Source organism: Lactobacillus sp. ESL0261 (assembly GCF_003693025.1).
GTDB lineage: Bacteria > Bacillota > Bacilli > Lactobacillales > Lactobacillaceae > Lactobacillus > Lactobacillus kullabergensis.
The window spans coordinates 56,094-113,764 of the sequence record NZ_REHN01000011.1 but is presented as its reverse complement, the minus strand read 5'-3'; the positions used below and the strand labels follow the sequence as shown (position 1 = coordinate 113,764).

Annotated in this window: 52 protein-coding genes and 1 riboswitch (1 of these 53 only partly in view); of the genes, 46 read left to right on the top strand and 6 right to left on the bottom strand. The window is 35.3% G+C overall.

Annotated features, from left to right (window positions below; translation table 11 throughout):
* Window positions 1–111 precede the first annotated feature (111 nt).
* Window positions 112–1,284 carry an iron-containing alcohol dehydrogenase gene (locus F5ESL0261_RS07895; protein WP_122052806.1) on the bottom strand — a complete coding sequence of 391 codons (1,173 nt, stop codon included), beginning with the start codon at window positions 1,282–1,284 and terminating at the stop codon, window positions 112–114.
* Between the two features lie 247 nt (window positions 1,285–1,531).
* Between F5ESL0261_RS07895 and F5ESL0261_RS07890 the strand changes: the two genes are divergently transcribed.
* The 9 genes from F5ESL0261_RS07890 to F5ESL0261_RS07850 all read left to right on the top strand — a co-directional run bounded on the left by F5ESL0261_RS07890 (window position 1,532) and on the right by F5ESL0261_RS07850 (window position 10,896).
* Window positions 1,532–2,917 (top strand): Na+/H+ antiporter NhaC family protein, encoded by a 1,386-nt coding sequence (locus F5ESL0261_RS07890; RefSeq protein WP_109586656.1) that lies wholly within the window; start codon window positions 1,532–1,534, stop codon window positions 2,915–2,917.
* 32 nt (window positions 2,918–2,949) lie between these two features.
* Window positions 2,950–4,185 (top strand): S-methyl-5-thioribose kinase, encoded by a 1,236-nt coding sequence (gene mtnK / locus F5ESL0261_RS07885; RefSeq protein ID WP_122052805.1) that lies wholly within the window; start codon window positions 2,950–2,952, stop codon window positions 4,183–4,185.
* A gap of 3 nt (window positions 4,186–4,188) precedes the next feature.
* Window positions 4,189–5,241: a s-methyl-5-thioribose-1-phosphate isomerase gene (locus F5ESL0261_RS07880; RefSeq protein WP_122052804.1), complete on the top strand. Its 1,053-nt coding sequence runs from the start codon at window positions 4,189–4,191 to the stop codon at window positions 5,239–5,241.
* A gap of 76 nt (window positions 5,242–5,317) precedes the next feature.
* Window positions 5,318–5,758, top strand: a complete 441-nt coding sequence (locus tag F5ESL0261_RS07875; RefSeq protein WP_109586653.1) for a PTS sugar transporter subunit IIA — start codon at window positions 5,318–5,320, stop codon at window positions 5,756–5,758.
* Window positions 5,759–5,764: 6 nt separating this feature from the next.
* Window positions 5,765–6,061, top strand: coding sequence for a PTS fructose transporter subunit IIB (locus F5ESL0261_RS07870; RefSeq protein WP_122052803.1), 297 nt, complete (start codon window positions 5,765–5,767; stop codon window positions 6,059–6,061).
* Between the two features lie 35 nt (window positions 6,062–6,096).
* Entirely contained in the window at window positions 6,097–7,500 is a 1,404-nt protein-coding gene (locus tag F5ESL0261_RS07865) for a PTS galactitol transporter subunit IIC (protein WP_122052802.1), read from the top strand.
* Window positions 7,501–7,785: 285 nt separating this feature from the next.
* Window positions 7,786–8,778 carry a 2-hydroxyacid dehydrogenase gene (locus tag F5ESL0261_RS07860; RefSeq protein ID WP_122052810.1) on the top strand — a complete coding sequence of 331 codons (993 nt, stop codon included), beginning with the start codon at window positions 7,786–7,788 and terminating at the stop codon, window positions 8,776–8,778.
* A 4-nt stretch (window positions 8,779–8,782) separates the two neighbouring features.
* The gene (locus tag F5ESL0261_RS07855; RefSeq protein ID WP_158595209.1) at window positions 8,783–10,237 is read left to right on the top strand and encodes an FGGY family carbohydrate kinase; all 1,455 of its coding nucleotides are present in this window, start codon (window positions 8,783–8,785) and stop codon (window positions 10,235–10,237) included.
* A 5-nt stretch (window positions 10,238–10,242) separates the two neighbouring features.
* A complete protein-coding gene (locus F5ESL0261_RS07850; RefSeq protein ID WP_109586648.1) occupies window positions 10,243–10,896 on the top strand; it encodes an L-fuculose-phosphate aldolase in 654 nt (217 codons plus the stop codon).
* Between the two features lie 329 nt (window positions 10,897–11,225).
* Here F5ESL0261_RS07850 and F5ESL0261_RS07845 read toward each other — a convergent pair whose 3' ends face one another.
* On the bottom strand, window positions 11,226–12,641 hold the full coding sequence (locus F5ESL0261_RS07845; protein WP_122052800.1) for a C69 family dipeptidase: 1,416 nt from the start codon (window positions 12,639–12,641) through the stop codon (window positions 11,226–11,228).
* A gap of 203 nt (window positions 12,642–12,844) precedes the next feature.
* On the opposite strand from F5ESL0261_RS07845, the gene F5ESL0261_RS07840 reads away from it, so the two are divergent.
* Complete coding sequence (locus F5ESL0261_RS07840; RefSeq protein ID WP_122052799.1) at window positions 12,845–13,051, top strand: helix-turn-helix transcriptional regulator; 207 nt, start codon at window positions 12,845–12,847, stop codon at window positions 13,049–13,051.
* Window positions 13,052–13,180: 129 nt separating this feature from the next.
* Window positions 13,181–14,065 carry a phosphotransferase gene (locus F5ESL0261_RS07835; protein ID WP_122052798.1) on the top strand — a complete coding sequence of 295 codons (885 nt, stop codon included), beginning with the start codon at window positions 13,181–13,183 and terminating at the stop codon, window positions 14,063–14,065.
* Window positions 14,066–14,138: 73 nt separating this feature from the next.
* Here F5ESL0261_RS07835 and F5ESL0261_RS07830 read toward each other — a convergent pair whose 3' ends face one another.
* On the bottom strand, window positions 14,139–15,452 hold the full coding sequence (locus F5ESL0261_RS07830; RefSeq protein ID WP_122052797.1) for a nucleobase:cation symporter-2 family protein: 1,314 nt from the start codon (window positions 15,450–15,452) through the stop codon (window positions 14,139–14,141).
* Window positions 15,452–16,030 (bottom strand): xanthine phosphoribosyltransferase, encoded by a 579-nt coding sequence (locus tag F5ESL0261_RS07825; protein ID WP_122052796.1) that lies wholly within the window; start codon window positions 16,028–16,030, stop codon window positions 15,452–15,454. The genes F5ESL0261_RS07830 and F5ESL0261_RS07825 overlap by 1 nt, the downstream gene beginning before the upstream one ends.
* An 80-nt stretch (window positions 16,031–16,110) precedes the next feature.
* Window positions 16,111–16,208, bottom strand: a riboswitch (purine riboswitch).
* A 190-nt stretch (window positions 16,209–16,398) separates the two neighbouring features.
* Between F5ESL0261_RS07825 and guaA the strand changes: the two genes are divergently transcribed.
* The 11 genes from guaA (at window position 16,399) to F5ESL0261_RS07775 (ending at window position 29,824) form a co-directional block, all read left to right on the top strand.
* Complete coding sequence (gene guaA, locus F5ESL0261_RS07820) at window positions 16,399–17,949, top strand: glutamine-hydrolyzing GMP synthase (RefSeq protein ID WP_122052809.1); 1,551 nt, start codon at window positions 16,399–16,401, stop codon at window positions 17,947–17,949.
* Window positions 17,950–18,287: 338 nt separating this feature from the next.
* Window positions 18,288–18,686, top strand: coding sequence for a site-specific DNA-methyltransferase (locus F5ESL0261_RS10310; protein WP_370448913.1), 399 nt, complete (start codon window positions 18,288–18,290; stop codon window positions 18,684–18,686).
* Window positions 18,646–20,217, top strand: a complete 1,572-nt coding sequence (locus tag F5ESL0261_RS07815) for a site-specific DNA-methyltransferase (protein ID WP_199699946.1) — start codon at window positions 18,646–18,648, stop codon at window positions 20,215–20,217. Before F5ESL0261_RS10310 ends, F5ESL0261_RS07815 begins: the two co-directional genes overlap by 41 nt.
* 11 nt (window positions 20,218–20,228) lie before the next feature.
* Window positions 20,229–22,841 (top strand): DEAD/DEAH box helicase family protein, encoded by a 2,613-nt coding sequence (locus F5ESL0261_RS07810; protein WP_122052808.1) that lies wholly within the window; start codon window positions 20,229–20,231, stop codon window positions 22,839–22,841.
* Window positions 22,842–22,891: 50 nt separating this feature from the next.
* The gene (gene budA / locus F5ESL0261_RS07805; protein WP_122052795.1) at window positions 22,892–23,602 is read left to right on the top strand and encodes an acetolactate decarboxylase; all 711 of its coding nucleotides are present in this window, start codon (window positions 22,892–22,894) and stop codon (window positions 23,600–23,602) included.
* Between the two features lie 344 nt (window positions 23,603–23,946).
* Window positions 23,947–25,548: an ABC transporter ATP-binding protein gene (locus tag F5ESL0261_RS07800; RefSeq protein WP_122052794.1), complete on the top strand. Its 1,602-nt coding sequence runs from the start codon at window positions 23,947–23,949 to the stop codon at window positions 25,546–25,548.
* On the top strand, window positions 25,538–27,115 hold the full coding sequence (locus F5ESL0261_RS07795; RefSeq protein ID WP_122052793.1) for an ABC transporter ATP-binding protein: 1,578 nt from the start codon (window positions 25,538–25,540) through the stop codon (window positions 27,113–27,115). The genes F5ESL0261_RS07800 and F5ESL0261_RS07795 overlap by 11 nt, the downstream gene beginning before the upstream one ends.
* A gap of 162 nt (window positions 27,116–27,277) precedes the next feature.
* The gene (locus tag F5ESL0261_RS07790) at window positions 27,278–28,132 is read left to right on the top strand and encodes an ABC transporter ATP-binding protein (RefSeq protein ID WP_046325397.1); all 855 of its coding nucleotides are present in this window, start codon (window positions 27,278–27,280) and stop codon (window positions 28,130–28,132) included.
* Window positions 28,133–28,978: a hypothetical protein gene (locus tag F5ESL0261_RS07785; RefSeq protein ID WP_046325396.1), complete on the top strand. Its 846-nt coding sequence runs from the start codon at window positions 28,133–28,135 to the stop codon at window positions 28,976–28,978.
* Window position 28,979: 1 nt separating this feature from the next.
* A complete protein-coding gene (locus F5ESL0261_RS07780; protein ID WP_122052792.1) occupies window positions 28,980–29,432 on the top strand; it encodes a LytTR family DNA-binding domain-containing protein in 453 nt (150 codons plus the stop codon).
* A gap of 2 nt (window positions 29,433–29,434) precedes the next feature.
* On the top strand, window positions 29,435–29,824 hold the full coding sequence (locus tag F5ESL0261_RS07775; protein ID WP_046325394.1) for a DUF3021 family protein: 390 nt from the start codon (window positions 29,435–29,437) through the stop codon (window positions 29,822–29,824).
* 97 nt (window positions 29,825–29,921) lie between these two features.
* On the opposite strand, the gene F5ESL0261_RS07770 is transcribed toward F5ESL0261_RS07775, so the two are convergent.
* Complete coding sequence (locus tag F5ESL0261_RS07770; protein WP_122052791.1) at window positions 29,922–31,229, bottom strand: APC family permease; 1,308 nt, start codon at window positions 31,227–31,229, stop codon at window positions 29,922–29,924.
* 289 nt (window positions 31,230–31,518) lie between these two features.
* On the opposite strand from F5ESL0261_RS07770, the gene F5ESL0261_RS07765 reads away from it, so the two are divergent.
* From F5ESL0261_RS07765 to alr, 15 genes are all read left to right on the top strand, one after another.
* Entirely contained in the window at window positions 31,519–32,382 is an 864-nt protein-coding gene (locus F5ESL0261_RS07765) for a PRD domain-containing protein (RefSeq protein ID WP_122052790.1), read from the top strand.
* Window position 32,383: 1 nt separating this feature from the next.
* The gene (locus F5ESL0261_RS07760; RefSeq protein ID WP_122052789.1) at window positions 32,384–33,829 is read left to right on the top strand and encodes a PTS transporter subunit EIIC; all 1,446 of its coding nucleotides are present in this window, start codon (window positions 32,384–32,386) and stop codon (window positions 33,827–33,829) included.
* 17 nt (window positions 33,830–33,846) lie between these two features.
* On the top strand, window positions 33,847–35,559 hold the full coding sequence (locus F5ESL0261_RS07755) for a glycoside hydrolase family 3 protein (RefSeq protein ID WP_122052788.1): 1,713 nt from the start codon (window positions 33,847–33,849) through the stop codon (window positions 35,557–35,559).
* 11 nt (window positions 35,560–35,570) lie between these two features.
* Window positions 35,571–36,041: a PTS glucose transporter subunit IIA gene (locus F5ESL0261_RS07750; RefSeq protein ID WP_122052787.1), complete on the top strand. Its 471-nt coding sequence runs from the start codon at window positions 35,571–35,573 to the stop codon at window positions 36,039–36,041.
* A 125-nt stretch (window positions 36,042–36,166) separates the two neighbouring features.
* Entirely contained in the window at window positions 36,167–37,081 is a 915-nt protein-coding gene (rbsK, locus tag F5ESL0261_RS07745; RefSeq protein ID WP_122052786.1) for a ribokinase, read from the top strand.
* 152 nt (window positions 37,082–37,233) lie between these two features.
* Complete coding sequence (locus F5ESL0261_RS07740; RefSeq protein ID WP_122052785.1) at window positions 37,234–38,142, top strand: L-lactate dehydrogenase; 909 nt, start codon at window positions 37,234–37,236, stop codon at window positions 38,140–38,142.
* Between the two features lie 369 nt (window positions 38,143–38,511).
* Complete coding sequence (locus F5ESL0261_RS07735) at window positions 38,512–39,171, top strand: amino acid ABC transporter permease (RefSeq protein ID WP_045928479.1); 660 nt, start codon at window positions 38,512–38,514, stop codon at window positions 39,169–39,171.
* Window positions 39,152–39,829 carry an amino acid ABC transporter permease gene (locus F5ESL0261_RS07730; RefSeq protein ID WP_045928478.1) on the top strand — a complete coding sequence of 226 codons (678 nt, stop codon included), beginning with the start codon at window positions 39,152–39,154 and terminating at the stop codon, window positions 39,827–39,829. Before F5ESL0261_RS07735 ends, F5ESL0261_RS07730 begins: the two co-directional genes overlap by 20 nt.
* A 5-nt stretch (window positions 39,830–39,834) precedes the next feature.
* The gene (locus F5ESL0261_RS07725; RefSeq protein ID WP_046332481.1) at window positions 39,835–40,575 is read left to right on the top strand and encodes an amino acid ABC transporter ATP-binding protein; all 741 of its coding nucleotides are present in this window, start codon (window positions 39,835–39,837) and stop codon (window positions 40,573–40,575) included.
* A 10-nt stretch (window positions 40,576–40,585) separates the two neighbouring features.
* Window positions 40,586–41,431, top strand: coding sequence for a transporter substrate-binding domain-containing protein (locus tag F5ESL0261_RS07720; protein WP_122052784.1), 846 nt, complete (start codon window positions 40,586–40,588; stop codon window positions 41,429–41,431).
* A gap of 115 nt (window positions 41,432–41,546) precedes the next feature.
* A complete protein-coding gene (locus tag F5ESL0261_RS07715; RefSeq protein ID WP_034981446.1) occupies window positions 41,547–41,795 on the top strand; it encodes a type B 50S ribosomal protein L31 in 249 nt (82 codons plus the stop codon).
* Between the two features lie 132 nt (window positions 41,796–41,927).
* Entirely contained in the window at window positions 41,928–43,295 is a 1,368-nt protein-coding gene (murF, locus tag F5ESL0261_RS07710) for a UDP-N-acetylmuramoyl-tripeptide--D-alanyl-D-alanine ligase (RefSeq protein ID WP_122052783.1), read from the top strand.
* A 10-nt stretch (window positions 43,296–43,305) separates the two neighbouring features.
* On the top strand, window positions 43,306–44,787 hold the full coding sequence (locus tag F5ESL0261_RS07705; RefSeq protein WP_122052782.1) for a DEAD/DEAH box helicase: 1,482 nt from the start codon (window positions 43,306–43,308) through the stop codon (window positions 44,785–44,787).
* A gap of 78 nt (window positions 44,788–44,865) precedes the next feature.
* Entirely contained in the window at window positions 44,866–45,219 is a 354-nt protein-coding gene (gene acpS / locus F5ESL0261_RS07700) for a holo-ACP synthase (protein WP_122052781.1), read from the top strand.
* A gap of 1 nt (window position 45,220) precedes the next feature.
* Complete coding sequence (alr, locus tag F5ESL0261_RS07695) at window positions 45,221–46,348, top strand: alanine racemase (RefSeq protein WP_122052780.1); 1,128 nt, start codon at window positions 45,221–45,223, stop codon at window positions 46,346–46,348.
* A gap of 54 nt (window positions 46,349–46,402) precedes the next feature.
* Here alr and cbpA read toward each other — a convergent pair whose 3' ends face one another.
* Window positions 46,403–47,110 (bottom strand): cyclic di-AMP binding protein CbpA, encoded by a 708-nt coding sequence (cbpA, locus tag F5ESL0261_RS07690; protein WP_034981438.1) that lies wholly within the window; start codon window positions 47,108–47,110, stop codon window positions 46,403–46,405.
* 222 nt (window positions 47,111–47,332) lie between these two features.
* Between cbpA and pth the strand changes: the two genes are divergently transcribed.
* From pth to F5ESL0261_RS07645, 9 genes are all read left to right on the top strand, one after another.
* Window positions 47,333–47,899 (top strand): aminoacyl-tRNA hydrolase, encoded by a 567-nt coding sequence (gene pth / locus F5ESL0261_RS07685; protein WP_122052779.1) that lies wholly within the window; start codon window positions 47,333–47,335, stop codon window positions 47,897–47,899.
* Window positions 47,900–47,901: 2 nt separating this feature from the next.
* Complete coding sequence (gene mfd / locus F5ESL0261_RS07680; RefSeq protein ID WP_122052778.1) at window positions 47,902–51,396, top strand: transcription-repair coupling factor; 3,495 nt, start codon at window positions 47,902–47,904, stop codon at window positions 51,394–51,396.
* A gap of 10 nt (window positions 51,397–51,406) precedes the next feature.
* Window positions 51,407–51,649 (top strand): RNA-binding S4 domain-containing protein, encoded by a 243-nt coding sequence (locus tag F5ESL0261_RS07675; protein ID WP_034981430.1) that lies wholly within the window; start codon window positions 51,407–51,409, stop codon window positions 51,647–51,649.
* A 75-nt stretch (window positions 51,650–51,724) separates the two neighbouring features.
* Window positions 51,725–52,102, top strand: coding sequence for a septum formation initiator family protein (locus F5ESL0261_RS07670; RefSeq protein ID WP_187160604.1), 378 nt, complete (start codon window positions 51,725–51,727; stop codon window positions 52,100–52,102).
* Window positions 52,102–52,467, top strand: a complete 366-nt coding sequence (locus F5ESL0261_RS07665; protein ID WP_122052776.1) for a S1 RNA-binding domain-containing protein — start codon at window positions 52,102–52,104, stop codon at window positions 52,465–52,467. The genes F5ESL0261_RS07670 and F5ESL0261_RS07665 overlap by 1 nt, the downstream gene beginning before the upstream one ends.
* The gene (gene tilS, locus F5ESL0261_RS07660) at window positions 52,457–53,713 is read left to right on the top strand and encodes a tRNA lysidine(34) synthetase TilS (RefSeq protein WP_122052775.1); all 1,257 of its coding nucleotides are present in this window, start codon (window positions 52,457–52,459) and stop codon (window positions 53,711–53,713) included. The genes F5ESL0261_RS07665 and tilS overlap by 11 nt, the downstream gene beginning before the upstream one ends.
* Before the next feature lie 86 nt (window positions 53,714–53,799).
* Complete coding sequence (gene ftsH / locus F5ESL0261_RS07655; protein WP_122052774.1) at window positions 53,800–56,058, top strand: ATP-dependent zinc metalloprotease FtsH; 2,259 nt, start codon at window positions 53,800–53,802, stop codon at window positions 56,056–56,058.
* 47 nt (window positions 56,059–56,105) lie between these two features.
* Window positions 56,106–56,984 (top strand): Hsp33 family molecular chaperone HslO, encoded by an 879-nt coding sequence (gene hslO / locus F5ESL0261_RS07650; RefSeq protein ID WP_122052773.1) that lies wholly within the window; start codon window positions 56,106–56,108, stop codon window positions 56,982–56,984.
* 173 nt (window positions 56,985–57,157) lie between these two features.
* A protein-coding gene (locus tag F5ESL0261_RS07645; RefSeq protein ID WP_122052772.1) for a histidine phosphatase family protein crosses the window boundary here: on the top strand, window positions 57,158–57,671 show its 5' portion. It continues 113 nt past the right edge of the window; 514 of the gene's 627 nt are visible here — the first part of the coding sequence; its start codon is at window positions 57,158–57,160; its stop codon lies beyond the right edge, outside the window.

Below are 57,671 nucleotides of genomic sequence, written 5' to 3'. Positions count from 1 at the left end.
ACCAAATTGAAATTATAGGGGGAAAATAATACTCATTAATTGGACTTGCTTTCTAAGTTTTATCTAAAAGTAAGGAAGGATATATAACGGAAAAATAATTAGTTTTCTTTTTTATAAAGCATATTTATAAATCTGTACAATGTCATCTGAAGTTAATTTCTTATAATGTCCTATAGGATTACTGTCATTTTGTGTCGCGTTAAGTGCCATCTTTTTGAAATTACTGTCATCTTTTATTCCCACTTCACGCAAATTCTTATGCATACCAACATTTGAAAAATATTCTTTGAATTTCATAATAACAATATCGATAATTTCTTGATCGCTGTATTCGAAACTGTCAAGATTGAACAGTCTCTCACCGAGTTGAATAAATTTTTGAGGTAAGAATTGACTGGTGTATTTCATCCATGCTGGAAATACAATTGCCATACCCTCACCATGGGTAATGCCGTATTCAGCACTTAGCTCGTTTTCGATTCTATGAGATGCCCAGTCTGGCTCACGCCCACATTCTAAAAAACTGTTATGAGCAACAATTGAAGACCACATGATTTCAGCACGCACTTGGTAGTCTTCTGGGTTCTGTTTAAGTTTTGTAGCAGTAACCATCAAAGCCTTAATTGCTCCTTCAAGAAGTCTGTCAGTCAAATTTACATCTTTTACAGTAGTAAAATAACGTTCAAGCATATGGGTCATCATGTCAGAGAGCCCAGCTCCAGTTTGATATAAAGGAAATTTTAAAGTATATGCTGGATTCATAATTGCAAACTTGGGCAGAATAATATTGTTTTCTAAAGTAAGTTTATGGTCTTTATTGTTAACAATACTGTCATTTGACATTTCTGATCCTGAAGAAGCAGCAGTTGAAATAATCCCAACAGGTAATGCAGCTTTAGGTTCAGCTTTGCCTGTATAAAAATCCCAAGTTTCACCATCATAAAGAGCTCCTGCCGATACAGCTTTGGCAGTATCAATAACAGAACCTCCACCCACTGCGAGAATAAAATCAATGTTTTCCTTTTTGACAGTATCAACCAGCTTGTCAATTAACTCTATTCTAGGATTAGGTACTATTTCGCCGTTCTCCTGGTATGTAATTCCATATTCGTTAAAACTAGTTTTTATTACTTTTGAAATTCCTAATGTTTCATAGTAGTCACCACTATAAAGCACTAGGGCTTTTTTGGTTTTACTGTATTTATTGGCTAGTTTGCCGATAAGTTTTTCTTTTCCTTCGCCAAAATAAATTGCGACAGGATTATGATAATTAAAATTTTGCATATTTACCTCCAAATAAATAATTTTTTAACTAACAACTTGTTCACATGAACTACTAAAAGTATTTCACAATATGAAATCGATTTCAATAGTTTTGACAACAAAAAGTTATTTTTCAAAGATAATCGATAAAATAAAATTTCTTTTTTATCTTTTTTGTTTGTTTTGTATTGATTTGCAAATTATAGCTGTTATAATTATTTACTGTAAGCGCTTGCTAAAAAAGAGTAGTTAAGTTAAGAGGTTAATTATGGATGAACAAAAAGTAAAAGGGTCATTTACTGGTCTTATGCCACTTATTGGATTTTTGATTTTATATGTTTTATCAGGATTAATTAGTGGCAAATTTGATAGTATGCCTTTGTTGGTGGGAATGATCATAGCTGCGATTATTTCCTTTGCTATACCACCGCAAAATGGACAAAAAAATATGAAATTATCTGAGAAAGTAAAACTTTTTTGTCAAGGTGGAGGAGAAACAAATTTAATGACAATGGTCGTTATATTCATTTTAGCAGGCGCTTTTCAGGGTGTTGCTACTAAAATGCATGCAGTTTCTTCGGTTACCAACTTAGGATTGAGTATATTACCGCAAAATTTAATTCTACCTGGAGTATTTCTCATTGGTATGATTTTAAGTTTTGCAATGGGAACATCAATGGGTACGATTGCTGCATTGATGCCAGTTGCTATAGATGTTGCTAATAAAACAGGTGTGAATCCTGCATTAATGGCTGGTATTGTAGTTGGAGGGGCAATGTTTGGTGACAATAATTCATTTATCTCCGCTTCAGCAATAGCCGCAGTTCAAAGTCAAAAAGTTTTGATGCGTGATAAGTTCAAATTAAATTTTCTTGCTTATATACCGGCTATAATTATTAACTGTATTGCTCTGGCATTTGTGCCAATCAAGAGTGTTTCTTTAACTAGTGGTTATCAGTTTAGTTTCGTCGATATTATTCCTTATGCTTTGGTTATAATATTGTCTTTAATTGGTATGAATGTAATGTCCGTACTAACATTAGGTATAGTTTCTGGTATATTCATTGGAGTGTTACATGGTGATTTTGGTTGGATAAGCTCAATGGCATACATTCAAAAAGGCATGGCCGGCATGGAAGATATGGCTATTATTGCCGTATTTGTTGGTGGCGTAGTCGAAATGATGAAGTATCTTGGCGGAATTCAATGGCTAATTGATAAGCTCGGACAATATACTAAAACAAAACATGGAGCTGAACTTTCAATTGGAATGCTAATTATTTTACTTTGCATTGCTACAACTAATAATACAATTGCAATCGTTGCTGTTGGTCCGATGGCAGTTACCATTGGTAAAAAATTTAATTTATCGAGAAAACGCGTGGCAGCAATACTTTCTATGTTTGCTACAAACGTTCAGGGACTAATTCCATATGCAGGTCAGCTGCTAGTTTCTGGTGGTATGGCAAAAGTTTCTCCTGTTTCTGTGATGCCTTTTGTTTGGTATTGCTATTTAACTTTAATTTCAGCAGTGGTTTTTGCATTCATTAGTTTTCCTAAGAGCAAAAAAGAAGATACTTATAATAATTTTGAGGCTTTGGATGACGAAGGGCATTTGTCAAAAGATTTTTCCAATCAATCTGTAACTGCTTAAAAATCAGATAATGTTAGTTTTTAGGAGGAAATATGGACTATAAAAGATATTTTAATCTAAACGAAGAAAATGCTAAGCAATATGTAATCGATCATACCAATTTTTTTGAACATGAAAATGCTCAAAAATTGAAAGTAAAAGAAGTAAGTGATGGCAATATTAACCATGTTTACAAAGTAAGTGATGGTAAAAAATCATTAATTTTAAAGCAAACGGGAGAAACCATTAGAACTTCTGGTAATCCTCTTGATCAGTATAGGGGTCATATTGAAGAAAGATGTTTAGAGATTCAGCGTAAATTAAGTGGCGGACAGGTTCCCGAAGTTTATGATTACAATGAGACCATGCATGTAATATTGATGGAGGATGTTTCCAATTTTAAAAATTTGCGCTATGAGTTACAAAAAAAGCATATTTATCCTAAATTTGACGAACAAATAAGTAATTTTATGGTTAATGTTTTACTTCCCACAACTGACTTAGTGTTAGAAAGTACAACCAAAAAAAACTTGGTAAAAGAATTTGTTAATCCTGGAACTTGCCAAATTAGTGAGGATCTTGTTTTAACAGAACCTTATTATGATTATAATAATAGGAATACTTTTGATAAACGGCTAACTGATTTTGTGACAATTAATTTATACAATAATGATGTGCTGAAAGCCAACATTGGTCAATTGCGCAATAATTTCATGAATAATGCTCAAGCTTTAATTCATGGCGACTTACATAGCGGATCAATTTTTATCAACACTGACGATATTCGTGTCTTCGATAGTGAATTTGCTTTTTACGGTCCCATTGGTTATGACATTGGGAATGTGATTGGTAATTTGATATTCCCTTATGTAGTACAGAAAACTTTTAAAGCTAAATTTAAAGAAGATAATACCGAAATTATTAGTTGGCTTCACGACGCTATTAAGAATGTTTTTGACAAAACTTTTACCAAATTGGCCAATAAATATGATCAAATTGTTGAATTCCCATTTTACCGTGAGCGTGAATTTAAAAATCAGTATTTGCGTTCTATCAAAAATGATACTTTAGGTTATGCGGGTACCGAAATAATTCGCAGAACAGTTGGAGATTCTAAAGTAATTGAAATTACGTCAATTGAGAATCAAGAAATAAAAAATTTAGTAATGAAAATACTAATAAAGATCGGAATTGATTTGATCCTAAATCGCAAAGAATATAACAATGGCACTGAGATTATTTTAGATATAGATGTGATTATCGCACAAATAATTAAGCAGGAGGGATAAATTATGCAAAGACAAGATAGCGGTATGCCATTTCTTTTACAATACGAAAATGTCGCTTGGTATGAGGATGGACAAGTAAGAATATTAGACCGTAGAGTATTTCCAGGTCAAAAAAAGTTTGCTTATTGTAAAACTTATCAAGAAGTTATTAAGGCAATTCAAGATATGGTTACTCAAAGTGCCGGTCCGTATACTGCCGTGGGCATGGGAATGGCTCTTGCTGCTTATCAATGCAAGGATAGGTCAGAAGACGAACAGATTTCCTTCCTAACTAAAGCAGCTTGTGAATTAGGTAATGCAAGACCTACCACAGCAAATAGATATTCAGCAATAACCAATAGAGCATTGAAACAACAAAAGGAAGCTATCAAAAATGGTAAGTCAGCTATTGAAGCAGCCTTTAATGACACAATAGATTCTTTAAACCGCCGCTATATGACTATGCAAAAAGTTGGCAATTATTTAGTTGATATTATGCCAAATAATTCAAGTTTTTTGACTCAATGTTATGGCGAAACCATTATTGGAGCCATAATTAGAAGAGCAAAAGAGACGAATAAAACTTTAAAAGCCTATGATGCCGTTACTGAACCCTTTTTACAAGGTAGCAGACTAACTGCCAGCTGTTTTCAAGAAGCTGGTTTTGACACTACAGTAATTGACGATAATATGGTTAATTTTGTTCTTGAAAGAGGAGACATTGACTTCTATACATCGGCTGCTGATACGATTGCTATGGATGGTCATATAGCTAATAAAATTGGTACAAAGCAAATAGCTATCTTGGCTAAAAGAATTGGGATACCGTATTTTGTTACTGGTATTCCTGATCAAGACAAATTAACTGGTGAAACAATAAAAATAGAATACCGTGACTCAAAACAGGCTTTACAATTTGGAAGTCAAAAGATTGCAGTTGATGGTGTTAATTCCATTTACCCCGCTTTTGATATAACCCCACCATATTTAATTGACGGTATTGTAACAGATAAAGGTATATTTTCACCCTATAATCTAAGTGCTTACTCAAATTTTGGTAAAGAGAACTTTTATTAAATACTTCAATATTAAGAAATGTTTTTAAAAGTCAAGCACTACTCAATTAAGGCATTCTTCTAATAGAGGTGATTAGATGAAATTCAATAAAAACTTGCTTTTAGACAATCTTGAGGTAGAACAAGAAGAATTATTTAAATTGGCGGCGGATAAGCTGTTCCAAGAAGGTTACACAAGGAAAAGTTATTTAAAAGCTTTAGTTAAAAGAGAATCAGTTTTTCCAACAGGATTAAGAACAAAATCAGTCGGAGTAGCAATACCCCACTGTGATCCTGTCAATATTAAAAAAGACGGCATATTGGTTGCTCGGCTAAATAAACCAGTATTGTTTCGACAAATGGGTGACTTTGAGACTAAAGTTGAGGTCTATTTGGTTTTCTTTATTTGTTCAACTGGAGGCCAGGAACAACTTAAAGATTTGCGTGAACTTATGGCTTTATTTCAAGACAAAAACTATTTAGATAAGGTTTATCATTCAAAAAATATTTATAACACACTCATATCATGGAAGGAATAGATAATTATGGCAAAAGTAATAAATCTTTTAGCAGTTTGTGGTTCAGGAACAGTCAGTTCGACAATGGTGGCTGAAAAAGCGTCTGCTTATATTGAGTCATTAGGTTATACGGTTAATTCACAAGAGTTAAACCCACAACAGGCTTCGGAAAGAATTCCAGAAGGTCAATTCGATATTGTTGTCTATACTTCTCCAATACCGGGAAATTTTGATGTACCAATCATAAATGGTACAGGACTGTTAACAGGAATTGACGAAGAAGAAGTATATTCTCAAATCAAAAAAGCCTTAAAAATTGAATAACCTAATTATTTATAAAAGAAAGGTGGGAAGAAAATATGCAAACTTTTAAAACAATTATGGATACCTTTGGTCCAAATATTTTTGTCCCGGTTGTTATCTTTATTATTTGCTTATTTATGAGGATTAATGTAAAAAAGGCATTTAATTCAGCAATTTTAGCCGCAGTTGGATTAGTTGGTTTTAGTATGATAACTGACTACTTTACTCCAGTAATTTCTCCGGTGGTAGATAAAATGTTAAAAATTGCTCATCTCAATCTACCAGTTTTGGATATTGGATGGCAGGCAACAGCTGTAATAGCATACTCAACCCATATTGGCATGATTTTCATCGGTATCTTACTAGTTTTCCAAATATTTTTATTTGCGGTAAAATGGACAAATGTTTTTATGCCAAGTGATTTGTGGAATAATTACTCATTGATACTTTGGGGGTCAGAATTATACTTAATGACTAAAAATGTCTGGCTGGCCAGTTTCTTAATGCTTTTCGGCAACTTAGTTTGTTTATTGTATTCAGAAATGATTGCTACCAGGTGGTCTACTTATTACGGCTACCCTCAATGTACGCTGACTGCGCCACACCAAGTATGTAATGTACCAATTGCATTAATTTTAAATTATGTTTTATCTAAACTAGGAGCCGACAAAATACAACTTAATCCTAAAAAAATTCAAGAAAAGTTAGGCTTTTTGGGTGATCCAATGATTATTGGATTCATTGTCGGAATGCTATTAGGCTTGATAGGAAACTTTACTATGCTGACCTCAATTAAATCTTGGGGGCAAATTTTAACTACTGCTGTTACTACAGCTGCTGTTATGACTATCTTTCCAAAAGTGGGCAGCATTTTTGCAGCTTCATTTTCGAGTATCACTTCTGCTTCACAAAAATCAATGAAGAAAGGTGGTCGTGAATGGTATGTTGCTGTCAATGATGCACTAGGTTACGGTGAAACTGCTACTTTGACTACTGGAATTTTGATGATTCCATTTGCTCTTATTCTCGCTTTTGTTCTACCTGGTAATTTAGTTGTGCCAGTAATGTGCCTTACAGGCTTTGCTTATGACTCTGAAATTAATGTAGCCTTATCAAACGGAAACATTTTTAAAGCTTTGATTATGGATATAATAATATTCACAGGTCAGCTCTATATCGGTTCTTATTTTGCACCAATGTTTACTAAGATTGCTAGAGAAACAGGAGTAACTATGCCAAAGGGGAGTCTTATGGTAATAGGTTTTGTTGCTGCTAACATTCTGATGGGGCTAATCACGATCGGATTTTTAACGAAAAATCCTCTTATAATTGGAATAATAGTATTGCTGTATGTCGTTCAATTCATATACTACAAGAAGAATAAACAGAAGGTGACTGATATTATAGAGAAACATTCGGATTACTCGGATAGCCTAAATAAAAATTTAGAAGTGTCATAATTTATTAAAAATAGCCAAATGATGAATTACTGTTTGTCCAAACAGCTATTCATCATTTTTTATGCTTTAAAACGGTAAAAAAGACAATAAAAGTAATAAAAAAGTTGCTTTTTTTACTGTTTTTTATTGTATTTAGAGTTTGCGATGCTATAATGAAACTGTAAGCGCTTATAAAAACTTGTAAGGTTGAATATTAGGAAAGTAAATTTCTTTTCTGAGCCTTACATGCTTAATAAACAAATTATTCCTGGAATTCAAAGTTTTAAAATGTTTGAGGAGTTTTATATGAAAATTTATATCAGAGCTGAGATAACTGAAAAATATCGAGAACAATTAAAGCAGTATTTTAGTGAAATTGTCTATGATCCATGGACAAAGAATGGTGAGCGCTTTTATCCAGATGAAATGGCTAAAAAGATGTCAGAGATTAATCCAGATGTGCTCATTACTGAATTAGATCAAATCAATGACAAGGTTTTAGCCAAATCATCAAATTTGAAGGCTATTGTAGATTGCAGATCTACACCAGAAAATATTGATGTAGATGCGGTTAATAAATACAAAATACCCTTAATACATACCCCAGCAAGAAATGCTGAAGCTGTTGCTGAAATGTTGGTCGGTCTGATAATTACCAAGCAAAGACAGATTATTCAAGCAAACAAATGGGTGCTGAATGGAAATTGGAAGCCGGGCACAACTCCTTATTATATTTGGAAAGGTCACGAATTATATTCGCAAACAATAGGCTTTGTAGGTTTTGGAGCTGTTGCTAAAACGGCAGCAAAATTGCTTGAAAATTTTGGCTGTAAAATGCTATTTTATGATCCTTATGTTGAATCAACGAATACTAGCGCAAAAAAGACAGATTTAGAAACTTTGTTTACAAATTCTGATATTGTTTCTCTTCATCTACCAGTAACTTCAGAAACTAAAGGTATGATTGATCGCAAATACCTTAGTTTAATGAAAAAGAGTTCCTTATTTGTAAATACATCTAGATCAGCGGTGGTAAATACTGAAGACTTATATGACTGTTTAGCCAAAAAGCAGATTAGTGGAGGCATTATAGATGTTTTAGATGTTGAACCACCTGAAAATAAAGATGATCTAAAATTAGCTTTATTAGATAATGTAATTTCAACACCACATATTTGTGGCTCAACATATGAAGTGGTTTTACATCAATCTGAAATTGCAGTAAATTCACTGATAAATTATCTTAAGAAAAATTATCAAAAAGCCAATATTATTAATAGTAATGTTTTAGATGGTTAATATAATGAATAATAAAGACTTTTATTTATTAATTGATGTTGGTACAGGTAGCAGCAGAGTAGCTCTTGTTGATGAAGATAGAAAAATTTATGATATTCAGCATGTTAAAAATGTTTATCAGAAAGATAATTTTGGAGGCATGTTTATAGATTTTAAATTATTTTTGAATAATTTAGAAATCGTGACAAAAAGAGTACTGGAAACTTTTGATATAAATATCTCTGCTATAACAGTTTCAGGAGCAAGGCAAACTTTTTTCTGCCTAAATAAAAACAAAAAAGTTATCTTTGGTATTCCAAATATAGATGACAGAGGGAATCGTTTTGTTAGCAAATATTCAAAGTTTCAACAGTTAGTTTTTGATAAAACTGCTAGAAATATTTCAGGTGATTTTCTTGCTATGAAATTAGCTGGGCTAAGAGAAGAACGACCAGAACTTTTTCATAAAGTTTATTCATTTACCAGTTTAAGTGAATTGTTTGCTTTGTTATTCTGTGATAAATGTATTATTGAACCTTCTCAAGCAGCTGAAACCCAAATATTTAATCTGTTTGAAAAATGTTGGGATCCAGAATTAATTAGTATTTTTCAGTTAGATTCAATTTCCTTACCTGAACTTGTGGCTTCTCAAACTATATATCAAATTACGAATAAAGATTTATTAAGAAAATTTGGTATTAGAAATGATGACTGCAAGTTTATAGTTGGTGGTGCAGATACCCAGTTGGCTATGAAAGCCGTACTACCAGATAATGAAAAAAACACTTTATGTTTAGTTTCAGGTACAACCAGTCCGATCAATTTAAGAACAAAGACTCCTGATATAAATAAAGATCATTGGTTAGATTTGGACTTAAAGGGAAATAATTATGTTTTAGAGTATAATCCGGGAGTAACCGGACTTAACTATGAGAAAGCCAAGAAATTCTTTCTTCCAAATAGTTCTTATCAAAGTATTGAAGAAACAGTAGATTTGAATAATATTCAAAATATATTTGCCAGCTTTACCACTCAAAGTTTTTTAAAAAAGAATAATGCTCGCAAATATGGGGGATTTTTCATTTCGCCTCCTTTTCCAGATTCGATAACTAAGGAGCAATTAATTGGGGCTATAGCATTAGACATTGGATTTTCAATCGCACGTAAAGTTAAACAATTAAAAAGGGATCAGAATTTTAACTATAAATCAATTGTCGCTTGCGGTGGAGGATTAAATTCTAGAATAATACCACAAGTTGTCGCAAATATAACTGATTTGCCGGTAAAGGTTTATGAAAACTTCCAGGAACCATCAATTATGGGATGCTTTGAAGTGATTAATTCTGCTTTAAATAAGAATAATCAAAGCAGTATTTCAAAAGTTAGATTTGAATATTATCCCCAAGAGAGCAAAGCTTTGCAGGATAGTTTTGAAGTATGGGAAAATTTGAATTTAAGCATAATACAAAATAAGGAGTAGCAATTATGGATTATTTGAATGAACGCAAAAAAATTGTTGAATATGGTAAAAAATTAGTTGACGAGGGTCTGACTACTGGCACAGGCGGGAACCTTAGCATATATGTTCCTGAAGATCAGGTTATGTTAATCAGTCCTTCAGGTATTAACTATTATGATACAAAGCTTGAAGATGTAGTGGTTATGGATCTAGACGGCAATATTAAGGAAGGAAATCGCAAACCTTCCAGTGAATTTGCAATGCATTCAATTTTTTATAAAAATAAACCGGGTGTGTTGTCAGTTATTCATGCTCACGCAGATTTTGCCACAGCTATGTCTTGTTTAAGAAAGAATGTTCCGCCAATTCACTATGTAATTGCTGATATGTGCAAAGAACTTAAATGTACAGATTACAAGATTTACGGCTCACCTGAAATTGCTGAGGAAGCATATAGAGTAATGGGAGATGATCATGGTATTTTATTAGCCAACCATGGACTTTTAGCCACTGGAAATTCGATTGAATCTGCTTTAGGTAATGCTGTTAATATAGAGTTTTTATGTAAGCTATATATTTACGCTAAGTCTGTGGGTGAACCAGTTGCACTGACAGATAAAGAAATGGATGCAGTTGCTAAAAAATTTACTAATTATGGTCAACCGAAATCCAAAAAATAGTATTGCAGCTACTAAAGCTCAATTAGACTAATAACAACCACCAAACTAAATAAGTACCAAAACTTATAGTCACTTTCAGGTAATTTTTCCACCAAAACTTAGGAATTAAAAATTATTTTCAAAATATAAAAGAGGATAGCTCACTTAATTTAGGAATTATCCTCTTTTCGTTTAATCTAATTATAAAATCATATACCCTTGAATATATAACTAATAAGCAGTCAGCTATACTGAAAAAAATTGTTAGATCTAATATTAAATTACACTCTATTTAAGAAAAGTAAAAACGGCAGAGCTTATACTCTACCGCTTTTTTGTATTTCAGTGTTCTAATCTAACAAGTCAAACTTAAGTGTTGCTAGATTATGGCCTTCATTGACCATGTTACCCAGCAGTTCAATGGTGTTGTCGTAAACTTGATCAGCCATCTTTTGGTTGGCCTCAGTTAATAAGTCTTCAGTTTCTTTGCCTGACAGACCTGCAACTTTTTTATCAGTTTCATGTTGAATGAAGTGACATTGTGCCAATGATTTTTGCTCAAAGTCATTTTCTAGTTCACCGTAGACCTTAAAGTTAGTGTCACCCAATTGTGCTGTTAATTTGTTTAACCAGAAAATTTTATTCAAATCGAACTTTGGACCAGTCTGGAAACTGGCTGGTGTGTCGTTGACATTCGTGTAGAATGGGACAAAGCTGTTAAAAGTATTTGGACCAAAGCAAAGCCATTGCACGCCAGCAATTTCTTCAGGAACGTCATTTCTAACTTGCAAGATATGAGTTTCGAAGTTGCGATTAAGGGCAATTGGACGGAAGGTCTTCTTTTGTTCAGGAGTACCTTGGTCGCCATAAGGATCAAATGGCGTATCTTGATAGTGGGAACTTTCAACAAAACAAATGTCCTCGATGCTAATCTTGCGGTTAGCATGGCAAATAAATGGTTGATCTTGATCACTTGGCTTGCCACCGAATTCTGGATCAAAGTAATTGTGAACAAACCAGGCACGTGGATTGTTGTAGTGGGCGTCTTTTATGGTTGAGCTACCAAAGATGTGTCGCATGTTGTATCCTTCACGGTCAGGATTTAAGTGGTATTCCTTGATCAAATCTTCTAAGGCATCGTCTGCCAAGAAACCATCTTTACCAAAATGGAATTCATCAATGTTTAAACGGTTAGGAGCAACAACGTAGGCGTCATCAGGGATGCGGCGTGCAATCCAGTGGTGACCACCAATAGTTTCCAGGTACCAAACTTCATCGTGGTCGGCAAAAGCCATACCGTTCATTTCATAAGTGCCATATTTTTCCAGCAAATAACCAATGCGCTTAACGCCATCAAGGGCGCTGTGAATATAAGGCAATGTCAAAGTAACAAAGTCTTCTTCACCAAGACCGCCTTTTGCAAGAAGGGGATCAATGCCTTGTATACGTGCATTTGTGGTAATAGTTTCAGTAGCAGTCATTGCTACGTTTTCTGAGTTAATTCCGGCTGCACCCCAGATGCCGCTTTCACCAGAGACATCAGGTGCACTAGTATAACGTAAAGGCTTTTCTGCTAAGTCCTCATCATCAATCTTTTGGTGACTAATGACACTTTCATAGTGTTTAGGTTGCTTTTCAGGTGTAATAAGTTCAAACCCTTCAGGAATTATTTCACGGCCACCGTCTTCACTTCTGGCAATCATAGCTGAGCCGTCAATGGTGGCATTTTTACCGACAAGAATAGTCGTACATTCTGCTTTTTTCATTTAATCTTTCCTTTCAAAATCACTTAACCTATATTGTATTAAAAAAAACGGGTTGTTTGCAAAAAAATGAGTAAACTTAAGCCTAAATTATTATTACTTTTTCGATTTAAAGATTTTAACTAAAATATATTTTTGGTGTTGGCTCAAAATAAAAAAGATGTTTTACTAAAAATGTCCAGTATGTTTGACAGGAGAATGAACTAGTGAAAAATAGAATTGCTCAATTGCGTAAAAAGCAGAGATACTCACAGGCTCAATTAGCCGAAGCTGCCCATGTTACTCGGCAAACGATCAACGCCATTGAAAATGATAAGTATGACCCATCTTTAGGACTCTCTTTTCGCTTGGCTCAAATATTAGGGGTAACGGTTGACAAGTTATTCTTATATGAGGGTGAAAAAAATGATTAATACAAAGAAAAACATTGTTTATGGTACGTTTTTATACTGCTACCTTGATTGGCAAGAAAACCGGTAAACTACTTTTGTGCTAAGTTGCTTGGGCATTGCCCAAATTGGTGAAATGAAAGAATTAGGCTAATGATTATAGAAAAATTTTTACAAGAAAAACTGCAAGCTGACTTAACAAAGATCACACACGAGTCACAAAACAGCACCTTTGTTGGTGATAGTGCAAAGTTTAAGCAAAAAATATTTGTCAAAGTCTTTGCACAAGAAGGTAAATTCTTAACCGAAAAAGCTGTTAATGAGCAACTAAATACTCGTGTATTAGATTCCTTTGCTGTCAAACAAACGCAACAATTTGTTTTGGTCATGAAAGATTTGGCGCCAACTGATGTTAAAGGACAAATTACCTCTGATATAGCATTTAAGATGGGAATACAGTTAGCTCGTTTTCACCAAAACGTCAAACCATTTTCTGGAATATACCTTAATAATCGGTTGTTTGAGAAAGCAAAATTTGACAGTAATAGTTTGCAGAATGAAGAAATTAAAAGCAGACTGCTGCAAGTGTTAGCTTTATTTACAACGCGAAAAGCGGATATTGCAGAAGACCTAAAGGCTCATGCAACTACTGTTTTACATGGGGATGTAGGTTTACGTAATTATAAAATTGTTAGAGGGCAACTGAGTTTAATTGATTTTGAGCGCGCTCGCATGGGGGTAAATTATCAGGACTTCATTAAACTTTTTTACCAAGATTTTAGATTAAATCAAAAACTAATTGCTTCCTTTATAAATGGGTATAGAAAATGTGGTGAAGAAGTAGCAGTTACTCCTTTGACGCAGTCCTTTCTAATTTTTATAACTGCGATTGGAATTATGAAATATACTGAAAAAATTGCTGACAAGCCATTTAAGCAAATTGGTGAACAAATGCTGGCAACCTGTTTTTCATTTTTAGGTATCGGCAGTCAAGATAACAACAAAGTTAACATGCACGCTTTAATATTTACAAATTAAAAAAGTATCTTCTTATTTTGAAGATACTTTTTTGGTGCAAACAAAATTGTCTCAAGGGTAAAAACAATTTTATTTACATGATATTTGCAGTTTGAGTTTTTTGTTTTGCCTTTCTATCACCTCCTTTAAGTAAGAAATTCAGAATAGTAGCTGACAAGCTGGTAATTACGATCCCATTACTTAGAAATAATTGGACAGTAGCCGGCAGATTTTTGAAAAATTGGGGATAAATAGTAACGCCGAGTCCAAGTCCAACTGAGATGGCAATAATTAGCACATTATTGTTATCACTGAGGTCAACTTTAGCTAAAGTCTTAATGCCTTGAACAGCAATCATAGTAAACATGACCAGCATGGCACCACCTAAAACTGGGGTAGGAATGATTGTTACCATTGCGCCAATTTTGGGCAACAAACCCATAGCCATGAGTAATCCGCCAGCCCAATAAATCGGACGCTTGGTTTTTATGCCTGATAATTGCAAAAGACCGACATTTTGCGAAAAAGTGGTATAAGGAAAAGCGTTGAATAAACCACCAAAAATCTGCGCGATGCCTTCTGCGCGGTAACCTTTTTTCAAGTCTTCTTCGGTGACGTCATGGTGCAAGAGGTCACCGATAGCGAAGAATACGCCGGTTGATTCGACCATTGAGACTAAAGCAATGATGATCATTGTCAGACTGGAAGACCATTCAAATTTTGGTACGCCAAAGTAAAAGAGTTGCGGTAGGTGGAACCAAGAAGCTTCCATGACTGGAGTGAAGGAAACGAGTCCTATGCAAGCTGCAATGACAGTTCCGGCAACAAGACCGATTAAAACTGAGATTGACCTGATGAATCCTTTAGTCCAAATTTCTAATGCCAAGATAATGAACATGGTGAAAAAAGCCAGAAGGAGATTTTGACTACTGCCAAAACTTTTAGCAGCAGAATTGCCACCACCCATATTTTGAATTGCCACTGGAACAAGTGTTAAACCAATAGTGGTGATTAAAGTCCCTGTTACGACAGGTGGAAAGAATTTTTTAATTTTAGCAAAAACGCCTGAGATTAAAACGACAAAAATGCCGGCAACTATAATGGCACCATACATGTCGTTAATTGAGAATTTCTGCCCAATCATTTGCAAGGGGGCAACTGCTTGAATGGCGCAACCTAAAATGACTGGGAAGCCAATACCAAAGTACTTATTGCGCATTAATTGCAAAAGTGTCGCAAGGCCGCACATGAAAATGTCAATTGAAACTAGATAGGTCATTTGTGCAGGAGAAAATTTTAGTGCATTACCAATTAGAAGGGGTACAGCGACTGCCCCGGAATACATTGCTAATAAGTGCTGTAAACCTAAAACCGCTGCTTTTTGCTGACTAACTTCTTTTTCTGCCATTAGTTTTCTCCCACAAAATGTACTTGATTGTTAGCTAAACTAGCGATTTCTGCCAATGCTTCAAGGCGATAGCCGTGTTCTTTAAGCCAGTCGCTACCGCCTTGGAAAGTTTTTGCGACTACGATACCGACGCCAGCTACTTCAGTACCAGCTTGGTTAGCAATATTAATCATGCCTTTAACAGCTTCTCCGTTTGCTAGAAAATCATCGATAATTAACAGGTGGTCATCTTTGTGCAGGAATTTTTGTTCAACGCAAATCTGATTGGTAACTTTTTTAGTGTAAGAATAAACATCGGCCCAATAGACAGCATCATTAAGTGTTGCAGGTTTTTTCTTGCGGGCAAAGACCAGAGGCACGTGTAATTCGTAGGCTGTCATTACTCCCGGTGCAATTCCAGAAGCTTCGCAAGTCAAAACTTTTGTGATGCCACTGTCCTTAAATAGTTGACTAAATTCTTCTCCTACTTTCTTCATTAGTTCGGGATCTACCTGATGATTTAAAAATGAGTTGATTTTTAAAACGTTACCGGGTAAAACTTCTCCGTCACTGCGAATCCGGTCTTCTAATAATTTCACTTTTTCCTCCTTCATCACAAAAAGGGCTTTTTCTACCAAAACTATGGTAAAAAAAGCCCTTTAAAGCAGCAAATAGCCACATAAAATGCCAAATTATCCATAGTTCAGAATTTACGGTTCTGAGTAGAAACTGCCGACCTTATTACGGCAATATATAGATATTTATTTTCCTGTTGCAAGCATTGTAACAGAGTCGCATAATATGTGCAAGACCAATTTTAGAATGAAATCGCGAATTATTTAGATAATTATTTTTAAAAATATTCGTGAATTATTACTATGACGCTAAAAAATTGTTGACCAGTGACCTATTTCTTAGTAAAGTTGATATGGTATTGAAGATAGTTAGTAAAGGAGCTTGGATGTCGGTGAAAAAGAATATTAGTGACTTTGATGAAATTATTGTGCTGGATTTTGGTAGTCAATATAATCAACTAATCACACGCAGGCTGCGGGATTTTGGGGTTTATTCCGAGTTGTTGCCGCATGATATTAGTATGGACCAAATAAGAAAGATTAACCCCAAGGGCATTATTTTTTCAGGTGGGCCCAACAGTATTTATGACCAAAACGCTTTGAAAGTTGACCCTGAAATTTTTAAATTGGGCATTCCTATCTTAGGCATTTGTTACGGTATGCAACTAATGGCTTCTTATTTAAACGGCAAGGTCGAAAAAGCAGCTAATTCTGAATACGGTCGTGCCGACATCGAAGTTGAAGATACTAACTCTGTTTTATTTGCTGGATTGCCCAAAGATGAATACGTGTGGATGAGTCATGGTGATTTGGTCACAGGGGCACCCGCTGGCTTTGAAACAGTCGCTTCAAGTAAAAATTGCCCAATTGCCGCTATTGCTAACGATCAAGCCAAAATGTATGGTATTCAATTCCACGCGGAAGTGCGCAATACGCAGTATGGACTTGATATCCTGCGTAATTTTGCCTTTAAAGTTTGCGGTGCTAAAGCTGACTGGTCAATGACCGATTTTATTGACCTGCAAATTGCTGAAATTAGAAAAACTGTGGGGGATAAGAAAGTAATCCTGGGTTTATCCGGTGGAGTGGATTCCAGCGTCACCGCCACCCTTCTGCACAAAGCGATTGGCAACCAGCTGACAGCCATTTTTGTGGATCATGGCATGTTGCGCAAAAACGAAGGCGATGAAGTAATGGCTGCCTTGAACCGTGATTTAGGCGTTAACATCATTCGAGTAAATGCCCAAGAGCGCTTTTTAAATAAGCTGAAAGGTGTCACCGATCCCGAGCAAAAGCGGAAAATCATAGGCAAAGAGTTTATTGAGGTGTTTGCGGACGAAGCCAAGAAAATTAAGGATGTAGACTTTTTAGCCCAAGGCACTCTGTACACCGATGTGATTGAGAGTGGCACAAATACTGCCCAGACAATCAAGTCGCACCATAACGTTGGTGGGTTACCTAAGGATTTACACTTTAAACTAATTGAACCTTTGCGCAAGTTATTTAAGGATGAAGTGCGTGAACTGGGTGAAAAATTAGGCATCCCGCACGATTTGGTTTGGCGGCAGCCATTCCCAGGACCTGGTCTTGGCATTCGCGTTATTGGCGAAGTAACCGAGGATAAACTCAAATTGGTGCGTGACAGTGATGCAATTTTGCGGGATGAAATTAAAAAGGCCGGTTTACAGGAAAAAGTATGGCAATACTTTACTGTTTTGCCCGGTATCAAATCCGTGGGCGTGATGGGTGACGGTCGCACTTACGACTATACTATTGGTATTCGTGCAGTTACATCAATTGATGGGATGACCGCTGATTTTGCTCGCTTGCCATGGGATGTTTTGCAAAAGATTTCAACGCGTATTGTCGACGAAGTGCCCAACATCAACCGTGTAGTCTTTGATGTTACCAGTAAGCCACCGTCAACGATTGAGTGGGAGTAAGCTGACAATGTTAGTTGATGAGGAAATCCTGATTTAACAGCATTAATGAGAACAACATTTCATACAAAATAGCTTAAATTAATAAGATTATATGCCGAAAGTCTACAAAAAAGAAATCTTTAGTTAAATAAAACCTTCGGGCTCTTTGCTTTGAATTGATATAATGTAATTATTAATGTTTATAAGGAGGATGAGGAATAAAATATGGCTGTAGAATCAAAAGCAATGGATCATATTCGGAAAGTATTAGAGGAGTTTGGAGACAAGTACCTTACTAAAGATGTGCTCTAAAGAGAAACACTGTAATTGAAGATCTTGATAACTATGATAAAGATCTAATGACTGCAATTTTAAAAGATGACTTATTACATGAGACATACACTTCAAAGATTGCAGATGTAGAAATTTTTGAACTTAATAAATTTATAGACATGCTTCGCTACAAAGAGTATTGGGAGGATAGTTTTACCAAATATAACAATAAGATTGGCTTAACAGCAGTTGGAAGGTATATTGATGACTCTTCTGATGTAGTTCTTGATTTTCCTTATAAGGATTGTGTTTTAAAAGCTGGTATGACTAAAGAAGATGTTGAACATTCGGGAGATGCAGATGAACCATTTTTAAATGAAACACTAGCTAAGCCTGAGATTGATGAGTTACTTGAGCCGAAAATTTTTGTTAATGCTACAAAATATGATCAAATGGGGGGGTGTACCAGCCTCCTGTATATCTGATGAAGATAATTTGATTATTAAGGGAAATAATCTTATTGCTCTACATACAATTAGTAAAATTTATGCAGGGAAAGTAAAACTCATCTATATTGACCCACCTTATAATACAGGATCAGATTCTTTTGTATATAATGATAAATTTAATCATTCAGCTTGGCTTACATTTATGAAAAATAGACTAGAAATAGCAAAAGATCTATTATCATTGGATGGTATGATTTTTGTTCAAACAGATGATAAAGAACATGCTTATTTAAAAGTTTTGATGGATTCAATATTTAAGAATAAGTATCTGAATACTATAGTTATTAAGGCAAAATCTTCTTCTGGTGCCAGTGGCGGTGGTGAAGATAAAAAATTTAAAAAGAATGTTGAATTTATTTTAGTCTATGCTAATTCAGAAGCAAAAATTAATATTCAGAAAAAGCCATTCCTACTAAGTGATTATATTAAAGAAAGAAAAACTGAAGGAAAAACATTTGCATATACTAATGTCTTAGTAAATAAGGGAATATTAAAAAAAATAGGGGAAACTGAAGATGGCAGAGGGAAAAAAATAGAGCTGTTTGATGTGAAAAATTACGAAATAAAATCAGTTTCTAAACTAGCCAAAGATGAAAACATTTCTCAAACTGATGTATATAAAAAATATATAAACGAAATCTTTACGACGGAAAATGCACAAACGTCTATTAGAGATAGAGTTAGAAATGCAGTTCAGGATGATGGTTATACGATTGCGAGATATAAACCAGTTTCAGGAAAAAATAAAGGAAAAGTTATTGAAGTAGGGTTTATTGGTAAAACTAAGAGATTAGTTAGTTTTCTTTCATCTACAACCTATATGGAAGAGGGAGATATATATAAAACTGAAAAAGCTGGAACTCTTTGGGATGACATTTCATGGAGCAGTATAAAAAATGAAGGAGGCGTAGAGTTTCCAAGTGGTAAGAAACCTGAAAAACTTCTTCAACGTATTATATCTAGTTCGACTTCAAAAAATGACTTAGTACTTGATTTTTTCATGGGCTCTGGGTCAACACAGGCGACCGCACTAAAAATGGGAAGAAGATTTATAGGAATGGAGCAAATTGACTCTCAGATAAAAATATCGCTAAAAAGGCTAAAAAATGTCATATCTGGTGAACAATCAGGAATATCAAAAAAATGTAATTGGCACGGAGGTGGATCTTTTGTTTATGCTGAACTTATGGAGAAAAATCAAGGATATCTAAAAGACCTTCAAAATGCAAAAGATATAGATGATCTAATGTCTGTTTATGCTCGTATGAAACAAAATGGTGATATTGATTTTAGAGTAGATCTAGATAAATTTGAATCATCCCTCAAAGCTGGTGAACTACCGTCTTTTTCAGACCGTAAAAAGGAACTTGTTAAAATTATTGATAAGAACCAGCTCTACTACAATTACAGTAATATTGATGATGCAGATGTTAAAGATTTAATATCTGATTCAGATTATAAATTTAATAAGAGTTTTTATTCTTCAAATGAAGAAGGTAAAGAATAGTGAAAAAAGTGATGAATATAAAGCCTTTTAGCACTCTTGAAAAAGCTAAAAAAGCTATTAGTAGTTATTTTACTAATCTTCCTGATTTTTATTACATAGATGAAAATTTAAAACATACTCTGAGACCATATCAACAGACTGCATTATTTTCTTTAGATTGGTCACAAAGACAAAAAGATGCAGATGAAAAATATAATCAATTAATGTTTAATATGGCCACAGGGTCTGGAAAGACAGATATAATGGCTGCTATTATTCTTTATTATTATAAAGAATTTAACTACACTAATTTTATTTTTGTTTCTAATACAACTGCTGTAGTTGACAAGACAAAAGATAATTTCTTGAGTACTAATTCATCTAAGTATCTATTTTCAGCTCCAATAAATATTGATGGTGAAAGAATTGATCTAAAGGCGGTAGAATCTTTTCCAATCAATCAAGAAGTTAATACCATTTATATCAAGCTTGCTACGGTTCAATCATTATCTAATGAATTAAATGATCCTCAAGAAAATGCTTTAACCTTTGACGCTTTAAAGAAGCATAAGATCATCATCTTAGCCGATGAAGCACACCACTTTAATGCTGATACTAAAAAAAAGCAACGTGAAGAAAATTCTTGGGAAAATTTGCTAGATAGAATTAGGGATTCTAATAAGCATAACCGCCAATTAGAATTCACAGCTACAATTGATGTTGACAAAAAGGAAGTTTACGAAAAGTACAAAGACAAGATTATTTACAAATATGACCTTAGTCAGTTTATGGATGAAGGTTATTCTAAAAATGTTTTTAGATTGCAGGCTAATAATGACAATATGCAAAAATTACTTAATGCAGTATTGTTAAGTCAATATCGTAAAAGAATAGCAGAGAAGCTAAATATTCCAAACTTTAAACCGATCCTGTTAGTTAAATCTAATCGTATCAAGACTTCTAAGGCTGTTAAAGATGAATTCTTAGCAAAGATGAAAAATCTATCTACTAAATCACTTCATGATTTTCTAGTGACTAATCAAAAGCTAAATGCACAAAGTAACGCTTTATCGATGACCTATGAGTATTGGCTATCTAAAGATATTGATAAAGCCTTATCAGAGCTTAAGAGAGATTTTAATCCTAATACTACTATTGACGTTAACGAAGCTGGTACTAAAGGAATCCTAACTAATAACACTGATTTTAAAAACTTGAATACTCTGGAAGACATCAACAATCCATTTAGAATTATTTTTGCAGTTGCGAAACTGACAGAGGGATGGGATGTTCTTAATCTTTTTGATATTGTACGAGTATCAGAGGAAAAAGAATCCAATTCACTTAAACAGACCAATTCTGAAGCACAATTAATAGGACGAGGTGCAAGGTACTATCCATTTAGCTATGAAGGCAAAAGGTCATATACAAGAAGATTCGATCAGACATCATCTCAAGAAAAGAAATTACTTGAAACGCTATATTACCATACGATTAATAATTCAAAATATATTGATAATTTGAACAAATCATTTGATAATATGGATTTAATTGTTAATCAAGACAGTAATTATCAGACATTTAGTGCTAAGGTGAAACCATCATTCAAAAAGACGACATTTTATAAATACGGGAATCTGTTTTATAACAAAACAGAAGCAGTGCCTGATTCTGAATATAAAGATATTGGTGATTATGGGATTGATAACTTCAACATGGTTATTGATTACAATATGAGTACTATAGAGAATGAACTGCGTGGTGAGTATTCTTACGTCCGAGAATCAAATACTAGGTATGATAAAGTGGTTGATTTTTCTGATAAGAATGACTATCGACTGATTAGGAAAGCCATAGCGAGAAATAAATTCTATCGTTTTGATAAAATGAGAAAGTATTTGCCAATGCTAAAATCAGTAGATGAGTTTAGCAAATCACCTAATTGGTTAGGGCAATTAAAAGTAAGTGCTCAAGTTCCTGATCAGTATAAGTCTCAATTATCTATGTTAGAAAAGTTAAATGTTTTAGATATTGCTTTACATAAAATCCAAGAAAAAATTATCAAAAATCATCGTAAAGAACGAGGAACAAAGGAGTTTATGCCTGTTGCTGTAAAGGATGTGGTTAAAGATTATAGCAAGCTAGTACCACAAGCCTCTAATAAGAAGTTTATTAACGAACTTATCCGTCCGAAAAAAATGAAGGATAATGAATGGTTCCCTTATGATTATGCAATTACAGATCAGCTAGAATCTTCTTTGATTAATATGATTGGTAGTTTGATTAAAGATTTTAAGAAAAAATATGACAATGTCTATTTAATTCGAAATGAGGAAACTATTGCTAATTGGAGTTTGCACGAGTTTAAAAATGAAGATATTAAACATTATGAGGGTTATATGCCTGACTTTATTCTAGTTTTAGATAATGGTAATATTATTTATCAAATTTATATCGAACCTAAAGGGGAACATTTACTAGAAAAAGATGAATGGAAGGAAAGATTGTTAGAAAGTATCCGTCCAAAAAATATTAATATTATTGGTGAAAACAGCGACATTAGATTGTATGGTGTTAAATTTTACACGCATGGAGATACCCGTGGTATGGAAAAGGAATTATACAATTTAAAAATTCTGGATTAGTTGGAATTTTAAAAATTCCAACTAATTATATAAATTAATGGGACAGAAATATGACAAAAAATACATTATTTCAACACGGAACTATGCAAATGTTGGTTGAAGGTCTATTGGAAGGTACTTTACCGCTGTCAGAATTGTTAAAGCACGGCAATATTGGCATTGGAACGGGTGATGGCGTTGATGGTGAATTAGTGATTTTAGACGGTGTCGGTTACAAAATAGATGTTAGTGGTCCAGCTGTGAAACTGACGAATGACTTCAAAGTGACATATGCTGACGTTAGTTTTGCGGATTATCACGAATTCAAAGAATACCAAAATGTCGAATTAATAGAAATGCTAAAAGATGTTTTAACCAAAAATAACGTCCAAAATCAATTTTTCGCAATATTGACTAAAGGTGTTTTCCAAAAAATTCGTACAAGGTCTTCTAAAAAATCTCATAAGCCTTATCCGTCTCTGGGGAAAATAGCTGAAAATCAAGTCGAATTTGAAACTGAAAATATCAGTGGAACAATGATTACTTATTACACACCAACTGTTTTTCAAGGTGTTGGAGTTTCAGGATTTCACAATCATTTTTTGGCCGACGATTTAAGCTTTGGCGGTCATGTTTTGGCAGCTACAATGAAAAATGTAGTAGTTAGCGTTCAGCCCATAGAATACTTTGAATTGCATTTACCGATAGATAATCAGGAATTTTTAAATGCCAATTTAAGTGACACCAGCAAGTTGGATAAAGTTATTTCGAAATCGGAATAACTTTATTACTAAGATAAAAATAAATAGTGTTCAACTATAGTTAAAACTATAATTGAGCATTTTTTAATAACTCAAATTTTAAAAAATAGAGTGTCTAATAATTTTGGCAATACATTTCAGGAAGTCAGAATTTGCCAAAGAAATAAAACGCAAACTATTAATTACCCTCATTACTGTAAACCACAAAATTAAACATTTTTAAACTAATTTCTTCCTAGGAATTAGTTTTTTATTTATAACCGACGACTATATTTCATCTGCTAATTTGACACTCTTGCTCATTCATTTTATTATTAGATAAATTTAATAAAATTGATTTAGCATAAAATGAAAGATGCAAGCACATGACATTAAAGGGACTGATTGGCTCTAATAAACAACGAGCAATTTTTATTATTTTACTTTATTTTATTTTCGCTGTTACCGGCTCACTTGATCAATATTTTTTTCAATTTGCAGTTAATGGATTAAGCGTCGGCAATTTGCCGGTTTACATTCGCTGGCAATTAATTGAATTTATCCCGGTAGTTTGTGGTGTATTTATTCTACCTTTAGCGACTTACCTTTTTAACGCACAGATTCAGGAATATCTTGATCAATTAAGAGGGCAAATGGTAGACCATTTTTATAATAAAAACGATGCAACAGTACCGCAAATGCAAAATTATCTGCAAAGCAATCTGGATACCTTAACTAGCGATTTTGCTCTGCCGTGGGTTAATGTTCTTAGTAATTTATTTATCATCTTGCTTTCTGCTGGCGTCCTTTTTAGCTTAAATTGGTCTTTTGTTTTACTAACTGCAATTTTTGTTCTAATAGATTTAAGCTTGCCCAAAATAATGGCGCGCATGACTTCAGAGGCAAGTAGAAAAGTGATGAAAAATACTAGTACTTTTTTAACTGGTATCGGTGAATGGATCAATGGTTTAAATGAACTGCGGCGGTATCATGCTTGGACGATCTTAAATAAAGAAATGAGTAGCTACGCTGAGAAGTTGGAAAAGTCTAAAGTCAATCAAATCAATAAAAACTGTGCTTCTAATACAATTAATGGAATTGGTAATACTTTAGGACAAATGTCGATTGCCTTTTTAGCGGGCATCCTGTTTTTAACTGGTCAAATAAAAATTGGGGCGGCATTAGCTTCGACTTCTTTTGCTTTCGGTATTTTTTTAGCTGTGTCCTCCATTACAAGCGCTGCAGTCAAGATTAAATCCACTAAAAATATTAATCAAACTACTGCTAGTCTGATTTCTAACACTAAAACCAAACCGAATAGGTCATCTACTCAAATTGCCCAAATTGAAATTAAAAATTTGGCGCTTAAATATCCTAATGGTCCAATAATTAAATACCCTGATTTTGTGATCAATAAGGGTGAAAAAGTTTTGCTTGCAGGGGATAGCGGAACTGGCAAGTCAACACTGTTCTACGCTATTTTGGGTAAGATCAAGCCTTGTCAAGGTCAAATTATTTTTAGAAATAATACGGGGCAGATTTTTCAACCAAATTTAAACCGTATCAGTTACATTGCTCAAGATCCGCAGTTGTTTCCAGGAACGATTGCAGAAAATATCGTGATGTTTCACCAGCAGTTGTTGGATCAAGTACCTAATTTAATTAATAAAGTGCAATTGCAGAGCGACATTGCGAGATTTCCCCAAGGGACTGATACCCAAGTTGATTTGGATAAGAATAATTTATCCGGTGGTCAAAGGCAAAAGATTATCCTTGCCAGATCAGAAGTTTTCGCTGATGAAATTATTTTGCTGGACGAAGCGACAAGTGCTATTGATAGTAAAGCAACTAAGCAAATTATTGCTGAACTTGTTCACACTAATAAGACTGTAATCATGATTGCTCATAATCTTAATTCTGAAGTTAAAAATATGTTTGATAAAACGATTCGGTTAGCAAGCCAGAAGGAGAACCACAATGACTTTTAAAAACTTCTTTCATACCAATCGAATTCGTTTCATATTCATTGTGCTTTTTAGTTTCTTACAACCCTTTGTTTTAATCGGGGCATCTTACTTAAATATGTGGGAATTTACCGCCTTGCGCCAACATGACGGTCAAGCGTGGCTGTTAATCATTGCTTTTACTACGTTAGCTTATCTCTCATCGTATGCTTTTGACTGGGGCTCTGAATATTTACTGACACGACAAGTTCAAGAATTTAATCACACCTTAAGAAGCAAAATGGTAAGTCACATCTACCATGACCGTAAAGATTATCAAACTTCGCAAGTTAAAAATCGTCTGACCAATGATCTTAATACAGTTAACAATCAGTCCTTTAACTTAATTCCGGTCATTTGTAATTTTCTGGGCTATGTTATTTTCTCAGTATTTGCCTTGCTGACGATGCACTGGAGTTTGTTGTTGCTCATCTTAATTTCGGTAGCCGTTTCCCTGATTTTACCCAAAATAATTGAAAAGCCGCTGCAAAGAGCTACGGAGAAAGTATCTCATCAAAATAGGCAGTATTTGGATCTGATTGAAAAATGGCTAAGCGGTATTGCTGAACTAGAGCGGTATCTTGCTGGCGATAAATTAACTAGCGTAATGCATAAAGGTGCACGCGACTTAGAAAAAGCCAACCTCAAGCAGACACAGGAACAACAAGTTCTGTCCATTATTACCAATGGTGTTGCGCAAATTATGATTCTGATATTGTTCGTCTGGACGGGTATTTTAATTAAAAGCGGACTAGTCACGTTTGGTGCGATTGCGGTTATCGGTAATTTTAGCCACTATATTTCGCTGGCAATCGAATACTTGCCATTCTATTTCGGCTTAATTAAGGGCACCAAAACTTTAAGAAATAATGTTACTGCAGCGACTTTACCAGTAAAAACCGATGAACAAAACTTAGCAACACCTTATGCTTTTAGTACAAAAGATTTGGCAATTAGTTTTCCTAATGGTGTGACTTTAAAGTTCCCTGATATCACGGTCAATTATGGCGAAAAAATTTTGCTATCAGGTGACAGCGGTGCAGGCAAGTCAACTTTATTTAAACTACTTTTAGGGATTTTGCCACCGAGTTCGGGGAAAATAGCATTTAAAAATCAAGAGGGAAAAGAGATTAAACCTGATTTAGCTAAAATCGGCTACATTGCCCAAGATCCTGTTTTATTTCCCAGCACCATTAAAAACAATATCACTATGTTTGATTCCAAATTAAATCAGCTAGCTGAACCCGCTGCAGTTGCCGTTGGGTTAAAACCAGATCTAGCTCAATTTGCTCAAGGTATAGAGACCAAAGTAAATTTGCAAAAACTGAATGTTTCAGGTGGCCAAAGACAAAAAATTATTTTAGCGCGTACGCAGATACATGACAGTAAAATTCTGTTAATAGATGAAGGCACAAGTGCAATTGATCAGGAGGGAACCAGAGCAATCCTGCAAGAACTTCTTAAATTGCCGGGCACTGTCATTTTCATCGCCCATAATTTCGATGAAAAATTGCAGCAATTATTTGACCGCGAGATTCATTTAAGTAAATAGTGATAGTTAAAAGGCGTTAATCAAATTTTTGATTAACACCTTTTATTTTCATGTCTTATTTTTAGCTTTTTGTGTTTCTTCTATGTTCACTTATTATATATTGTGCTTCAAATTTGGTTTTTATTAGTATGATTAATTTAAATTAAAAAGGAGATGCCAATTATGCTGATTGAAACAAAAGAACTGACGAAAAAATTTGGTAATAAGGTTGCTGTCAGCAAAGCTGATATTCAAATTAAAGAGGGCCAGCTTGTTGCTTATTTAGGAACAAACGGTGCGGGTAAATCTACCACTATTAATATGCTAACCGGATTGTTAAAGCCGACTTCAGGTGTCATTTCATATGCGGCAGATTTGAAAATAGGCTTAGTTTTTCAGAATAGCATTTTAGATAATGAGTTAACAGTTAAAGATAATCTTTATTTAAGAGCAAAGATGTACCCCAATTTTTCTCAAAAGTGGCTTGAGCAATTAATTGACTTAATTGGCATCAAAAACTTTTTAAAGCAAAAGTTTGGCACTTTATCGGGTGGTCAAAAAAGAAGGGTAGACATAGCCCGGGCTCTTATTTGCAAACCAAATTTACTGTTTCTGGACGAACCAACTACTGGGCTTGATATTCAAACGAGAAATGCTATTTGGCAATTATTGACCAAACTGCAAGAGCAACAAGATCTAACAATTTTTTTGACAACGCATTATTTAGAAGAAGCTGAAAATGCTGATCAGATGTATATTTTGGAAAATGGTCGAATCCTAGCTAGTGGTTCTGCTGCAGAAATTAAGACTAAATTTGCTCCTAATAAATTAATACTCACTGTTGGCGATATTCAGACTTTGAACACTAATCAAAAAGTTATTCGGCTTAATCGTAAGCAAGTTGAAATTGATTCCTTATCAGCGCAAGAAATCATTGAATTATTAAAAAACAATCAGGAAAATATCGCTGACTTTACTTATTCTAAAGGAACTATCAATGATGCATTTTTGCAGATAACTGGGAAGGAGATACAATAAATGGTTGCTTTATTTCGCAGAAATTTAAAAATCTATTTTTCTAACATTACTGGTGTAATTATGTCATGCCTCGGTGCACTGATATCTTTCTTTATTTATATTGGCTTTTTGCAAAACAATCTAGAAAAAAGTTGGCAAAATTTACCACATGTTACTAAAATATTAGATTTGTGGATGATAGCCGGTATTGTTGCAGTTTCTGGTATTACTACGGCTTTTCAAGCTCTTGGCCAGCAAGTTACTGATCAAGAAACTCATGCTGTTGCCGATTTTCAACTGACGGGTTTATCACAATTCAAACAGAATCTTGCATATGTTTTGAGCGGGGTAGTAGTTAGCTTTCTTATGCAAATAATTACATTTATTGTGATGGCTGCGTATTTTGCACTGGTAGATAAAGTAAGAATTCCGCAAGAAGCATACCTACCTGGGCTTGTATTTATTTTCGTGGGTGCAATTGCAGCGACTTTACTCGATGAGATAATTGTGCTGTTCATGCATTCCAGTACTACTTTTAGCCGATTTTCTACTGTTTTAGGTGCCGCTGCCGGTTTCGCGGTTGCGACTTATTTACCATATGGTATATTGGTTTCTGGAGCACAAAATTTGGTAAAATTAGTACCAAGTAGTTATGAGGCAGCTGCTCTAAGAGGCTTTTTACTTAAACCGACATTAGCTACTCTCCCCACTAATGTAAAACGGCATTTAATTAATTATTTAGGGATACAGTTCAAAATTAATAGTAACAGGCTAAATAATATGCTTGTTTTGCTATTAATGATTGCAATACTAATTTTAGTGATTATTATGCTTTCGCTTATCACTGATAGAAGGCGCAATAAGTAAAGTGAAGATTGAATTTAAGACAGATTCTGCTTTAAACAAAGAAGACATTGAAGTTGAAATTAAGGCAGCTCAAAAAAGTGAAGTAGTTGATAATTTAATAGATTATTTGCATAAATTCGGCGAAAAGAAATATCATCTTTTACCAATTAAGGTAGAAGACCGCATAGTCACAATTAAACCTACTGAGATTATTAAAGTAGAAATCCAAACAACAGATATCACATTTTATACTACTAAAGACATAATAAAAACCACTGGTCGCTTATATCAGGTACTTGAAAAATTGGGTGATGGGTTTATTCAGGTTTCTAAACATGGCATTATCAATATTAATTTTCTGGAATCGATAGAAGTAGGCTTTGAAGGAAATATGATCGCACTTTTAAAAAATAATTTAAAAGCTGACGTTTCCAGATTATATTTGCCGGCATTAAAAAAAGAATTGGGGCTATAAAAATGAGGAAATTAAGTAATTTCATTAACTATTTCTTTACCGGTGTGGGCTTTGGTGCAGCTACTTATTTGATAATACTGACTTTTGCTTCTCCTAGTATTCCTACCCGTTTAGGTGTTATTTCTGTTTTTATTATTTCAGGGTTAATAGGAATTTTATCAATGATTTTTGCAATGGATGTACCAACTGCTATTGCCTTTAGTGTTCATATCATAGGCACATTTTTGCTGGTGTTATTAATGTGCTGGATAAATAAGTGGCCGATTAATTTTTGGTTGGTTGGTGTCTTTGTCTTAGTTTATATCGTTATTTGGCTGATCGTTATTCTGTCGCAAGTACACACGGTGAATAAAATCAATTCTAGAATTAAAAAAAGAAATGCGAAAAAATAAATAATTTTGAAATATATAAAAGCCTTGGAATAGAAAATACTCCAAGGCTATATTTTTTGTTCTATAAAAGTCTTTAATATAGATTTTTATACTTTAATTAAGTTTGATTTCTCTTTTGCACATAAACATAAACCGGCCAGCCGCTAAGGGTCAATAAAATGCCTGTAAGTGATAATAGTGGCTGGGTTAGCGTAGTGGTAACAACAATAAATAAAGCACCACAGATCCCAAGAATAGGTGGAAGAGGATACCAAGGAGTTTTGTACGGTCGTAAAAGATCTGGTTGCCTTTTGCGTAGGATAAGGACACCTAAAAATAATAAAATTGAAAAAATCCAGGAAACATAAACCAGCATGTTTGTTAATGAATCAAATGTACCAGAAAAAATCATAATGGTAGCAATTACGCATTCAAAAATCATGCTGTTGGTAGGCACAATTGTTTTAGAATTTAATTTGCTGAAAAAGTTTGCAGCTGGCAATTTCTTTTCTTTGCCTAAAACATAAGGCATTCTGGATCCCAAAAGAAGGTGGCCATTAATGGCACCAAACACTGAAACTAAAATTCCTGTAGCAACCAAAGTTCCCCCCACACTACCAAAGAGCTTTTTGGCGGTAAGTAGAGCTGTTGTCTGGTTACCTACAACTTTTGACCAGGGAATAACTCTAACATAACTCCAGTTAAGAAGAGTATAAATGATTGTTACCCCAAAAAGTCCCCAAATAATAGCTTTGGCTAAAGTTTTTGCGGGATTTTTGATTTCACTTGCTAAGTTGCCGATACTTAACCAACCATCATAAGCAAAAAGCACAGCTAAAAGAGCTTGTCCGAAGGCCATAGCTCCCGAAGCAGATGTTATTTTAGGCGCTGGAGCACCTGCTAGCTGATTAGGTCCACTATAAAACAAAGCAAAGATTATTATTGCAGCAATCGGCAATAGCTTAATAACTAAAGTTATTTTTTGTACCTGACCACTCAATTTTGATCCGATCCAATTGATCAAAAGAATTGCCAGCATCACGATTAGAGCAATCACTGTAGTAGATAAGTCTTTAAAATGCGGTATTTCTTTTAGTTGGGTCGCAAATACGATTGAAAGTGCAGCGATATTTGCCGGATAATAGACAATTATTAGCGACCAGCCAAACAAAAAGGCAACTTTGGGACCGTATATTTCTTCCAGATATCTGACGGGTCCGCCATCTTTGGGATATATTGACGCTAACTCAGCTATGCTTAATCCTGCCATTAGAGTAATGAAGCCGGCAAATGGCCATACTATGATACTTAGCCAGGCATTGTGAGTTAAAGCTGAAATGTTAGCAATTTTGAAAAAAGCACCGCCACCAATCATGGTGCCCATGACAGTGGCTAGAGCGGCGAAAAAGTTGAGTTGTCTTTTCATATTTTTACCTTACTTAAATTGAATGATAAAAGTAATTATATGCTTTGATAGACAAAATTAAAAGATGATGATTTGAAAATTAAAAAAACTTTTTCTGAAAGCGTTACGCAGTATTTGCTAATTTATATTTACATAACCCATTTGATCGGGTAAAATAAACATGACTATCGGATAGTTATTACTAATGATTATTATGTAAGCTAAACCTGTTTGTCACACAATTTAAATCATCAATTTGGTTCTTGTGTGCAAGCAGGTTTTTATTTTTTATTGAAAGGAGGAGAATTGAGTGTTTATTAAGCGTGGGATCAACAATAATGTTTCTTTTGTAGTCGACGACAAAGGTAAAGAATTAATTGTTACAGGAAGAGGAATAGCTTTCGGAAAACATGTTGGCGATGAAGTTGATGAAAGCAAAATAGAATATTATTTTCCAGTATTACCTCAAGAGATCTCCTCAGCTATGGCAAAATTGTTGGTTAATATACCAATTGAATATTATGCAATTGCTAATGACATAGTTGACAAGGCAAAATCAAAGTTAAAACAGGAGTTAAATCAAAGTCTAATCGTAGCTTTAACTGATCATATTTACAGAGCAGTTGAGCAGGCTAAAAAGGGCATAAAAATTTCGAATCCATTGATTTTAGATATAAAAAGGATTTACCCTCAAGAGTTTGAAGTTGGTCTTTTTGGCATCAAATTAATTCGTAATATGACTGGTTGCATTTTGGCTGAAGACGAAGCAGCCACAATTGCTTTACATGTAGTGAACAGTGAGTTGGAAAATAAGGGAGATTTTAACGGTTATCGTGTAGTTGAGATAGTTCATTGGGTTACGAATTACGTTTTTGATTATTTTAAGATCGATTTTGCTGAGAAAGCAGATCCACTGTATTATCAGCGCTTTGATACTCATGTTCGCTTTTTTGCTCAAAGAATTTTAGATAATGATTATAAAGAAAATGACGTTAATTCTTCTCTGCTAGTTGTTTTGTCTGATAAACAATATCAAAGGGAAAAAGATTGTGTGAACAGTCTCAGTGCTGAATTTGCTCAAAAATTTGGCATCACCATTTATCAGGAAGAACGCGCCTATTTAGTACTTCATATTCACAATATGTTGAAAAACATAATCTCAAAGGAGAAATAAAATGGGAAAATATACCTCGTTGAGTAAATTTATAGTAAAAAACATCGGTGGAAAGGACAATGTGGTCTCATTAATTCATTGTTTTACCCGATTGCGTTTTGTTTTAAAAGATGAAAGCAAGGCAAATACCGAGGCTCTTAAGAAAAATGAAGAGATAGTTGACGTGATCCAAGCTAACGGACAATATCAAATAGTGATTGGCATGCACGTAGAATCAGTTTTTGACGAGATTAACAGCCTCTACCACTTTAGCGGAGGGGAAACTGTAGCAGACGAAGAGGCCCTGAAAGAAGATACGAAACTAATTGATAAAAAACAATCCTTATGGGATAAAGCAGTAGACCTTTTATCTGGTATCTTTGTCCCAATTTTGGGAGTTTTATGTGCAAGCGGTATGGTTAAGGGACTGCTGGCAATTTTGACCACAGCGGGTGTCTTAAAGAATACAGATGGCACATATATTATCTTGTATGCTATTGGTGACGCCTTATTTTATTTCTTTCCAGTATTTTTAGCAGTTACGGCTGGTAAAAAATTTCATGTTGATCAAATGACCTCGCTTGTTATTGGTACGGCAATTATTTATCCTACTTTGATACAGGCAATGTCAGGCAAAGCTGCAGCAACAGTTTTGTCGGGTACGATATTTCAAACTAAGGCTTATTTAACTTTCTTACATATACCTGTTTTGTTAAATAACTATACTTCGACTGTCATTCCTATTATCCTTGCAGTTTGGGCAGCATCTTATGTCCAACGTTTTGCTAAAAAAATCAGTCCGGCATCCGTGGCAAATTTTCTTGTACCATTAATAACCATATTGGTGATTGTGCCACTAACTTTATTAGTAGTTGGTCCAGTATCAATTTGGTTGTCAGATATTATTGCTTGGATTGTAAAAGAGTTATATAAACTTAGTCCAATCTTATTAGGTGCCTTTATTGGAGGAATGTGGCAAATATTAGTAATCTTTGGCGTGCACAATGCCATTATCCCAATAGTACTGAACAATTTAGCCACACAAAAATTTGATGTTATTTTTGCCGCCAATATAGCCTGTCCTTTTACTCAGCTTGCAGCACTTTGTGCACTGGCTTTGATCCTTAAAGATACTAAGCAAAAGCGCAATACTATTGCTTCAATTTTCCCAGCAATTTTTGGGATTACTGAGCCGGCAATTTATGGTGTTACTTTGCCACTGAAAAAACCATTTTTCATTAGTTGTATTTCTTCAGCTATTGGTGGTATTTTAGCAATGTTAATGGGAGTTAAATTTTATCAAATGGGTGGACAAGGTATATTCGCTTTCCCTTGCTTCCTTTCTCCTAATGCTACTAATTTTTCCGGTATTATTAGTGCAGTGATAGTAGTATTAATTTCCATGGCAATTTCATTTTGCTTAACTCTCATTTTTTGCAAACCAAAAAAGCAAACAAATAATATTTAAGAAAAGGAGCATTGCAAATGACCGAAATAAATTTAAAGGGCAATCCATTCTACTTGAAAGATGAGCAGATTGATAATATTAAACTGCTCATGTCTAAGATGACAGTCAGAGAAAAAGTGGGCCAATTATTTTGCTTATTGGGCAATTATTCAACCGAACAAGAAATAAAAGAGGTTATTGAGAACTATCGGCCTGGTGGCATGATGTTTCGTCCGCAAAAGAGTTCTAGCATTCAGGCCTTGCAGCGTTATATTCAGGAGGTTTCCCCAATACCGCTATTGCTTGGCGCCAACCTTGAATCTGGTGGAGACGGCATAGGTACTGATGGGACCTTTTACGGCAGACAAATTGAAGTAGCGGCTTCTAATGATAAAAAGAACGCATACCGCTTAGGATTAATTTCTGCTCGTGAAGGTGGCGCTGTGGGATGTAATTGGTCATTTGCTCCTGTAGTAGATTTCAACAAAAATTTTGCTAATCCAATCATAAATGTTAGAACATACGGTGATAATCCTGATACTGTCATATCAATGGCCCAGGAATATATGAAAGCATGCCAAAGTTCAGGTATGGCGGTCGCAATTAAGCACTTCCCAGGAGACGGTGTGGATGATCGCGACCAGCATCTTCTGACATCAGTTAACTCACTAGGCGTTTCTGACTGGGATAAAACATATGGCAAAATTTACCAGGCTATGATTGATAATGGAGCACTGACATTGATGGCCGGTCACATTTATCAACCTGCTTATACGAGATACTTTAATCCAGATGTGAAAGATGACGATATTTATCCTGGTTCACTATCATACGAATTGCTTCATGATTTATTAAGAGAGAAACTAGGATTTAATGGTTTGATTTCAAGTGATGCTACTAACATGGCCGGTTTTAGTTCACAAGGAAAAAGAGCAGAGCTGTTGCCTCAAGCAATTAATGCTGGTTGTGACATGCTTTTATTTACCAGAGACTTGGAAGAAGATTTTAATTTTGTATTTGATGCAGTGAACGAGGGCGTAATATCAACAGACAGATTGAATGACGCTGTTATTAGAGTATTAGCTACAAAAGAAGCATTGCACTTATTTTTAAAGCAAAGAAATAATACTTTGGTTCCTGAAAAAGAGGCTTTAAAAGTTTTAAAATGTCCAGAACATGTTAAATGGGCTAAAGAATTAGCAGATGAGTCAATTACTTTAGTTAAAGACAAGCAAGATGTTCTACCTTTGACATTGCAGAAAAACAAGAAGATTCTGGTTTTCGTTATAGGAGATGTTGTTAGTGCCAGCGGCAAACCGCCTGTTTCAAGTATTTTTATTACAAGACTAAAAGAAGAAGGATTTAATGTAACTGTATTTGATCCTGAAAATGAAGACTTAAAGGACTTAATGGTTAATGGTTCCGTCAAAGAGCTAAAAGCCAGGTTTGATACGGTAATATATTTTGCTAATGTTAAAACAGCCAGCAATCAAACAACTGTCAGGTTAAATTGGCTTAAGCCAATGGGCTATAACGTTCCTTGGTTTGTACACGAAATCCCTACTATTTTTATTTCAATCGCTAATCCATATCATTTGCAAGATGTTCCAATGGTAAAAACATATATCAATGCTTATACAGCAAATGAATATGTTCCAGCAATTTTAGTAGATAAGTTATTAGGTAAATCTCCATTTAAAGGTAAGAGTCCAGTTAATGCATTCTGCACTTATTGGGATACACATATATAGGAAGGAAAAATATGCTTAATTTTTTTAAGAGAAACGAAACTATTTATTCCCCATGCTCAGGTCTTTTTAAAACAATTGCTGAAGTTAATGATGAATTGTTTGCTTCTAAAAAAATGGGTGATGGTTTTGCGGTAGTTCCTACAGATACGGAGATTTATTCTCCAATTACGGGGGTTATAACCATGTTGGCTCCAAGCAAACATGCTATTGGCGTTGAAAGTAAAAATGGAACAGAAATAATGATTCACATGGGTATTGACACCGTTGAGCTTAACGGAAGCCCTTTTAACATTAAAATAAAGAAAGGTGATAAGGTCAAAAGAGGTCAGTTACTTGCCAATTTCGACTTTAAGCAGGCAAAAGAAGCGGGCAAGGAAACCGACGTAATTGTGATCATTTTAAATAATAAGAAAATTGATTTTGATCAAACTAGTATGAGTCAGGTTAATTCACAAACAGAGATTGGATCTTTACCTAAATAAATATTTTAGGAGATATACATTAATAAAATTAATAACACATTTGAGGGTAATTTCAAATGTGTTATTATTTTTGGTAGAAGTAGGTTATTTGAAAATTATGCTAATTAAGAGGTTTTAAAGTTTAAATGAATAAAGTTACAGTTATTGGCAGTATTAATTTAGATACTAATTTGCGCGTAAAACAAATGCCCAGACCAGGTGAAACCGTTCATGCGTCAGAACATTATTCTGCCGCAGGCGGTAAAGGCGCAAATCAAGCAGTTGCTGCGGCAAGGTCAGGATGTGAAGTTAGCTTTATCGGTGGTGTAGGTGATGATGCACCGGGAAAAGAGATGCTGGGCTCACTTAAGAGAGAAGGCATTAATACCCAAGGTATTATCACAGCTAAAAAAGAATCAACCGGACAAGCATTTATTACAGTAGATGATAATGGTCAGAATTCAATTACTATTTATGCAGGTGCAAATTATGCTTTTGGACCAGCTGAAGTTGAGCAGAATCAGGATTTGATTAAAGATTCTGACTTTCTTATCGCACAATTTGAGACCCCACTTGCAGCAACAATTAAAGGTTTCGAAATTGCTCATGATGCGGGCGTAAAAACAATTTTAAACCCAGCTCCTGGAATGGCTAAAATCCCTGCTGATTTGTTGAAGCTTACTGATATCATTACACCAAACGAAACAGAAGCTGAAACCATCACTGGGATAAAGGTGACTGATGAAAGAACTGCGCAAATGGCTGCTGCCAAGCTACATGATCAGGGCGTAAAAATAGTTATTATTACAATCGGTGCTAAAGGAGCATTTTACGACTATCAAAATAAAAGTGAACTGGTTCCAGCTTTTAAAGTCAAGGCTGTTGATACTACAGCTGCTGGCGACACTTTTATTGGTGCAATGACCAGTATATTGCAGCCAGATTTGTCTAACTTAAAAGATGCAGTTCTTTTTGCTAATAAAGCTTCATCAATTACTGTGCAAAAATATGGTGCTCAGCCCTCAATTCCTTATGCAAAAGATATTAAAGTTGGTAAATGACGACCTGATTTTTAATTTTAGTTTCAGAAATTAAGATTGCTTTATTTAGTATAGCGAAAACGCCTTTTTAAAATCTATCTTTAGTATAATAAAAGAGTAATTGAGAGTTTGCTGAGATATTTCAACAGTTTTAAAAAGAAAGGCACTTAATTATGACAACAAAAATAGGTATTATCGGTGATGGTCATGTTGGCTGTACGGTTGCACATGAATTAATTATTTCAGATTTAGCAGACGACTTAGTAATGATTGATGTTAATGAGGGCAAGGTTAACGCTGATGCAATTGACTTTGAAGATGCAATGGCCAATTTGCCATATCATACCAACATCATTGTTAATGATTATGATGCACTAAAAGACGCTGACATTGTCATTAGTACATTAGGGAAAATATCATTAGAAACAAAGGGTGATCGGTTCCAAGAACTTGAATATAATAAAAATCAATTAAGCCCGATTACAGAATCTATCAAAAATAGTGGCTTTAACGGTATTCTGATTGTTATTTCCAACCCAGTAGATGCAATAACCAGTCTTTATCAGCAATTAACTGGTTTACCCAAAGAACATGTTTTGGGCACTGGTACTTTACTTGATACAGCAAGAATGAAAAAAGTTGTTGCTAAAAAGTTTAATGTTGATCCTCGTTCTGTGAGTGGTTTTGCATTGGGTGAACATGGCGATACTCAGTTTACAGCCTGGTCAACAGTAAAAGTATTTGAACAGCCATTAACTGAATTGGCTAAAAAAGAATCATGGCAGCCAAGTGACTTAGAAGATGAAATCAGATTTGGTGGTCAAAAAGTGTTTATGGGCAAGCAATACACTAATTATGGGGTTTCGGCTGCTGCGGTGAGAATTGTGCGGGCCGTTTTAACAGATTCACGGACAGAATTACCAGTATCAAGTTACCAAGAAAAGTATGGTACTTACATGTCTTATCCTGCAATTGTTGGCCGAAAAGGCATAGTTCACAAAATTAATTTACAGCTAACTCCAGCTGAAGAAAAATTGTTGGAAAAATCTGCTGCAGCAATTAAAGAAAAGTCACAGTCTTAAGAAAATTAAATAAATAGACCAAACGCGTTTAATCAAGCGCGTTTTTTATTAGCCCAAAGATAGAAAATGAGAGTAATATTAAGCAAAGTTATTGACAAAAAGTAAGTAAAAGCATAGCATTAGAAGCACTGATAGATGTTTTAGAAAGAAGTGCAGTTAATGAGACAAATGCAAAGAACTGAAAAGAAATGTATTTCATTAGATCATTTGCAAAATAATTGTTTCTTTTAGTATTCGCACTCAAATTTAAAACAATAAGTATTTAGGACCTGCGAATAAAGTATCCGCAGGCCTTTTGTTTTGTTAGAACTACTGTGACAAATAATGAGACTTCTGAGTCCATTTAAGTACTGCAGGGGGAGGTTAAAAATGAGCTGGCAAATTATTAATCAAAGTTTGCCTATTTTTGCAAAAGCTTTTCAACTGACTATCTGGTTGTCTGCTGTTGGCATAATTTTTTCTATTGTAGTGGGAGTTTTCTGCAGTTTAATCCAATATTTTAAAGTACCAATTTTGAGTCAACTAATAACAGCTTATGTAGAGTTAGCAAGAAATACACCTTTATTAATTCAATTGTTTTTCCTATACTATGCTTTTCCAGTTATTGGACTAAAAATGTCAGCCCAAACTTGCGGCATTATTGGTCTGGTATTTCTTGGTGGAGCATATATGGCTGAAGGTTTTACAGGAGGTTTTGCCGGGGTCAGTGCCACTCAGATTGATGATGGTAAAGCTTTAGGGATGAATAATCTGCAATTGGCCCGTTATGTTGTCTTTCCGCAAGGCTTTGCGCTAAGTATGCCTGCCTTAACAGCAAACATCATATTCTTGATTAAAGAGACTTCCATTTTTTCAGTAATTGCTATTCCTGAATTAACTAATACAGCTCTAGACCTAATTGGAATGTATTACCGGACAAATGAGTATCTGCTAATTTTGGTGATTGCCTACGCAATTATTTTAATTCCAATTATTTTACTGTTAACTTATTTAGAAAGGAAGGTACGCTATGGCACATTCGGCGATTAATGTTTTCTTTAGCGGCAATAACTTTAGCAGAATTTTACAAGGCTTGTGGACTTCTGTTTGGATTGCAGGTGTTAGTTTGGTTATTGGTCTTGTTTTAGGTACATTCCTAGGCGTATTGCGCACCTTACCCAATAAAATAATTCGGTTTATTTTACGGCTATATCTGGAATTCTTCAGGATAGTTCCTACAATTGTACTATTATTTTTGTTCTACTATATTTTACCGCGCAGTTTTCACATCAATTGGCCTGCCAGTTGGATGGCAGTTTTAGCCTTTGCCCTATGGGTTGCTGCTGAGTTTAGTGATATCGTTCGTGGAGCAATAGAATCAGTTCCTATTGCTCAAAAAGAATCAGGCTTGGCTTTGGGCTTAAGCAAAGTGCAACTTTTTCGCTACGTTTTATTGCCCCAAGCCGTGCAGCTTGAGTTGCCAGCAACTATTAATCTGGCTACAAGAGTGATTAAGACTACCTCTTTACTAATGATGATCAGTATTATGGATGTCATCGCGATTGGACAACAGATTATTGAAGCGAATAACCAAAAATATCCGACAGCTGTTTTCTGGATTTACGGTCTGATTTTCTTTTTATATTTCATAATAGATTATCCATTATCAGTATGGTCTAAACGGCTAGCAGCAAAGCAGGACAGGTGAGATAAATGACAAAAGAAGTTTTACGCGTTGAACATCTAAACAAGTTTTATGGTGATTGGCAAGCTTTACATGATATTAGTTTTACTCTGCATCAAGGTGAAGTTTTGACATTATTAGGTCCTTCCGGTTCTGGTAAAAGTACTTTAATTAGGTGCTTAAACGGCTTGGAAGATTTTAAAAGTGGCTCGCTCTATTTTAAAGGACAAAAGATTGAGAACGATGCTAAAAATTGGCAGGCTTTACGTCAAAAAATTGGCATGGTTTTTCAAAGTTATGATTTGTTCCCTAACTTTACCGTTCTTGAAAATATTTTACTGGCACCGGTAAAAGTACAAAAAAGACCTGAAGAAGAAGTCAAAAAAGAGGCTCTGCAGCTGTTAAAACGAGTAGGATTGGAAAAATACGTTGATACTTATCCTCGAGAATTGTCTGGTGGACAAAAACAAAGAATTGCTATTGTCAGAGCACTGGCCATGCACCCCGAAGTAATGCTGTTTGATGAAGTTACAGCTTCTCTTGATCCCGAGATGGTTCGGGGCGTTTTACAAATTATGACCGATTTATCTCGCGTTGATCATATGACAATGATTATCGTAACCCACGAAATGAACTTTGCACGCCAAATAGCAGATCAGGTTTTATTTCTAGAAGAGGGCAAAATATTGGAAAATACACCTGGCAAAGAATTTTTTGAACATCCCCAAACAGATCGTGCTCGTGATTTCTTGACTAGTATGGACTTTTAAGGAGTAAATAATGAAGAAAAATAAAAGCAGAAATATTATTATTGGTGTTTTAGTAGTTTTAATTATTGCAGTTGCCGCATTTTTTGGTATTAAGTCATCAAAAAATAATAGCAATAATGCGAATGAAAGCAGCGTGACTGCGATTAAAAAGCGGGGCGTTTTACGGGTTGCCGTGTTTGGTGATTTGCCTCCTTATGGTTGGGTTGATGATCATGGTAACCGTGTGGGTTATGATGTTCGTCTTGCACGGCAAATGGCTAAGGATTTGGGTGTCAAAGTGAAATTTATCCAAGTTAATGCGAATAATCGCGTTGACACTCTTAATTCAAATAAAGCCGATATTGTTCTAGCTAACTTTACAGAAACACCTGAGCGTAAACAAGTTGTTGATTTTGCTAAGGCATACATGAAGGTATCAGTTGGAGTTATTTCTCCTAAGAATGCACCAATTACAAGCGCTTCTCAGCTAAAGGGTAAAAACTTGATTGTCAACAAGGGCACAACGGCAGAAAATTACTTTACCAAAAAGGGCGGTGTAGACTTGTTGAAATTTGACTCTAAAACGCAGCAATTTAACGCTTTCAAAAATAAGCGCGCTGCTGCTTTAGCAGATGACAATTCATATCTTTATGCTTGGGTAAAGAAGAATCCTAATTACACTGTTGGAATTAAAAATATTGGCCCTAATCAATTCATTTCTCCTGCGGTCAAAAAGGGTAATAAGTCTCTTTTAAATTGGACGAATAAAGAAATTACTAAGTTAGCAAATAAAAAATTCTTTACTGATGATTATAATAAGGAACTCAAACCATACTTTGGCAAAGAAGTTAAGCCAAGCGACATTGTTTTAAATTGATGCAGCTGCTATAATAAATAAGTCTTGAATTTTATTATCAAAAATGATAAGGTATTAAACGTTAATCGATTAATCTATGACTTGAAATAGGAGTCATGGCAAAGGAGTAATAATTATGAAACAAGACATTCATCCAGATTACCAACAAGTAGTCTTTATGGATTCAGCAACTGGTGCTAAATTTGTTGCTGGTTCAACATTAAAGCCAAAAGAAACAGTGGATTATGAAGGTAAAACTTACCCACTAGTTCGGGTTGAAATTACTTCAGATTCCCACCCATTTTACACTGGCAAGCAAAAGTTTGCTCAGGCCGATGGTCGAATCGAAAAGTTCAACAAGAAGTATGGCATGAACAACAAGTAATATCTTCAATCTGGTGGAAGGCAGTCCCATTGGGGCTGCTTTTTTATGTAAAGCATAATTGTTATACTACCTAAATAAGGAGTATAATTATTACTTTAGCAAAAAAACTCTTTTCGGCTAGGAGATAAAAAAATGAAAATGCAACTGGCAGAAATAGCCAAAGCAATAAATTCAAAGTGTGAAGGCAATGATCAGACCGTTATTACTTCTGTTGCCTTTGATTCTAGAAAAATCGCTACTGGCGGCTTATTTGTACCGCTAAAGGGCGATAGAGACGGTCATGATTTTATCAATAGTGCAATTAGCAACGGAGCAAGTGCTACATTGTGGCAAAAGGATCATCCTAATAAACCTGATAATATTGCAGTTTTAGAAGTTGATGATCCGTTAACTAGTATGCAGGAACTGGCTCAGTACTACTTAAATAAGGTTAACCCTACTGTTGTGGGTATTACCGGATCAAATGGTAAAACCACTACTAAAGATATGACAGCAGCAGTTTTAGCGAAGAGATTTAATGTTCATAAAACTGATGCTAACTTCAATAATGAAATTGGCGTGCCCATGACTATTTTAGACATGAAACCAAATACAGAAATCTTGGTTTTAGAAATGGGTATGGATCATGCGGGACAATTACATAAACTGAGTGAATTGACTCATCCAGACGTTACAGTTATCACTATGATTGGCGAAGCTCACATTGAATTTTTAGGTTCACGTGCGGGAATTGCCGATGCCAAAATGGAAATTACCGATTTTTTACGTGAAGATGGCGAACTAATATATAATGGTGATGAACCACTTCTGCGTGAAAGAGCTAATAAAATAACACAGGCAAAAGTTACATTTGGTTTTGCCAAAAATGATACAGTTTATGCAACGGGCTATCGCAGCTACAAACATCATGCTACATTTACGATTAATAACTCTGATCATAAATTTACTATTCCCATGATTGGCAAACACAACGTTTCTAACGCGCTTTCTGCTCTTTGTGTCGGCAGGCACTTTGGTGAAAGTGATGAAGAAATCGCTACAGCTTTGGAAAAATTTACTCCGACGGCTGACAGAATGGAATGGGAAAAAGGTGATGTTGGAGAAGACATCATGAGCGATGTTTATAACTCTAATCCTACTGCCGTCCGTGCTGTGATAACCAGTTTTGGTCAGATTCAGGTTCCTGCAGGTAGTCGGCGAATCGCTGTTCTGGGTGATATGTTAGAATTAGGAAACAGGTCAGCTGCTCTTCATGCTGGTCTGGCGGATTGTCTCGATCCTCAGGTAATTAATGAAGTTTATTTATTTGGTACAGAGATGAAAAATCTGGCAACTGCACTTAAAGAGAATTATAAACCGGAAAACTTGCATTATTATACCAAAGACCAAATGCAACATATGATTACTGACTTGAAAAATGATATAAAGCCGAACGATATTGTGGTTTTGAAGGGTTCGCATGGGATGCACCTGGAAAAAGTAGTAGAACGGCTTAGATAAGGAGAATTTTGTGAAATTTTCAGAATTAGGATTAAAAGATGAGCTGTTAAAGGCAATTAAGCGTTCAGGCTTTGAGGAAGCTACGCCAATTCAGGAACAAACTATTCCTTTAGCTTTAGCTGGCAAAGATGTAATTGGACAGGCTCAAACAGGTACCGGTAAGACGGCAGCTTTTGCTTTACCGATCTTGCAAAATTTAGATAAGCACAATAAAGTAATTCAGGCACTAATTATTGAACCGACTCGTGAACTAGCTATTCAAACACAAGAAGAGCTTTTCAGACTTGGTCGTGACGAGAATGCACGGGTACAGGTTGTCTATGGTGGTGCTGATATTGGTCGTCAAATTCGTTCTCTTAAAAATCATGTACCAGCAATTTTGGTAGGTACACCGGGACGTTTACTTGATCATTTAAAACGTAAAACGATTGATTTGGAAAATGTTAATACCATTGTTTTAGATGAAGCTGATGAAATGTTAGACATGGGTTTCATCCAAGACATTGAAAGTATTTTGAGTTACGTTAAGAACCGTAAACAGACCTTGTTATTTAGTGCCACAATGCCAAAACCAATTTTGAACATTAGTGAAAAATTCATGAACAATCCTGAAATTGTGCGCATTAAGACTAAAGAATTAACTGCTGACTTAATTGACCAGTATTTTGTGCGTGCTAAAGATTCAGAAAAATTTGACATCATGTGTCGCTTGATTGATGTTGAAAGTCCTGATTTGGCAGTGGTTTTTGTCAGAACTAAACGGCGCGTTGACGAGGTTACCAGGGGCTTACAGGCACGTGGTTATAATGCCGCAGGGATTCATGGCGATTTATCACAGGCGCGGAGACTTACTGTGTTAAAAAGATTCCGTGCCGGAAAATTAGATATTTTAGTGGCTACTGATGTAGCTGCCCGTGGTCTGGATATTTCCGGTGTAACACATGTATACAATTACGATATACCACAAGATCCAGATTCTTATGTTCACCGTATTGGTCGTACTGGGCGAGCTGGTCAAAATGGTAGTTCCATCACTTTTGTTACGCCAAATGAAATTGGTTATATGAGAACGATTGAGCAGTTAACTAAGAAAAAAATGACGCCTCTTCGTCCGCCTTCTGATGATCAGGCCTTACGTGGCCAATTGAAGGTTGCTAAGTCTAAGATTGAAGATCTAATGAAAGAGGATTTATCCAAATATACCGATGATGCAAATGAATTGTTAGAAAACTATTCAGCAGTTGATTTGGTGTCCGCCTTTTTGAAGAACTTGTCTAAGGACTCCTCGAATGTAGAGGTTAAAATCAGTTCGGAAAAGCCTTTGCCATATAAGGGCAATGGTCGTGGAGGTCGTGGTCATTATAGCCGCGTAAGGAATAGTCGTGGGGGCTATCGCGGTGATCGTAACCGCAGCCGTGGCAATTATCGTGGAGGCCATTCTCGCCGCTCCGGTAATGGCAGAAATTTTATTATTAAAAATAAAAAAGGTTAATGTTTTTACTAAAAAAGAGTTGTGGCAATTTACAACTCTTTTTTAGTATTATATTTTTGATATTACGAGGAAAAGAAAATGATTGTTGGAGTCGGTATTGATGCTGTTGAAGTTGAACGTGTAGAAAAAATTATTGCTAAAGGGGATAATTTTGCTCGTAAAGTATTAACTCCTAAGGAATTTGAGCAGTACCAAAAACTCTCAGGCAGACGTAAGGCTGAATATTTGGGAGGTCGCTTTTCTATCAAGGAATCCTTTGTCAAAGCTATCGGAACAGGTTTCGGCAAAGGTATTGGCTTGCAAGATATAGAAACATTGTGGAATGAATTAGGGCACCCCGTCACGACATCGACTAAATTTAACGGCAAGATTTTCCCCAGTATTACTCATGATAGACATGAAATAGTTACATTAATTGTTTTGGAGAAATAAAATGGTTCCTGGAATTCATAGACCTGCAGCGGTATATGTTGATTTAGCTGCAATCAGACAAAATATCAAAGAAGAAATTAAACATTTAAGACCTGAACAAAAGTTGTTTGCTGTAGTCAAAGCAAATGCATACGGTCATGGGGCAGTACGTGTTGCTCAAGAAGCAGTCAAGGTTGGTGTCAGTGGTTTTTGCGTTGCTATTTTAGATGAAGCTTTAGAACTAAGGCGTTCTGGAATAGTCCAGCCAATTTTAGTTTTGGGCGTGACTCCTGAAAAGTACGCTTCGCTAGCAGCTGTCAATAGTATTTCTTTGGCAGTTCCGAATTTAAAATGGCTGCAAGGAGCTGAACCAGAACTAAGTCAGAACCACCTGCAATTAAAAATTCACTTAGCGGTGGATTCTGGCATGGGACGCATTGGCTTTAGCGAGGATAAAGAATTTATTGCTGCAAACGATTTTTTGCTGAATAATCCGAATTTTAACGTTGAAGGAATGTTTACCCATTTTGCTTCTGCAGACAGCAGTGATGATACCTACTTTCAGAGCCAAGTTGACCGATTTGATCATTTTAAAAGTTTGTTGAAATTAAAGCCAAGGTGGATTCACGTTGATAACACTGCAGCCAGTGTGTTTGATAAGAAGGTTCACAGTGATTTGGTGCGTTTTGGTATTGGTATTTATGGCTTAAATCCTTCATCAAATCCAGTAAGTCCTGATTTAAAGACCGTAATTAAATTAAAGCCGGCATTGTCCTTTGTTAGTGAGCTGGTACAGGTTCACACCATTCATAAAGGACAGGGAGTGGGTTATGGATCTACATACATTGCTGATAAGGAACAAATTATTGGTACGGTACCAGTTGGATATGCTGATGGCTTTATTCGTAAATTTCAGGGTTTCAAACTTAAGGTGGGTTCTGAGTATTGTCCCATAGTTGGTCGAGTGTGCATGGATCAATTGATGGTGCAATTGCCTTATGAAATGCCAGTAGGAACAAAAGTAGTTTTGATTTCAAATGACCCAGATGCACCAAACAGTATCAAAAAAGCAGCAGATTATGTTGACACTATTCATTATGAAGTTGCCTGTTTACTGGATGATCGTTTGCCGCGGAAATACTATAATTAATAACAGGGAAGCAAAAAGCACATCAAGCTGATGTGCTTTTTATAATGATGATATTTAATTGTTATCTTCTTGATTGATATAAACACCTGGATTTTCATCGCTCATCAGTGTCATTCCAGCTTGAAGATCCTCGATTTCAGCAACTACATAACTTTTACGTTCAAGCCGCCTAACAATTTCTTTTAAGGTATCTTCAGTAAGTCCTGCCGGTAATGTAAACAAGATACGTCTCACAGCATTGTTTGTTTCACCGGCTGTAGATGCGTCAAGACTCATTACACCAGCTATGGCACAAAACTTACTGATGATTTTAGTCATCTTTGCCAGATTTCCTTGTGAATCATCAGTTAAAACAGTAAGTACGTAGGACCCTGTTTTTATGTTCCAAGCCTCTGATAACATACCAAGTAATTTCGAGTGAGTTAGAATGCCATAAAATTTATTTTCTTCATCTAAAACCGAAATGTAAGGTAAATCCTTAATTGTGAAGAAAACTTTAAAAAATGGTGAATTAACCTTGATAGTTTTCGTAGCATTTTTTAATAAATACGTAACTGGCAGGCTCATGTCCTTACCTTGAGATTTATGGCGGTAAATGTGCATTTTATAAATATTACCGCGGAAAATAGTGCCGGTATCATCTAAAATCGGTACACATCTAAACCCAGAATCCTCCAGAATTTTTAATGCTTCTTCAAGCGTAGCGTGTTCGTTAACTGTAGTTAAATAATCTTTTTTTCTAACTAAAGATTTGATAAGCATGAAACTGCCTCCGTTGTAAAAATAATCCCAACAATTATATCATAAACAAATCAGGGATTAAATAAATATGAAAGGAAAATAACTATTCAGATAGATTTTAGCACTTGCGGTACAATTTAAAAAGCTAAATTAGTTAATGAAATCAAAGTGTAATAGTCTTTGAAAAAATTAAATCTGTTGATTGTGCTATCATTATTACGATAAAAAATAAGGGGAAATTAGATGAAAATTATAGCAGGACTAGGCAATCCAGGTAAAAAATATGATGGAACAAAACATAACACCGGTTTTATGGCCTTAGACCATTATTTACAAGAAAATAACTTAAGCCTTGAAAGAGAAAAGTTCGAAGGAAAGTATACGAAGCAAAAGATCGCTGGCGCTGATGTTATCTTGCTGGAACCACAAACTTTTATGAATGATTCAGGAAGATCTGTTGCGCAATTTGCCCGCTTTTTTAAAGTAGATCCACAGGATATTTTGATTATTCATGATGATATGGACATGCCTTTAGGGAAAATCCGCATCCGTGCAAATGGCAAATCTGGGGGTCATAATGGTATTAAAAGTATTATACGTGATCTGGGCACTAACGACTTTAACAGGCTGAAAATTGGTATTAGACATCCAAATAATGTTACAGAAGCCAGCGTCGTTTCATGGGTTTTATCACAATTTAATACTGAGCAAAAAAAGTTGATGGATGAAGCTTTTATGACTGCAAGTAAAGTTATAGCTGACTTTATTGCTGGAAAAAGCTCACAGTATTTAATGAACAAATATAATTAAAGATGCGTTTAACAAATATTATAGAAAAAGATCATGATCTGATAAATTTTATTGCCAATGTTAGCAAAGTAAAAAATTCTTTAATCACCGGAGCAAATGCCGGTGCTTTTGACTTGCTCTTATGCCAAATAGTAAAGACTTTGAGTAAGCCGTTAATTTTGCTGGAGGAAAACGAAAATAAAGCGCAAAAAATTTACACTGAATTAGATGCTCTTATGCCTGAGGAGAGTGTACAAATTTTTCCGGTTGACGCATCAATTGCAACTCAAACTGCTGTCACTTCACCTGACGAATTAAGCAGCCGCATTCAAGCACTTGATTTTTTACTAAGTCAAAAACCGGGCATTGTTGTTGCCACACCACAGGGACTGCAATATAAGTTGTCTGCTCCAGAAAAATATGAGGCAGCAAGACGCAAATTCGCTCCAGAAAATGAATATGACCTGGCTGAACTGACCAGCTGGCTTGTGCAGGTGGGATTTCAACGCGAAAATCTGGTGGCTAAACCAGGAGAGTTTGCGTTAAGAGGAGACATTTTAGACGTATACCCTCTTGATAGAGAAAATCCAGTTAGAATTGAATTTTTTGGTGACGAAATTGATACCATTAAGGAATTTGATCTAGCTAGTCAACGTAGTCAAAAACAAATTGATCAATTAGTTGTAACTGCCGCTCAAGATCGGATTTTTTCTACTAATAATTTCAAACAAGCAGCACAAAAGATAAGAAAAGCTATAGCAGATTCTCCTGCACCTGAAAAAGATGTTAAGAATCATTTTGCAGAATCCCTAGATGATTTGGAGAATGGGTCTTTACCGCAAAATTACGCTTTTTTGGCAGATTTTTTAATAGCTGAACCTAAAAATTTATTAGATTATTTGTCAGATTCAGGAGTAGTAATGCTGGATGACTGGCCTTTAATTGAGCAGTCTGTTAAGTCTGTCGATGAACAAAACGCAGGTTTCATTGACGATGAATTGAAAACTGGAGCAATGATCCCGGGACAGGAATTGCGCAGTGACTTTCATAAAAATTGGTCACAAGACCAACATAATCATATTTATTTTTCATTATTTCAGCGCAGTATCGGCCGTATAAAACTAGGACAGTTATTTGATTGGCAGACTAGAGAACCTCAGCAATTTTTCAGCCAAATGCCTTTGATCAAGTCTGAAATAGAGTCATATCAGAAAAAAAGTCAGACAGTTATTTTACAAGCCGATAACAACAAAAGGGCCAAACAAATTAGTCAAACAATGGCTGAGTTCGGCATGGATGTCCCTGTTGTACAGTCAAACGACTTAATGGAAAATCAAACTCAAATTTGCGTTGGCGGTTTTGCCAGTGGCTTTAGTTTGCCTAATAATAATCTAGTTTATTTAACTGAGCGAGAACTTTTTAATAAGGTATCTCACCATAGTCGACGAATTAAAACTATGGAGAATGCTCAAAGATTGCGGAGTTACACTGAACTAAAGCCAGGAGATTATGTTGTTCATGTTAATCACGGAATTGGACGCTTTGAAGGAATAAAAACGTTAGAAAACAATGGTGTAAAAAGAGATTATATTACCATTACTTACCAGCATGGTGATCAGTTATTTGTTCCAGCAGATCAGCTAAAACTGGTGCAAAAGTATGTTTCTTCAGAGGGCAAGAGGCCACACGTCAATAAACTTGGTGGTAGTGAGTGGGCCAAGACAAAAAGCAGGGTACAATCTAAAGTTGAAGATATAGCCGATGAACTAATTGATTTGTATGCAAAAAGAGAATCAGAAAAGGGGTTTGCTTTTTCAAAGGACGATGACCTGCAGCGACAATTTGAAGATGCTTTTCCTTATGTTGAAACGCCTGATCAGCTGCGCTCAATTAAAGAAATTAAGCACGACATGGAGCAGGAAAAACCGATGGATCGTTTGCTTGTGGGGGATGTAGGCTTTGGAAAAACAGAAGTTGCTTTAAGAGCAGCGTTTAAGGCAATAGAAGATAACAAGCAAGTGGCTTTTTTAGTACCTACAACAATCTTGGCGCAACAGCATTATGAAACGATTCAGGACAGGTTTAAAAATTTTCCCGTTAATTATGCTGTACTTTCCCGTTTTCAAACCCCTGCTGAAGCTAAAAAGATAACGGAAGGCTTGAAAGAAGGCAAGATTGACTTAGTGGTAGGTACGCACCGTTTGCTTTCAAAAGATGTAAAATTCAAAGATTTAGGCTTGCTCATTGTTGATGAAGAACAAAGATTTGGCGTGAAGCATAAAGAAAGGCTAAAAGAACTGAAAGCAAATATTGATGTTTTAACCTTGACTGCAACGCCAATTCCACGGACTTTGCACATGTCTATGATTGGCGTACGAGACTTGTCAGTCATGGAAACCCCACCATCTAATCGTTATCCTATTCAAACCTACGTGATGGAACAAATACCGAGTGTAATTAAGGAAGCTTGTATGAGGGAAATTGCTCGCGGTGGTCAAGTTTTTTACCTGCACAACCATATCGGTGACATCGATGACGTAGTAACAGAATTAGAGAATCTAATGCCAAGTGCTAGAATTGTTAGTGTCCACGGCCGTATGAGCAAAAATCAAATGGAAGATATTCTGTATCGGTTTTTAAACAGAGAATTTGATATTTTAGTTACCACAACAATCATCGAAACTGGTATTGATATGCCTAATGTCAATACTATGTTGATTGAAAATGCAGATCACTATGGTTTAAGTCAACTATATCAATTGCGTGGCAGAATCGGACGCAGTGCTCGTTTAGCATATGCTTATTTTTTATACCAGCCTAATAAAGTTTTAACTGAGGTCGGTGAAAAAAGGTTGGATGCTATTCGCGATTTTACTGAACTGGGTTCTGGTTTTAAAATTGCCATGCGAGATTTATCAATCCGTGGAGCTGGCAATATGTTAGGAGCACAGCAGCATGGCTTTATTGACAGCGTAGGTTACGATTTGTATTCTCAAATGCTGTCTGATGCAATTAAAAACCGTAAAAGTAAAAAGAAAGTTAAAAAAAGCAATGCTGAAATCAATTTAGGACTCGAAGCATATATTCCTGATGACTATATTAGCGACCAGGAGGAAAAAATAGAGTTTTATAAAAAGATCAAAACGGCTGGTACTGATGATATCGAACAAATTCAAGATGAATTAATTGATCGTTTTGGTAATTATCCTGAGCCGGTAGAAAATCTGCTAGCTGTTTCACAGCTAAAAGCTGAAGCAGATTTGGCTCAAGCACGCAACATTACTAAAGTTAATGATCATGAAGTAAAAGTTGAGTTTGCTAAAGAAGCGTCTAGTGAATTGCAGGGACCGAATATTTTTAAAGCTCTTGAACATGTAACATATAAGGTTAAAATTAGTTTTTCTCCAGCAAAAAGACTAGTTGTATTGTTAGAATTGCCTGAAAACATCCATCACCGGCAATTATTTGCTAATTTAGTAACATTTATGTCAGCAGTCAGTGATATCATACAAAAATAAGGAGAAAGAAATGAGAATTGATAAATTTTTAAAAGTTTCAAGATTAGTTAAAAGGCGTCCAATAGCTAAAGAAATGGCTGACCAAGGTCGAATCAAGGTGAATGATCATGTGGTTAAGTCCAGCTACGATGTTAAAATTGGAGATATTATTGAAGTTGGATATGGCTCAAAAGAAGTCAAAGCAAAAGTCTGTGCTATTAAAGAAACTACGAAAAAAGCTGAAGCAAGTGAATTATACGAATTGATAAATTAGTTTTTATCTTTAATGACATTTATAAGTGGTCTTGTTATAATTAAAATAGTATTTGTTTTGGTAATAGAGGTCAAAATTATGAACGGTCCACGGATATATAATTCACTTAGTCCGGAAGAGCAGGTTGCTCGTCTGAAACGTAAACAGGAAAAAAGAGCAAAAGAAGTACATCGTGTTAGGCGAAATCGGATTATTGCAGTTTTTGTAGCTATTTTTGCCTTTTTGGGCGTGCAAATTGGAGTTACTCATGCTCAAACTGAGCATATTAGTAGTCAAGTGCAAACTTCTAAAAAGGCTCTTAAAAAGATAAATAATCAAAAGCAAGTTTTAATATCAAAAAGAAACGATTTAAAAGATCCTGATTACGTGGCTAAACTGGTACGGTTCAAGTTTTTGTATTCTAAACCAAACGAAACAATTTACAATTTGCCTGAAGGAAAAAATAATAATTAATGAAATACCAAGTTGGACAGAGAGTGACAGGAACTATTAATAACATTAGTGACTTAGGCATTTTTGTTACGCTTTCTCATCATAAGACGGGATTAGTTCATCATAGTGATTTTGGCAATAATTGGTTACGTGAAAAAAGCAATTATCATGTTGGTGAGCAGATAAGAGTAGTGATTATTCATAACTATAAGGGTAAAATTGGTCTCTCCAAAATGAGAGTTAATGATCCTGATTTAATTGATCATACTAATTCTTTTTCAGACATTAAAAAAGCTGATTTTACCAGGGTATTGTCTACAACAGTATCTGATGCTAAAAAAGAAATCAAAAAATTAGAAAAAGATTTGATTAGTTATGCAAATTGATAACTTTTTTAAAGAAAATCATTTGCCATTAAACGGTAAAACCCTTGTTGTTGCAGTTAGCGGAGGACCAGATTCTTTAGCTCTGCTTGATCTGCTTTATCAAATAAAGAAACGATATCATTTTAAGCTGATATCAGCCCATTTAGACCACCAGCTCAGACCTGATTCTTTGGAAGAGGAAAAAGTGATCTCTGCGTACTGCGTGAATAAAGGCATTCAATCAGTTGACGGAATTTGGCCTCAAAATATACATCCTGTTACCGGGATAGAAGCTGCTGCTAGAAAGTATCGCTACAATTTTTTGGTGAAGGTGATGCAGCAAAATCAGGGTGATTATTTATTAACAGCCCATCATATGGATGACTTGCTTGAGAATATTTTGCTTAAGTTTATACGCTCTGGTTATCCTAGTGAAATGAACAGTTTAAAGCCAATTAGCAAAATTCAAGGTATGACTTTATTAAGACCACTTTTAAGTAAGCAAAAAGAAGACTTATTGTTATACGATCATAAGCGGCAAATATCTTATGTGATTGATAAGACCAACAATGAAGATGATACCTTGCGCAACAAGCTGCGTCATCATGTGATTCCATTGCTCAAAAAGGAAAACAAGCAAGTTGGTCGTAATGCTCTCAGATTTAGCCAACAAGTTAGTTTGTTAACTGCAATAGCAAATAACAGTTTTGCTCAGTTAAAGCAACCGGAACCTTTTTTAGGTATAGCCTACCGTTTGGAAATAAGTGCTTTAGAAGATTTGAGCAATGAAGAAAAAACTGCATTTTGGCAAAACTTTATTTGGCATAAGTGGCATGAACGCGTTAATAAGAATTTAGCCAATTTCACTTTAATTGCTTACCAAGGCTTTTTTTATCTTTTTAATAAATTACCTGCTTTGCCGATAACCCAAAAAGTCGATGTAGGTCAAAAGTTTTCTTTTAATAATCGTAAATTTTTGATTTCATTGGAGCCAGAAAAGTCCCAAAAACTAATTGGTCAGTTTGTTGCAGAAAATCAAAAACAAATTAGGGTAGGTCCAATCAAACCTGGGGCGAAATTGTTATTACAAAATGGCAATCATGCAAGGAGTAAGAAAAAATTTGCTCAAAGTAGTATTCCAAATATATTGCGCCCCTATTGCTTAACTATTTATGCTAGTGATAAAGTCGTTTTTATTGAAAGAACATACTCTAATCAAATGGTCAGTTCTAATGAGACAAATTACTTTTTGTATGAAGACATTTAATAAGAAATTTTAAATTATTAGAGCGCAACCTAAATTTGTGATAAACTTTTATTCGTATATCTCTAGAAACTTTGTGGAGGTTTTTTATGAAAAATAACCGGAATCGGCTGTTTTCAAATGGTCTTTTCTATATAGTTGTTTTTCTCTTGTTATTAGGAGGAATCAACTGGGCACTTGGTGGATCAGATAATTCTGGCAGCAGTGAAAATATCAGCTACTCTGAATTTGTCAGTGATTTGCGCAAGGGAAAAGTTAAGAATTTTAACATTCAACCTGCAAATGGTGTTTATACTGTTTCAGGTAGTTATAAGGAAACACAGAAAAGTAAAAGCCAGTCAAAAAACAGTTTTGACTTTTTTAACGGCAATTCAGGATCAAAAGTATCTCGTTTTTCAACTACAATGTTGCAAAACGATTCGAGCGTTTCTAATGTGCAGGAATTAGCTCAGAAGAGCGGCACTAAGATGACGACTCAAGGGGAATCACAGTCTGGAAACTGGATTTCTACAATTGTGATGCTGGTGCCAACTATTCTCTTCATCGTTATGCTTTGGATGATGGTTAGCCAAAGTGGCGGTGGCCGAGGTGGCAACGGTGGCATTATGAACTTTGGTCGCTCTCACGTTAAACCTGAGGATCCAAAGAAAAATAAAGTTCGTTTTTCCGATGTTGCTGGTGAAGAAGAAGAGAAGCAGGAATTAGTAGAAGTGGTTGAATTCTTAAAGAATCCAGCTAAATTTACCAAACTTGGTGCTAAAATTCCGTCTGGTGTTTTACTTGAGGGTCCTCCGGGTACTGGTAAAACGTTGCTTGCTCGTGCCGTAGCGGGAGAAGCAAATGTACCTTTCTTCTCAATTTCAGGTTCTGACTTTGTTGAAATGTTTGTTGGTGTTGGTGCTAGTCGTGTACGTGACCTATTTACTAATGCCAAGAAAAATGCTCCAAGTATTATTTTCATTGACGAAATTGATGCCATTGGTCGTAGACGTGGTGGCAACGCTAGTGGCGGTGGCAATGATGAACGTGAGCAAACTTTAAACCAGTTGTTAGTTGAGATGGACGGTTTTGAAGGTAATGAAGGCGTAATTGTTATTGCGGCTACTAACCGTTCCGATGTCTTGGATCCAGCCCTGCTCCGGCCTGGCAGATTCGACAGAAAAATCTTGGTTGGAACTCCTGATGTTCGCGGTCGTGAAGCTATTTTACGTGTTCATGCCAAGAATATGCCGTTGGCTGATGATGTTGACTTAAAGGAAATTGCTCGCCAGACGCCAGGTTTTGTCGGTGCAGACTTGGCTAACTTACTTAACGAAGCCGCACTTCTTGCGGCAAGACGCAATGGTACAAATATTACTGCTGCAGATTTGGATGAAGCAGAAGATCGTGTTATTGCCGGTCCTGCTAAGAGAAATAGCTTGATTTCTCAAAAAGAAAGACGTCGAGTTGCTTTCCATGAAGCTGGTCACTCTATTTGTGGGTTAGTTTTAAGTGATTCAAGAACGGTGCGTAAGGTAACTATCGTGCCTCATGGCAGAACAGGTGGTTATAACTTGATGCTGCCTAAGGATGATCAATTCCTGTTAACCAAGAAACAGTTAATGGAACAAATCGTTGGCTTAATGGGTGGACGTGCTGGTGAAGAAGTAGTAGTTGGTGATCAATCAACTGGTGCTTCTAACGACTTCGAGCAAGCAACACAAATTGCTCACAGTATGGTAGTTAATTACGGAATGACAGACTCATTAGGTATGGTAGAACTGGAAAAAGAAGGCGAAACCAATCCGTACGGCTTTAAACCTTATAGTGAGGCAACTTCTGCTAAAATTGATGAAGCAGTTAAGAAGTTACTTGACGAAGCTCACGCTAAAGCAGTTGAGATTGTGAAAAATAATCGCGAAAAACATCGCATTATTGCTGAAGCTCTGCTTAAGTATGAAACTTTAGATGAAAAGCAGATTATGTCTTTGTACACCACAGGCAAGATGCCTGAAAAGACCGAACAGGAATATCCTAGTGAATCAAAGGCTTCAACTTATGAAGAAGCTAAAGCAGCTGCTGAAAAGAAAGAAAATCAATCTCAGAAAAAGAACACTGTAAATTCTGAAAAGGCACAGGAAGAAAGAGATAGCTCTTTGGAATCACCTGCCCAAAAGAATGAGGAAGCAGAAGAAAGTAATCCTGAGAATCCAGAAAAGAATGAATTTCCAAAAGAATCAGAGCTAGATAAAGAAGAAAAAGAGCATGAGTTAAATTCTTCAGAATCTAAAAATGAAGATTCTACAGGAAAGCAAAATTCTAATGATACCGATCAGTCACCTAGTGAAAATGATCATCCTCAAGAGTAATATTTAATAGAGCCTACAATTAGGCTCTATTTTTTTAGGAGAATAAAATGAATGATTATTTAGTTAAAGCAATTGATAAATCAAAAAACTTGCGTCTGTTAACAATAACTGCCAAAGGTTTGGTTCAAGAGGCACAAACTCGCCATGACACTTGGTCAGCTTCTTCTGCTGTTCTTGGACGTAGTTTAATAGCAGGAGTTTTACTAGCAGGAGCAGAACTAACCGATAAGGAAGAACTGACTATCAGACTATTAGGCAATGGACCTGTGGGCCCCACGATTGTGACAGCCAAATCAGATTTAACTGTTAAGGGTTATGTTAAAAATCCTCACATTGCATTACCACCAAAAAAGAATGGTCATATTGATGTTAAAAAAGCAGTTGGCGAAGGTTGGCTTGAAGTAACTAAAGACTTGGGTTTAAAGGAACCCTATACGGGGCAAGTACCTATTGTTTCCGGTGAAATTGCTGAAGATATTGCCTATTATTTGACAAAATCAGAGCAAATACCATCAGCTGTCGGTTTATCTGTATTTGTCAACCCTAATAATACTATCGGTGAAGCAAGTGGATTCATGCTTCAAGCATTGCCTGGTGCTTCAGACCAATTAATTACGAAAACTATTGATAGAATCAACAATTTACCTGCACTTTCTACAGCCTTTCTAGATGGCCTGACTCCTGAAAAATTAGCAACCATGATTTTAGGTGATGACTGTAAGATTTTAGAAAAAGATGAAGTTGCTTTCAAGTGTGATTGTTCTAAAGAAAAATATGGTAAGATTTTAGGAACAATGAAAAAAAGTCAAATAGAAGCCATGATAAAAGAAGATCACGGAGCAGAGCTGACTTGTACTTTTTGTGGCAATAAATACCACTACACAGAAGATGAATTAAAAACTATTTTGTCTAAAAAGGCTGATTAATATTGTTCATTTTGCCACTAGAATGCAGTTTTATTGATTTTAAATTAAATATTGGGTTGAAAAATGATTTGGAAATACTAAAAATAGTATTATAGTTTTTAAGATTAAAGATGCGGTCAGTACCAATTTTGCTATAATGAAAGAGATGAATGAAAAGAAAAGGAGAAAATTAAATGCTAAATGTGTATATTGTTCGTCACGGCCAAACAGATACTAATAAAACTTTTGGTATTAACGGGTCAGGAACAAATCTACCACTGAATGAAAAAGGTAAAAAACAGGCAGAAAACTTAAGAGACAGTTTTGACATTAATAAAATTGATTGTGTATATAGCAGCCCTTTAAAAAGAGCCCGTGAAACTGCAGAAATTCTAAACCAGGGCAAGCATGAAATTATTGTTGATGACCGTTTAAGCGAAATGAACTACGGCAACTGGGATGGTCAAGATGTACATGATATAATTGCTAAATATCCGCAAGTATTTGATGAATTAGGCTATTTTAAAGAAAATTATAGTGATTATTGTTCAGGAGAAACTTACCAACATTTGGCAAATAGATTAATGAATTTCTGGCATGACTTAATCAATAATCACAAAGACGAGTCAGTTTTATTAGTCTTTCACGGAACAGCTTCACGGTCATTGGTTCAGAATGTTTTAGGCATCCCCAAAATAACTTTGGTTG

What these genes read in the sequence shown, in the direction of transcription:
- F5ESL0261_RS07875 (WP_109586653.1), top strand. Translation starts at nt 5,318, where the DNA reads ATGAAATTCAATAAAAACTTGCTTTTAGACAATCTTGAGGTAGAACAA.
- F5ESL0261_RS07775 (WP_046325394.1), top strand. Translation starts at nt 29,435, where the DNA reads ATGAGGAAATTAAGTAATTTCATTAACTATTTCTTTACCGGTGTGGGC.
- F5ESL0261_RS07880 (WP_122052804.1), top strand. Translation starts at nt 4,189, where the DNA reads ATGCAAAGACAAGATAGCGGTATGCCATTTCTTTTACAATACGAAAAT.
- murF (WP_122052783.1), top strand. Translation starts at nt 41,928, where the DNA reads ATGAAAATGCAACTGGCAGAAATAGCCAAAGCAATAAATTCAAAGTGT.
- F5ESL0261_RS07785 (WP_046325396.1), top strand. Translation starts at nt 28,133, where the DNA reads ATGGTTGCTTTATTTCGCAGAAATTTAAAAATCTATTTTTCTAACATT.
- F5ESL0261_RS07855 (WP_158595209.1), top strand. Translation starts at nt 8,783, where the DNA reads ATGAATAATAAAGACTTTTATTTATTAATTGATGTTGGTACAGGTAGC.
- cbpA (WP_034981438.1), bottom strand. Translation starts at nt 47,110, where the DNA reads ATGCTTATCAAATCTTTAGTTAGAAAAAAAGATTATTTAACTACAGTT.
- F5ESL0261_RS07800 (WP_122052794.1), top strand. Translation starts at nt 23,947, where the DNA reads ATGACATTAAAGGGACTGATTGGCTCTAATAAACAACGAGCAATTTTT.
- F5ESL0261_RS07735 (WP_045928479.1), top strand. Translation starts at nt 38,512, where the DNA reads ATGAGCTGGCAAATTATTAATCAAAGTTTGCCTATTTTTGCAAAAGCT.
- hslO (WP_122052773.1), top strand. Translation starts at nt 56,106, where the DNA reads ATGAATGATTATTTAGTTAAAGCAATTGATAAATCAAAAAACTTGCGT.
- pth (WP_122052779.1), top strand. Translation starts at nt 47,333, where the DNA reads ATGAAAATTATAGCAGGACTAGGCAATCCAGGTAAAAAATATGATGGA.
- F5ESL0261_RS07870 (WP_122052803.1), top strand. Translation starts at nt 5,765, where the DNA reads ATGGCAAAAGTAATAAATCTTTTAGCAGTTTGTGGTTCAGGAACAGTC.
- budA (WP_122052795.1), top strand. Translation starts at nt 22,892, where the DNA reads ATGACAAAAAATACATTATTTCAACACGGAACTATGCAAATGTTGGTT.
- tilS (WP_122052775.1), top strand. Translation starts at nt 52,457, where the DNA reads ATGCAAATTGATAACTTTTTTAAAGAAAATCATTTGCCATTAAACGGT.
- F5ESL0261_RS07830 (WP_122052797.1), bottom strand. Translation starts at nt 15,452, where the DNA reads ATGGCAGAAAAAGAAGTTAGTCAGCAAAAAGCAGCGGTTTTAGGTTTA.
- F5ESL0261_RS07665 (WP_122052776.1), top strand. Translation starts at nt 52,102, where the DNA reads ATGAAATACCAAGTTGGACAGAGAGTGACAGGAACTATTAATAACATT.
- F5ESL0261_RS07770 (WP_122052791.1), bottom strand. Translation starts at nt 31,229, where the DNA reads ATGAAAAGACAACTCAACTTTTTCGCCGCTCTAGCCACTGTCATGGGC.
- F5ESL0261_RS07895 (WP_122052806.1), bottom strand. Translation starts at nt 1,284, where the DNA reads ATGCAAAATTTTAATTATCATAATCCTGTCGCAATTTATTTTGGCGAA.
- ftsH (WP_122052774.1), top strand. Translation starts at nt 53,800, where the DNA reads ATGAAAAATAACCGGAATCGGCTGTTTTCAAATGGTCTTTTCTATATA.
- F5ESL0261_RS07720 (WP_122052784.1), top strand. Translation starts at nt 40,586, where the DNA reads ATGAAGAAAAATAAAAGCAGAAATATTATTATTGGTGTTTTAGTAGTT.
- F5ESL0261_RS10310 (WP_370448913.1), top strand. Translation starts at nt 18,288, where the DNA reads ATGACTGCAATTTTAAAAGATGACTTATTACATGAGACATACACTTCA.
- F5ESL0261_RS07835 (WP_122052798.1), top strand. Translation starts at nt 13,181, where the DNA reads ATGATTATAGAAAAATTTTTACAAGAAAAACTGCAAGCTGACTTAACA.
- rbsK (WP_122052786.1), top strand. Translation starts at nt 36,167, where the DNA reads ATGAATAAAGTTACAGTTATTGGCAGTATTAATTTAGATACTAATTTG.
- F5ESL0261_RS07675 (WP_034981430.1), top strand. Translation starts at nt 51,407, where the DNA reads ATGAGAATTGATAAATTTTTAAAAGTTTCAAGATTAGTTAAAAGGCGT.
- acpS (WP_122052781.1), top strand. Translation starts at nt 44,866, where the DNA reads ATGATTGTTGGAGTCGGTATTGATGCTGTTGAAGTTGAACGTGTAGAA.
- alr (WP_122052780.1), top strand. Translation starts at nt 45,221, where the DNA reads ATGGTTCCTGGAATTCATAGACCTGCAGCGGTATATGTTGATTTAGCT.
- F5ESL0261_RS07750 (WP_122052787.1), top strand. Translation starts at nt 35,571, where the DNA reads ATGCTTAATTTTTTTAAGAGAAACGAAACTATTTATTCCCCATGCTCA.
- F5ESL0261_RS07760 (WP_122052789.1), top strand. Translation starts at nt 32,384, where the DNA reads ATGGGAAAATATACCTCGTTGAGTAAATTTATAGTAAAAAACATCGGT.
- F5ESL0261_RS07860 (WP_122052810.1), top strand. Translation starts at nt 7,786, where the DNA reads ATGAAAATTTATATCAGAGCTGAGATAACTGAAAAATATCGAGAACAA.
- F5ESL0261_RS07790 (WP_046325397.1), top strand. Translation starts at nt 27,278, where the DNA reads ATGCTGATTGAAACAAAAGAACTGACGAAAAAATTTGGTAATAAGGTT.
- F5ESL0261_RS07890 (WP_109586656.1), top strand. Translation starts at nt 1,532, where the DNA reads ATGGATGAACAAAAAGTAAAAGGGTCATTTACTGGTCTTATGCCACTT.
- F5ESL0261_RS07850 (WP_109586648.1), top strand. Translation starts at nt 10,243, where the DNA reads ATGGATTATTTGAATGAACGCAAAAAAATTGTTGAATATGGTAAAAAA.
- mfd (WP_122052778.1), top strand. Translation starts at nt 47,902, where the DNA reads ATGCGTTTAACAAATATTATAGAAAAAGATCATGATCTGATAAATTTT.
- F5ESL0261_RS07815 (WP_199699946.1), top strand. Translation starts at nt 18,646, where the DNA reads ATGATCAAATGGGGGGGTGTACCAGCCTCCTGTATATCTGATGAAGAT.
- mtnK (WP_122052805.1), top strand. Translation starts at nt 2,950, where the DNA reads ATGGACTATAAAAGATATTTTAATCTAAACGAAGAAAATGCTAAGCAA.
- F5ESL0261_RS07755 (WP_122052788.1), top strand. Translation starts at nt 33,847, where the DNA reads ATGACCGAAATAAATTTAAAGGGCAATCCATTCTACTTGAAAGATGAG.
- F5ESL0261_RS07810 (WP_122052808.1), top strand. Translation starts at nt 20,229, where the DNA reads ATGAATATAAAGCCTTTTAGCACTCTTGAAAAAGCTAAAAAAGCTATT.
- F5ESL0261_RS07865 (WP_122052802.1), top strand. Translation starts at nt 6,097, where the DNA reads ATGCAAACTTTTAAAACAATTATGGATACCTTTGGTCCAAATATTTTT.
- F5ESL0261_RS07715 (WP_034981446.1), top strand. Translation starts at nt 41,547, where the DNA reads ATGAAACAAGACATTCATCCAGATTACCAACAAGTAGTCTTTATGGAT.
- F5ESL0261_RS07845 (WP_122052800.1), bottom strand. Translation starts at nt 12,641, where the DNA reads ATGAAAAAAGCAGAATGTACGACTATTCTTGTCGGTAAAAATGCCACC.
- F5ESL0261_RS07725 (WP_046332481.1), top strand. Translation starts at nt 39,835, where the DNA reads ATGACAAAAGAAGTTTTACGCGTTGAACATCTAAACAAGTTTTATGGT.
- F5ESL0261_RS07730 (WP_045928478.1), top strand. Translation starts at nt 39,152, where the DNA reads ATGGCACATTCGGCGATTAATGTTTTCTTTAGCGGCAATAACTTTAGC.
- F5ESL0261_RS07740 (WP_122052785.1), top strand. Translation starts at nt 37,234, where the DNA reads ATGACAACAAAAATAGGTATTATCGGTGATGGTCATGTTGGCTGTACG.
- F5ESL0261_RS07795 (WP_122052793.1), top strand. Translation starts at nt 25,538, where the DNA reads ATGACTTTTAAAAACTTCTTTCATACCAATCGAATTCGTTTCATATTC.